The organism is bacterium, assembly GCA_023145965.1.
Taxonomy (GTDB): domain Bacteria; phylum UBP14; class UBA6098; order UBA6098; family UBA6098; genus UBA6098.
This window is the reverse complement of sequence record JAGLDC010000037.1, coordinates 1-57,671: the sequence shown is the minus strand read 5'-3', so window position 1 is coordinate 57,671 and position 57,671 is coordinate 1. Positions and strand designations below refer to the sequence as shown.

Annotated in this window: 45 protein-coding genes; 25 read left to right on the top strand and 20 right to left on the bottom strand. The window is 43.2% G+C overall.

Features of this window, described 5'->3' with window-relative positions; all coding sequences use genetic code 11:
• Positions 1-38: 38 nt before the first annotated feature.
• The gene (locus KAH81_04350) at positions 39-2,507 is read right to left on the bottom strand and encodes a PorV/PorQ family protein (protein MCK5832886.1); all 2,469 of its coding nucleotides are present in this window, start codon (positions 2,505-2,507) and stop codon (positions 39-41) included.
• A 79-nt stretch (positions 2,508-2,586) separates the two neighbouring features.
• On the bottom strand, positions 2,587-6,390 hold the full coding sequence (porU, locus tag KAH81_04345) for a type IX secretion system sortase PorU (GenBank protein MCK5832885.1): 3,804 nt from the start codon (positions 6,388-6,390) through the stop codon (positions 2,587-2,589).
• Between the two features lie 302 nt (positions 6,391-6,692).
• On the opposite strand from porU, the gene KAH81_04340 reads away from it, so the two are divergent.
• The 4 genes from KAH81_04340 to KAH81_04325 are packed head-to-tail and all read left to right on the top strand — an operon-like array spanning position 6,693 to position 9,583.
• A complete protein-coding gene (locus tag KAH81_04340; protein ID MCK5832884.1) occupies positions 6,693-7,454 on the top strand; it encodes a hydroxymethylpyrimidine/phosphomethylpyrimidine kinase in 762 nt (253 codons plus the stop codon).
• Entirely contained in the window at positions 7,451-8,008 is a 558-nt protein-coding gene (locus tag KAH81_04335; GenBank protein ID MCK5832883.1) for a phosphatase PAP2 family protein, read from the top strand. Before KAH81_04340 ends, KAH81_04335 begins: the two co-directional genes overlap by 4 nt.
• Positions 7,992-8,525 carry an NUDIX hydrolase gene (locus KAH81_04330; protein ID MCK5832882.1) on the top strand — a complete coding sequence of 178 codons (534 nt, stop codon included), beginning with the start codon at positions 7,992-7,994 and terminating at the stop codon, positions 8,523-8,525. The genes KAH81_04335 and KAH81_04330 overlap by 17 nt, the downstream gene beginning before the upstream one ends.
• On the top strand, positions 8,525-9,583 hold the full coding sequence (locus KAH81_04325) for a DUF4837 family protein (protein ID MCK5832881.1): 1,059 nt from the start codon (positions 8,525-8,527) through the stop codon (positions 9,581-9,583). The genes KAH81_04330 and KAH81_04325 overlap by 1 nt, the downstream gene beginning before the upstream one ends.
• Before the next feature lie 7 nt (positions 9,584-9,590).
• Here the strand turns inward: KAH81_04325 and KAH81_04320 are convergent, their stop codons facing one another.
• The 3 genes from KAH81_04320 to KAH81_04310 form a co-directional block, all read right to left on the bottom strand.
• Positions 9,591-11,363 carry a right-handed parallel beta-helix repeat-containing protein gene (locus KAH81_04320; protein ID MCK5832880.1) on the bottom strand — a complete coding sequence of 591 codons (1,773 nt, stop codon included), beginning with the start codon at positions 11,361-11,363 and terminating at the stop codon, positions 9,591-9,593.
• Positions 11,364-11,506: 143 nt separating this feature from the next.
• Positions 11,507-14,398 carry a conjugal transfer protein TraF gene (gene traF / locus KAH81_04315; GenBank protein ID MCK5832879.1) on the bottom strand — a complete coding sequence of 964 codons (2,892 nt, stop codon included), beginning with the start codon at positions 14,396-14,398 and terminating at the stop codon, positions 11,507-11,509.
• 8 nt (positions 14,399-14,406) lie between these two features.
• On the bottom strand, positions 14,407-15,420 hold the full coding sequence (locus KAH81_04310) for a hypothetical protein (GenBank protein ID MCK5832878.1): 1,014 nt from the start codon (positions 15,418-15,420) through the stop codon (positions 14,407-14,409).
• 435 nt (positions 15,421-15,855) lie between these two features.
• Between KAH81_04310 and KAH81_04305 the strand changes: the two genes are divergently transcribed.
• Positions 15,856-16,530 (top strand): hypothetical protein, encoded by a 675-nt coding sequence (locus tag KAH81_04305; GenBank protein ID MCK5832877.1) that lies wholly within the window; start codon positions 15,856-15,858, stop codon positions 16,528-16,530.
• A gap of 62 nt (positions 16,531-16,592) precedes the next feature.
• Here KAH81_04305 and KAH81_04300 read toward each other — a convergent pair whose 3' ends face one another.
• From KAH81_04300 to KAH81_04290, 3 genes are all read right to left on the bottom strand, one after another.
• On the bottom strand, positions 16,593-16,808 hold the full coding sequence (locus KAH81_04300; GenBank protein ID MCK5832876.1) for a hypothetical protein: 216 nt from the start codon (positions 16,806-16,808) through the stop codon (positions 16,593-16,595).
• A gap of 84 nt (positions 16,809-16,892) precedes the next feature.
• Positions 16,893-17,111, bottom strand: a complete 219-nt coding sequence (locus KAH81_04295) for an RNA-binding S4 domain-containing protein (protein ID MCK5832875.1) — start codon at positions 17,109-17,111, stop codon at positions 16,893-16,895.
• A gap of 28 nt (positions 17,112-17,139) precedes the next feature.
• On the bottom strand, positions 17,140-17,742 hold the full coding sequence (locus tag KAH81_04290; GenBank protein ID MCK5832874.1) for a CPBP family intramembrane metalloprotease: 603 nt from the start codon (positions 17,740-17,742) through the stop codon (positions 17,140-17,142).
• A gap of 276 nt (positions 17,743-18,018) precedes the next feature.
• Between KAH81_04290 and KAH81_04285 the strand changes: the two genes are divergently transcribed.
• The 11 genes from KAH81_04285 to KAH81_04235 all read left to right on the top strand — a co-directional run bounded on the left by KAH81_04285 (position 18,019) and on the right by KAH81_04235 (position 34,442).
• Entirely contained in the window at positions 18,019-19,263 is a 1,245-nt protein-coding gene (locus tag KAH81_04285) for a DUF1015 domain-containing protein (GenBank protein MCK5832873.1), read from the top strand.
• A gap of 167 nt (positions 19,264-19,430) precedes the next feature.
• Entirely contained in the window at positions 19,431-21,746 is a 2,316-nt protein-coding gene (locus tag KAH81_04280; GenBank protein MCK5832872.1) for a hypothetical protein, read from the top strand.
• Between the two features lie 50 nt (positions 21,747-21,796).
• The gene (locus KAH81_04275) at positions 21,797-22,528 is read left to right on the top strand and encodes a DUF4292 domain-containing protein (GenBank protein MCK5832871.1); all 732 of its coding nucleotides are present in this window, start codon (positions 21,797-21,799) and stop codon (positions 22,526-22,528) included.
• Entirely contained in the window at positions 22,518-22,925 is a 408-nt protein-coding gene (locus KAH81_04270) for a hypothetical protein (protein ID MCK5832870.1), read from the top strand. Before KAH81_04275 ends, KAH81_04270 begins: the two co-directional genes overlap by 11 nt.
• 189 nt (positions 22,926-23,114) lie before the next feature.
• A complete protein-coding gene (locus KAH81_04265; GenBank protein MCK5832869.1) occupies positions 23,115-23,597 on the top strand; it encodes a hypothetical protein in 483 nt (160 codons plus the stop codon).
• A gap of 10 nt (positions 23,598-23,607) precedes the next feature.
• Positions 23,608-24,093: a LytR C-terminal domain-containing protein gene (locus KAH81_04260; GenBank protein ID MCK5832868.1), complete on the top strand. Its 486-nt coding sequence runs from the start codon at positions 23,608-23,610 to the stop codon at positions 24,091-24,093.
• The gene (rsfS, locus tag KAH81_04255) at positions 24,090-24,479 is read left to right on the top strand and encodes a ribosome silencing factor (protein MCK5832867.1); all 390 of its coding nucleotides are present in this window, start codon (positions 24,090-24,092) and stop codon (positions 24,477-24,479) included. Before KAH81_04260 ends, rsfS begins: the two co-directional genes overlap by 4 nt.
• Positions 24,469-26,190, top strand: coding sequence for an arginine--tRNA ligase (locus tag KAH81_04250; GenBank protein ID MCK5832866.1), 1,722 nt, complete (start codon positions 24,469-24,471; stop codon positions 26,188-26,190). Before rsfS ends, KAH81_04250 begins: the two co-directional genes overlap by 11 nt.
• 140 nt (positions 26,191-26,330) lie before the next feature.
• On the top strand, positions 26,331-27,917 hold the full coding sequence (gene rho / locus KAH81_04245; GenBank protein ID MCK5832865.1) for a transcription termination factor Rho: 1,587 nt from the start codon (positions 26,331-26,333) through the stop codon (positions 27,915-27,917).
• On the top strand, positions 27,917-30,991 hold the full coding sequence (locus tag KAH81_04240) for a PD-(D/E)XK nuclease family protein (protein ID MCK5832864.1): 3,075 nt from the start codon (positions 27,917-27,919) through the stop codon (positions 30,989-30,991). Before rho ends, KAH81_04240 begins: the two co-directional genes overlap by 1 nt.
• Positions 30,978-34,442 carry a UvrD-helicase domain-containing protein gene (locus tag KAH81_04235; GenBank protein ID MCK5832863.1) on the top strand — a complete coding sequence of 1,155 codons (3,465 nt, stop codon included), beginning with the start codon at positions 30,978-30,980 and terminating at the stop codon, positions 34,440-34,442. Before KAH81_04240 ends, KAH81_04235 begins: the two co-directional genes overlap by 14 nt.
• Here the strand turns inward: KAH81_04235 and KAH81_04230 are convergent, their stop codons facing one another.
• The 8 genes from KAH81_04230 to KAH81_04195 all read right to left on the bottom strand — a co-directional run bounded on the left by KAH81_04230 (position 34,443) and on the right by KAH81_04195 (position 44,110).
• Positions 34,443-35,300, bottom strand: a complete 858-nt coding sequence (locus KAH81_04230; GenBank protein MCK5832862.1) for a peptidyl-prolyl cis-trans isomerase — start codon at positions 35,298-35,300, stop codon at positions 34,443-34,445.
• A 36-nt stretch (positions 35,301-35,336) separates the two neighbouring features.
• Entirely contained in the window at positions 35,337-36,134 is a 798-nt protein-coding gene (locus KAH81_04225) for a sulfite exporter TauE/SafE family protein (GenBank protein MCK5832861.1), read from the bottom strand.
• Entirely contained in the window at positions 36,135-37,892 is a 1,758-nt protein-coding gene (locus tag KAH81_04220; GenBank protein ID MCK5832860.1) for a S41 family peptidase, read from the bottom strand.
• Positions 37,889-38,542: a dTMP kinase gene (gene tmk / locus KAH81_04215; protein ID MCK5832859.1), complete on the bottom strand. Its 654-nt coding sequence runs from the start codon at positions 38,540-38,542 to the stop codon at positions 37,889-37,891. The genes KAH81_04220 and tmk overlap by 4 nt, the downstream gene beginning before the upstream one ends.
• Positions 38,543-38,701: 159 nt before the next feature.
• Positions 38,702-39,682 (bottom strand): MCE family protein, encoded by a 981-nt coding sequence (locus tag KAH81_04210; protein MCK5832858.1) that lies wholly within the window; start codon positions 39,680-39,682, stop codon positions 38,702-38,704.
• Positions 39,664-40,404, bottom strand: a complete 741-nt coding sequence (locus KAH81_04205) for an ABC transporter ATP-binding protein (GenBank protein ID MCK5832857.1) — start codon at positions 40,402-40,404, stop codon at positions 39,664-39,666. The genes KAH81_04210 and KAH81_04205 overlap by 19 nt, the downstream gene beginning before the upstream one ends.
• Positions 40,405-41,175: an ABC transporter permease gene (locus KAH81_04200; GenBank protein MCK5832856.1), complete on the bottom strand. Its 771-nt coding sequence runs from the start codon at positions 41,173-41,175 to the stop codon at positions 40,405-40,407.
• A 121-nt stretch (positions 41,176-41,296) separates the two neighbouring features.
• On the bottom strand, positions 41,297-44,110 hold the full coding sequence (locus KAH81_04195; GenBank protein MCK5832855.1) for a hypothetical protein: 2,814 nt from the start codon (positions 44,108-44,110) through the stop codon (positions 41,297-41,299).
• A gap of 318 nt (positions 44,111-44,428) precedes the next feature.
• Between KAH81_04195 and uvrA the strand changes: the two genes are divergently transcribed.
• The 9 genes from uvrA (at position 44,429) to recR (ending at position 54,080) form a co-directional block, all read left to right on the top strand.
• Positions 44,429-47,269 carry an excinuclease ABC subunit UvrA gene (uvrA, locus tag KAH81_04190; GenBank protein ID MCK5832854.1) on the top strand — a complete coding sequence of 947 codons (2,841 nt, stop codon included), beginning with the start codon at positions 44,429-44,431 and terminating at the stop codon, positions 47,267-47,269.
• 133 nt (positions 47,270-47,402) lie between these two features.
• Positions 47,403-47,684 (top strand): VanZ family protein, encoded by a 282-nt coding sequence (locus KAH81_04185; GenBank protein ID MCK5832853.1) that lies wholly within the window; start codon positions 47,403-47,405, stop codon positions 47,682-47,684.
• Entirely contained in the window at positions 47,653-48,567 is a 915-nt protein-coding gene (locus KAH81_04180; protein MCK5832852.1) for a hypothetical protein, read from the top strand. The genes KAH81_04185 and KAH81_04180 overlap by 32 nt, the downstream gene beginning before the upstream one ends.
• A gap of 99 nt (positions 48,568-48,666) precedes the next feature.
• Entirely contained in the window at positions 48,667-49,734 is a 1,068-nt protein-coding gene (gene pilM / locus KAH81_04175) for a type IV pilus assembly protein PilM (protein ID MCK5832851.1), read from the top strand.
• Position 49,735: 1 nt separating this feature from the next.
• The gene (locus KAH81_04170; protein ID MCK5832850.1) at positions 49,736-50,461 is read left to right on the top strand and encodes a PilN domain-containing protein; all 726 of its coding nucleotides are present in this window, start codon (positions 49,736-49,738) and stop codon (positions 50,459-50,461) included.
• Positions 50,458-51,156: a type 4a pilus biogenesis protein PilO gene (pilO, locus tag KAH81_04165; protein ID MCK5832849.1), complete on the top strand. Its 699-nt coding sequence runs from the start codon at positions 50,458-50,460 to the stop codon at positions 51,154-51,156. The genes KAH81_04170 and pilO overlap by 4 nt, the downstream gene beginning before the upstream one ends.
• The gene (locus tag KAH81_04160) at positions 51,156-52,118 is read left to right on the top strand and encodes an AMIN domain-containing protein (protein ID MCK5832848.1); all 963 of its coding nucleotides are present in this window, start codon (positions 51,156-51,158) and stop codon (positions 52,116-52,118) included. Before pilO ends, KAH81_04160 begins: the two co-directional genes overlap by 1 nt.
• Complete coding sequence (locus KAH81_04155; protein MCK5832847.1) at positions 52,115-53,458, top strand: hypothetical protein; 1,344 nt, start codon at positions 52,115-52,117, stop codon at positions 53,456-53,458. Before KAH81_04160 ends, KAH81_04155 begins: the two co-directional genes overlap by 4 nt.
• Before the next feature lie 19 nt (positions 53,459-53,477).
• On the top strand, positions 53,478-54,080 hold the full coding sequence (gene recR, locus KAH81_04150; protein ID MCK5832846.1) for a recombination protein RecR: 603 nt from the start codon (positions 53,478-53,480) through the stop codon (positions 54,078-54,080).
• Positions 54,081-54,084: 4 nt separating this feature from the next.
• On the opposite strand, the gene kdsA is transcribed toward recR, so the two are convergent.
• The 4 genes from kdsA to lepA all read right to left on the bottom strand — a co-directional run.
• Positions 54,085-54,903: a 3-deoxy-8-phosphooctulonate synthase gene (gene kdsA, locus KAH81_04145; protein MCK5832845.1), complete on the bottom strand. Its 819-nt coding sequence runs from the start codon at positions 54,901-54,903 to the stop codon at positions 54,085-54,087.
• 5 nt (positions 54,904-54,908) lie between these two features.
• Positions 54,909-55,148 carry a hypothetical protein gene (locus tag KAH81_04140; protein MCK5832844.1) on the bottom strand — a complete coding sequence of 80 codons (240 nt, stop codon included), beginning with the start codon at positions 55,146-55,148 and terminating at the stop codon, positions 54,909-54,911.
• A 108-nt stretch (positions 55,149-55,256) separates the two neighbouring features.
• Positions 55,257-55,772, bottom strand: a complete 516-nt coding sequence (locus tag KAH81_04135) for a type II secretion system protein (protein ID MCK5832843.1) — start codon at positions 55,770-55,772, stop codon at positions 55,257-55,259.
• Positions 55,773-55,910: 138 nt separating this feature from the next.
• On the bottom strand, positions 55,911-57,671 hold a 1,761-nt coding region (gene lepA / locus KAH81_04130; protein MCK5832842.1), incomplete at its 5' end, for a translation elongation factor 4.

Here is a 57,671-nt window from a genome sequence, read left to right as displayed (position 1 = left end):
ATCAAGGCATATTTTTTTATAGTATTCGTCATATTAAATTAAAAGGCAATATTAACCGAGTAGCGAAGAATATTCGATAGCACGAGTTTGCCCTCTTCGTCGTCCTCTTGCAACGGAATATAGCCGAAATCAAAGCCGAAATTCTTAAAATTAAGCCCCGCGCCGAGTGTAAAATAGTGTATCCCCTTCCAATGATCGGAATTAAAATCTTCGTTGCGAATAATATCAGAGGATTCGGTCGGGATATAATCGTAGTCTATCATGTAACCGCCGCGTAGTGATATAAAGTTAGAGTAAGTATATTCGACACCGAGATTTTTTACCGCTTCGTGGAATTCCTTACCGACTGGATCATTGCCCCAATTAATGAGGTCTTTATTGATGTCGGCGGCAAGTGTAAGCCTATTATAGTCTGTATTAAGTATCTTCCATGCGAGGCCAGCCTTGAGGTTGCGCGGAAGTGGGTCAGCTTGTGCAGCATCGATATAGTGAATATCCGGCCCGAGATTTTGAACCGCCATACCAAGAGATAGGCCTTTGACCGGCGTTTGATAAAGGAGACCGGCATCGACCGCGAATGTCGTCGCGACACCCTCTTCCTGTTCCATGCCAACTGTTACGCCCTTAGCTAAAGCTGAATAGATAAGCTTGAAGGCCAAGCCGGCAGAAAGATTCGGAGCAACCTTAGTGCCATAAACACCTGAGGCCGCGAGTTCGTAAGAACTGAAGGTGCCGAGAACAGTTCCATCCTCATCCGTCCACTCGTTTTTACCTTCGTTAATATATGTAATCGCTCCACCCACCGTTCCCCAGCCCTCGAGATATGTCGTTCCGCCAAGGAACTCATAATAAAGATCGGGTGCAAGCGTCGGAAGCCATTGAACATGCATGAAACTAATGCCGTGTTTGCCTTTTGAATAGATCGAGGTGTTATCGCCGGTGTTATACCAATACTCATTACCATGACGGATAATATCCGTGAGCTTTTCATTTTTGAGGCCACCTTGATCGTAATAGCCGAAGCGACCCTTTTTATAATCGTAAACCATAGTCCCAAATTCGGTTCCTACCAGAAGATTGCCATCTGGGGCTCCCTCGAGCGAAGTAATATGCCCGCTTATCGGGCTCTTCGGATATTCAATAGTGTTACCTGCTTCAAAAACCTGCCCGTTAATACGATTATGATAGCGAAGCGACTTCACCAGGTCTTTAATCAAATCGTCGGAGGCCTTAGACCATCTGGCTCGCGCCCAATCCTCAATAGAAATCTCGTCGGTTATCTCCTCGGAAGTCCATCCATAAAAGCTCCATTTTTGACTCTGGGTATCCCAACATTTAAGGCCGAGTTCTGTTCCAAACCAGATTTTCCTATATTTATCAACGAAAATAGCTGTTACAGGCGACTCGAAGGCTATTGAATAAGGAATTTCAATCTTAGAACCGGGGGTCGGTCTTTGTTTGTCGAGTTGTTCGTTGCGAGCAATAATTTCGGAGGCAGCGTGTTCTATGCTTCTAGTCCCGCTGATGGGAAACACTTGCTTAACCAATCCCTGCCAATCTACATCCAGCGCAGGCTCGACCTTGAAGGAGTTTTCCCATTTATCTCCGCTTTGACGCGCTGGGCCAGCTTCAGTTCCAACCCAGATATCGCGGTGCGAACCAGCAAAAATCGAATGAACTCTATTACCCGGAAGGCCATCGCCTGAGGTGTAACGAGTCCAGCGGCTTCCTGTAAGGGTATAAAGGCCATCATCAGTGCCAACATAAAGATAGCTGCGGCTGTCTATCGCGATTTTAGTTACATTCTTACTTCCGGGACCACCACTTTGGTTTAACTTTTCCCATTGGCCTCTGATCCTTCGATAAAGGCCATTATCGGTGCCAACCCAAAGCTCCTTCTTGCCGCCCAAAAGAGCGGTTATTTTACCATCGACAAGGGCATCGAAAGGAATAACAAGTTTTGTTTCAGGGGGAAGATAGCCCTCTGGAAGTTCGGACATATTGTTTGCAGCCAACACCGCAGGAATAATCCTATCATATACCACACTCGAATCAAAAGAAGTTCCATCAATGAAGTGGAACAGCACATCTATCATCGATTCCTCTTCGGCTGTAGTGTATCTTTCTTCTCCAACCCATTTTTTGCCTTTATGGACAAAAAGCCCTGAATCGGTTCCAGCCCAGACATCGTAGGTTCGATAATCTATATCGATAACACCTGTTTTCTCGGTAGCAATAGCGATTATTTTATTCCCGGGAGGAATTCCATAGTCGATCCATTGCGAAGAAAGCGGATAGTTACCAAGACCGGCGGGATTCCAATATGTTGCTGTCGGATCGTCTGCGATGGCGACAAAGGCCTCTCCCATCCCCGTGGCTCTAGCGCCGGGGCCTATCAAAAGGAAAAGAACTCCTCCGCGCGTTCTATCGGCTGAAACTGTAAATGCGGAAAGCAACAATAAAAATATTATAAGAGATAAAAATCCCTTTTTTCCTGAAACGAACATCCTTAACCTCCATATTGCCTTATAGGCAAATAAGTAATTAAATTATCTCTTTTCCGCAAGATAAGTGCCAAAAAAATAATCAGCGGAGCTTGGCTATTTTAAACACCTTTTCGTCGGAATAGCCATCGACCGTTCTTGCCTCTATCTTAACTAAATAAGCACCATTAGCTACCGGCGTGCCACGCGAGTCTTTGCCATCCCAGTGGACCATTGCAAATGCTGGATAAACAGATGACTCCAGCTTTCTAACAGGTCTTCCAGTGAGTGTATATATATTAATCGTAATATCGGCATATACACCGATATTGAAGGTCAATTCAGTATCTGACCGGAAGGGATTGGGATATGCGAGGGGATTGGAGATTATAATTTCACAATCTGCAACCTCGAAACTCATTTCAGCTTCACCAGAATTGCCTATATTATCCCATGCTTTGACCCTGACAGTATGCTTCCCAAAGGAAAGATCTTCCAGCGGTATATGCGCCTCTCCGACCTGATAACTATCGAGCCTATATTCGAAGTATTGAGACAGATCAAGTGCATTAGATTCATTCCCATCCAAAGTCATAGTTAATGCATGGCCGGCGGCACCAGAGAGATTTATACCATTTTCATCGGACACTGTGCATATAAGTTCCCCTCCATCACATATAACCCCATCGTTGCTGAAACCATGACCATCGAAAGAAAGGTCAACTTCGGGGCCTAGAGAGTCTTCGATAACTAATGTGGTATCGCCAGCGACAATCATCTCATCAAAATAGCCCACTGCCTCATCGGAATTATCGTAAGCATAAACAACGACCTTCCCGCCCTCGGTTCCATAGGAGACATCGATTGGAACGACGAACTCACCTTCAAATAAGCCCCCTCTGACACTCACTGGCCCAACAAAAAGTCGTTTTCCGCCTTGAAAGTAAGAAACAGAACCGGAAAGATAGGGCGAATTAGAGTAATTTTTATAGTAACCGGAATCATAAACGAGTATATAGGCAGTTCCATTAAAATCGGAAACAATCGCCGAATCGGAGAGAACTTCACCTGTAACATGTGTTTTTACTCCAGCTATAAGTGAGTCTCTGTCTAGGTCGATAACAATATCCAACTTTGGTGCCCCTATTTCCATGGCTGGATCGCCAAAAAGAACATATTGACCACGCGTCGATGCCCAAGAATCCCCTCCCTTAGCATAAAAAAGCGCTGGGCCAAGTTGAGCTTTTTGATTTTGCCCCCAACAAATATCAAGAAGCCGAGCGTTGAGACTGCCATTGCTGGGCGAGAGTGTCATGCGAGTTGCAGCGATTGCAGCAACTGCACCAGCCTCAGGGAAAAGGACAACCTGTTCGGCAATACATTGCCCTACAGTTCGATAAAACAAACCAACCTCGCATGAGGCACTGACCATAAGCGGTAATTTCCATTTATTCTCGAGTTTACTTATGCAACTAGTTGCCTCGAAAGCTTCCTCATGCGTCCATAAACGATAATTCCCGTGGCCAACATAGTTGACAAGAACCGAACCATCGTTCCACTTTTCTAGCAATGCTTTTTGGGCGCCCGGTTTCAGGCCGGAAGAGGTTAGGGGATAGTCGATAAGATAGACGGTTCTGGGCTCTGTCCATGCCGGCATATCGCGAACATAGGAACTCACCTGAGTAGTATGTTGCCACGTATCCGGCAAGTTACCTGTTTTTCGTTCATCATCGGCACAATAGACGAAACGCGTTCGCCATGTTCCAAAATCTGGATTGCCCTCGGTTCGCATGAGTTTTTCAACCCAATTGCGCCATTCGTTTATTGTTGTGATAGGAATTCTTCCGCCGGAATAATCGGGTATGCCGTCGCCTTCGGTAACGGCATAGAAATAGTCATCTGGCGCGTTCGATACACAAAGTGCTGCAGGGCAAAATGTTTCCGGCGGGTTTGTTATTCCTCTTGGATCCCATGTGGCATCACCCACCAAAAGGATATGTTCTGGTGGATAGTCTGAATATAACCAAAGATAGCGCAAAAAATCGCGTATCGCAGTTGGGTCTTTCGTCCCGAAACCGAACTCCTCGAGAACATCTTCAACAAAAACCCAATCTACAGTTGTGCCGCGTGATTCTCGGTATGTGATATATTCGTCGATATCACTCTCGAGACCCTCGGGAATAAGCATAAGTAGTTCGCTATCAAAAGATCGTTCGCGAAGCTCCGCTAACTCCTTCAATATTGGATAATCGAGCCGCAATGCCGATGATCTTTCCGAAATAAAATAATGTCGGCTTCCAAGAGAATCGGAAAAGCACCATTTGCCATCATCCATCAAATAGGGTTTAAGCAACCTTAATGAGTTTTGGCCAGTGACATCAAAGACCAAAGGTTCGGAATCAAAACCTGCGATCAAATAGGCAGATGCCGTGTCCCTTCCGAGAAACTCAAGAGATTCATTGTATTCAACAAGTTCAATTTGATATAGAATCTCGTAATAATCAAAAAGGGCGGATGTCCCCAAGAAATCAATATCTATGGAATTGGCGTTTTTAGAAAACGCATTACCAAAAAAGGCCGACTGGGCACCTGTCCAAATACTGTATGTAGAATCCGGTGAATAACCATTTGCAGTGGCATATACAATAGGCCTTGTTTCGTCGGCTACCGGCACAACTCTATGGCGAACATATACACCGTTTGTTGTGTCTATACGAGAATCGAGGAGAGATATATGCTTTTCGGTTGTCCTCTCCGAACCCCATTGAATATCATTCCCTGTTTTGGCATATACATAATCGTTTTCAACGAAATGTAGAAATTTGCCAAACGACGTTGTATCATGAGCTGATATTTCCTCTTTAGTGAGACGCTTAGACGGTTCGGGAAAATCGCCCCCGATAGTGACCCAATAGTAATTGGCGCTTGTGAATCTGTGAAGATGGTGGCTTAAACGCGTCTCCTCGACAAACCAGCCAGAAGGTCCTCTACCGTAAAAATAAAGGGCATCGCCACTATCGAAAGAACCATCGGTGAGGCCAACCGGATAGAGGGGAATTTCTTCCAGAGATGGCAATTCCGGCTCTTGGCCCGTTGGAAGCTCCATCCAGCCCTCATCGAACAATCTTATTTCGGAAGGATCTATTTCGGAAGGATTGTAACCCATAGAAAGCACATAATCGCGGTCGATCTTAAAAAGACCGCTCTCTATAATTGGAAAAGTAAACCATGAATCTGTTAGAGTAAATAAATCCCTCGATGGGCGCCGTTTAGGTTTGGTTTTAATAAAGGTTAAAGCGCTTTGCGGGTTAGCAACAAAACCTATAACCGTTTTTTCAAGCAAAGTAGGAGAATTCATCTCTGAAGAAGTTGAATAAGCTACTTTACATTTAAAGTCAACAAGCCTTTCCAACTCTTCCGAAACAGGATTGAACCTAATAGGATAAACTTCGAGATGGCCGATTTTTATACCTCTTATATGTCCTGTTTCCGAAAATGCTTCTTTTTCAAATGGGAACCAGTGATTCTCGGAATAAGTCTTTGTATCGATAATATAATCTTCGTAATATGGACCATCCGGAAATCCTTGCCAAGTGGGAACAGGAGCAAGGCGTGCTCGACCGAAGGGTTCCCATAATTCTGAGATAAGCTCAAACGACCATAAGTCGCCGGTGGGTAAAGCTATTGGAATTCTATATCGAGGTATTCCCGGACTTCCGGGCACTCCGCTTATATCCGCGCCTTTACATTGAATAAGCAACATGCTACCATCGATCTCCGTCGTATCGAGCTTAGGCGCAATCCATGTTAACTCGATACCATCCGCCGTTTCGACAGAAGTTAGCGGATATCCTAAAATCACAGTAACCGAGAGCACCAAGAATAAAATCTTTCCTATATATGACATATCCTCTTCCAAAATCTCATTTTTACATCGGTTCGAACTTATCTCAAGCATAAAATATGCCGGAAATATAATTGTGCAATTTAGATAACCACTTATAGGCCGGTCAGCACAGGATTCACTCTCGCAAATTTAAAGGTATAGCCAAAAATAAGCTATACCTAATAGGCTTCCACTATGGCATCGTAAACTGGTCCCTTATGCAACAAATTATGCCGACCGGCCAAATGTTAACTGAGCTATTATTGGTCGATAGATAAAAATAACATCTTGAAATGGCCCTGGTTTGCTTTACAATGTTATATATGAAACAAAGAATTATATGTGTTATAGCTGGCCTCGATCCCACCGGTTGTTCAGGGATTTCTGCTGACATAAGAGCTATATCGGCCACCGGCAATATCGTATCGCCTGTTATTACAGCAATTGCCAACCAAGGATTTGATTCAGCGGGCAAAACACATCTTGTGAAGCCTGCTGTTTTTGCAGAATCTCTTCAATATGCGTTTTCGACATCGACAAAACCTTCGTCGATAAAAATTGGGATGCTCGGTTCTGGTAACTTAGTCGATACACTATGCGATTCCCTAGAGAGTTTTTCCATAGGCGTTCCAATTGTTTTAGACCCAGTCTTTCACTCGACTTCCTGTATGGAACTTCTCGACCGCAATGGCATTGCGATTTTAGTGAAACGACTCTTTCCCTTAACCACACTTGTAACGGCTAATTGGGAAGAGGCCTCTATTCTCTCGGGAGTCGAAGTTTCATCTGAGGAAAGCGCTAAATGCGCTGGAGAGAGTATTTCAAAATCTACGAATGCTGTATTGATTAAAGGCGGGCATTCATCCGGCGAGCCGCGCGATTTTTTATTTTTTGGAAAGTGCATGTATGAGTTTTCTTCCAAGCGTATCGCAGGGAGATTTCGCGGCACCGGTTGCGCACTCGCTTCATTAATAGCATCTAATCTTGCCGAGGGTCTCTCTCTTCCGGATTCTGTGAGTAAGGCTAAATCTGTTTTAACTTCAGCATTGAAAAAATCGCATCCACCATATATTCTATATACATGAACTTCTTTTACAACATAGACTTATCCCTTTTTTCTCTTATGAACGGCAAATGGGTATGTCCCTTTTTAGACCGCTTTATGGTTCTTGCCACAAATCAAGAAACCGGAATATTGATTATTATTGGTATTCTCGTAGGAATTACTATTATTGGGCGTAAGAAGGGTCGAATAACCGCGCTTAGCGCCCTGGTTGGCTATGCTATCATCGATCCTTTGGGGCACTACGTCATAAAACCACTTATCGCAAAGCCTCGCCCATGCCATCTAGATTTAGGAAGATTACTTGTAGATTGCGGAACGGGCTACGCTATGCCAAGCCTCCACGCAGCGGCCAGCTTCGGAGTGTTTTCTGTAATAGTTACACACTACGGTTGGCCCGCAACACCTCTTTATTTCCTTGCGCTTATTGTAGCATACAGTCGAGTATATGTTGGTGTTCATTGGCCGATGGATATATTTGCCGGCGCAATTTACGGTGCTTTTATCGGTGTGGGAATATCTCTTTTAGCTAAAAAATTATTCAAAATGGAGAAAAATAATGCGCATGCGACCTAAATTCTGTCCCGATTGCGGAAGTGCTCTTACCGAAATTGTATTCGATAACAAAACACGCCTTTATTGTGAGAAATGCGCTAAACCAATCTACGAAAACCCGCTTCCAGCAACATGTGTGGTGGCCTTCAATAAATCCGGAAAGGTGCTAATAGCAAAGAGGGCAGTTGAGCCTTCCATTGGTGAATGGTCACTTCCGGGGGGTTTCGTCGAGATAGATGAAACACCCTCAGAGGGAGCATTGCGTGAACTCCTCGAAGAAACAGGTCTTCGTGGCAACATTATCTCCCATCTCGGGACCGAGGGTCAAAAAAGCAATACTTATACTAATGTAATGGTAGCCGGTTTTTTGGTCACCACTGACGGCATACCCTCGGCAAATGACGACATTGCCGATGCCAAATGGTTTAATATAGACTCTGCACCTCGTTTGGTCTTTTCGAGCCATAGAAGGATTTTTAATAGAGCTATCGAATCGCTCTCTAGAACGCTTTTACCCAATGTAAGCAGGGAATTATAATGAAATCCAAGGCTATAATATTTTGTATGTTTTTTATTCTATTCACATTGGCTTGTGATGTTAAAAAAGAGGCCGTCGGTTCTTATAATAAAATATACACCCTCGTCGATGCCGAGGAGCTTGGGAATATCTCCCCACTTTTATCCTCGGCTGTCGAAATCCCAATTGTAACCCCAAGAAATGAAACGATATTTAAATTAGAATATGTCGATGAAACGACATTCGAAAAGCTAACTCATGCACGAACATCAATTATTGCTGCAAGCCTTGAATCTCCTGGGCCAGCGGGCAGGTTCATTCGCGAGGCGCTTTCCGAAGATGCAAAGAAAATGGTTCTTTCGGGTTCCGATTGGATTATTGCAAAAAAAGACCTCTGGGCTTCGGGTCAGCTCACAATAATAATTACCGCACCTACAGAAAAAGACCTTGAATCGAGATTGTTTCTGGGTGGCGATGATTTATTTAGATTGCTTAATAATTCAGTCAACGACAGAATATCCTATTGGCTTTTTGGAAAGGTCTTTGGCGAAAGCGAACAAATCTCCCTCGAGGATTCCATCGCTTCAGAATATGGCTATGCAATCCGAGTCCCTCGATTCTGGACCTGGGAAAAAGGAACCCCAGATAAAAGGTTCATATGGTTAAGAACACTCGAACCCGAGCGATGGGTATTCGTCTGGTGGACAGCCCTTGATTCCTCGTTGGATTTCTCAATCGATCGCTGGATGTCAGTCCGCGATAGCCTTTGCGCTATTTATTACGAAGGAGATATCGTTTCTTTAGAGATGGAGCCGGAATCGATGGGCGTCTATATTGGAGGACGACCTGCAGTGCAAATACGCGCTCTTTGGGAGAATCCTGTTAAAACCATGGGAGGACCGATAATATCCTACGTTTTTTCCGAACCAATAACAAATCGACTATATATTGTCGATGGTTCACTTTTCGCACCGATAGTAAAAAAAGAACCATATCTCAGACATGTAGAAATCGTCTGCAAAAGCTTCCGAGGAGATGTTCAAAATTTCTATGAGGAACGGGAAAACCGTTCTAAATAGTTCAACCCTACTTGAGTAAAGTCGCTCTGGCATGGAATATCTCGCCACCAATAACGAGTTTTATATTATAGACACCCGACGATAGTTCGTTCGATTGCCATTTCTCGATATGATATCCTCGAGTCAGTCTGCCGCAAAAAATCGTCTCGACCTTTCTCCCTGACACATCGAATATATCTATTGAAACTTCCGATTCTCTTGCAACTTGAAACTCTATTGCCAAAGTTGAATTGAACGGATTAGGTCTCGCTGATATAAGAGAATTTGATTCAGGTAAATCTCCCCTTTCGAGCATCCCAAGGCAACTGTTTTCAATTGCTCCTAGATCGTAGGCGAAATCCATATAGCGAACATTCCCGATATAATCATCTAAAGGCGCCCAAACTGTGTCCCTGTTGTATATTGTGTAGGGAGCGCCAGCATCTATTAACGGGGAAAGCCCCGACTCGCAACCGGGGGTGAATCCTAGGTTGCATTCGGTTGTATCAACAAAGTTCGGTGAACCGAAAATGAAGTGATCCGGATATATCATATTTATGGAACCCGAACCATTATTACATACAGCGGATAAGTCATTGACAAACGAATGATCAACCCAAAGATTCGAGGTGGATTCGAGAAGTATTTGCTCACATGCGGCGTAGCTCCGGGAGTTGTATGCAACAACCGAGTTAAAAAGAAGTAGGTCAGCACCCCCGTATGTGAATCCAATATGTATTCCCGGGCCGGAATAATTATTTGCAATCGTCGAATTGATAACCTTAATACAATCATCCATCAATGTTGAAGTGCACCATAATCCACCGCCATCATTATGAGCAATAATCGAATTTATAAAAGTAGCAACACCGTTATTAAGAGTATAAACTCCAGCGCCTTCGAGACTTAGAGAATAATTATAGCAAATATCAGCTTGAATAATCTCCGCTTCGCCACCCGCAATAGCAAGTGCTCCTCCTCGACGATAAGCGAGATTAAAGTGAAGAATTGGCCTTATAACATTTCCACTAAAATTATTAAGAAACAAACCCCCACCATCATGAAATGACTTATTCCATGTAACAGTATTATCGCTAAACAACACTGAACCGCTTATATAAGCCCCTCCGCCATCTTTAGAACCGTCAAGCAATTCATTGTTGTCAATAAAATTACCATCGATACAGACAACATCTGTGCCACTGACGTATAATCCACCACCATGCCCAAAAGATTTATTGTTCAAAATATCGCAATCACGAATACACGATGGTCGTGTAGATTCGAGATAAACCCCTCCTCCACCTGAACCTCCACCTATGTTATCTTGAATTAAACAATTTTCTATAATTAGCTCTGAATTGTTATTAACGATAGCACCATATCCGGCTGGCTCACGAATAACAACACCCGAAATGTGGGAATTTCTGAGTGTGCATTTAGCAGCGTCTTGAAAGCGGAGACCATCCCAACCGACGAGAGTATCATCCTCATCCCCCGCATATTTAAACCACACCGAATCAGTGGGATCTCCGGGACATCTCGAAATTCCGGCAATCAATTTTGAACCTGAAGAAATAATAAAAGCTGCATTATCTTCAAATAAAAGCTCGCAACCATGTTCTATATAAAGGCCGTTTCCATTCGATAACCTTATTGAATCTAGAATTTTATAAGGAGAAAATTCCTTAATCCAAATCCCGCTAGCGATCTCCCCACCAAAGACATATGTCGTGTTGGCAAAAAGCACGGGGATGAAAAACAAGAAAAATAAAACAGCCACAACAACTATCCTAAACATTGCAACCTCCAAGTAGCATATTTAAAGTACTCACTAATATACATAATGTAAATTCAATACAAAACCTATATTTTTTATACTATTGGCTATAAAATAAAAAAAGGCGGCTAAAAAAGCCGCCCTCTAATTATTATATTTGATTCCTATTCGGTGATTCTTCTGCTTTCCACTTCCAAAAGAACCCTGCGGTTAACTGTTCTACCCTCGGGATAAGCATTATCCCCAAGAAGAACACGTTCGACCGTCTCACCTGTCCAGCGAAGTATCTCATAGGGCTTTGATTCGCCAAAGCCTTTAGCCTCGAGCGTAACATGCCTGTCCGAAAGCCATTTATCGAGTTGGTCTTTGGTATCGAAATCGAGTTGATACATCATGTAATTCTTCAGAGTGTTCAACTCTCTCTCAGACCGCTTCTTGGAAAGTGCAATATTATCATACTCAGGGCCAATAGAGTCTGCATGGCCAGTAACTAGCGCCATAACGCTGGTGTTCTTTTTATCCGCTCTCTCGATAAATCGACGTGCAACATATTCAACACGGGTTTCGAGGAACTTGGATTCGGGGACATCCTCATCGAAACGGAAGAGAACAATAACAAGGCTCTCGATGCGTTTAGCCTGGTGTGTCACTTGAATCTCCATTGTGTCGGAATATGTGAGGAAAGTCTCTCCCATATTATCGCGAATGTCGAGCTTTGCAAAATATTTATTGTCGAAATCCAGAAGCTCGCCGGAGTTATCGCGCCAATCCCATGCAAGACCAGATGGAATTTCCCCCTTGCCATAGGCAAGCGTGCGGATTACATCGCCTTTTTCGTTAACGATAACCACACCGAAGCTATCCACGCCAGCATCCACTGCGGCATCTATCTCAACAAGGTTTTCCTCTGTGCCTTCTACCTGATAATCGGTGAACACTCTGTCCCCGACCTTCGGACGCCAGATTACACCCTCTGAATTCGGGAAAACGAGGATTTTTTCAACTTCGGCTTCAGGTTCAAAGGAAGTATGTATCTTAATGCGTTCTCCGAGGTCTTCTCCGAGTTGCCCGCGGATATACCTGCCAATCTCCATAGCTTTTTTAAAGCCTTGGTCGGCAGAGGCTTCATCCTCTGAATTATAGAAGCTCTCGACAAGAATAATGGCCTCTGGATTGCGGTTCAGGATATTTTGAATCGCAGTCATCTGCCCACCGAGCGCAGTGATGCCATCGGTGCCGAGGCTGCTTCCGTTTAAGGAAACTTCGGCCAAGAAATCGACGCCCTGCGGGAACCATGCAGAAAGCTCCACTCTGCGGTTTTCCGCAGACATGAGTTTCTTATCCTGTGCAATCCATTGGCTGCTAAGATTGCCGGCACGAGATTTTCCCATGAAATAACCGCTATCGATCACTTTAACCTGAGCCGCAGGTGCACCCATAGCCTTAAGCTTTGTTTCAACCCCACGAGCTCTCGAAATTGCCAAGCTTTCTTTATTATCTCCAGGCTCGGAAAGCTCATCATAATAACCGCGAAGATAAATTAAAACATCGGGATTCGTCTTGAGTCGTTCGGCCACGGTCGCAAGCATGCCATCATAGCGCTGAGCAACATCCGCAGATTCCTTCCCATAGAAAACCACAGGAATAAGTGGCTCTTCCTCTTGATAAAGCGTAAGCTTACTAACCTTGAGCTGCTCATCGCGCGGTTTGATGTTGCCCTCAGGAGTGAGGAACACATCGAATTCGCCCATGCCTGTGTTGTTGCTTTCATCATCTTCAGGAACCCTTCCGCGAATATCCGGGATCCTATCACCCTTATCATCGATATTAACGAAGATCGTGTAATGTCCTTTGGCGGGAGGCGTCCATTTCCAGGAAAGAGCAACCCTTTCGGCCACGCCGAAGTCGTATTTTTCGACCGGGACAGCGAGGTTCCATTCGTCCAGTTGATTCTGGTAATAAACAGCTACCCGAACTCCATTTTCATCGATCTCGCCACGGTTTTCTATAATAGTGCGAATCTCAACCTCGCCGCCAATAAGGCCTCTCTTGGGCGTAATCTCCACAACTTCACCGGACAACTCGAGGTCGCGTATCGGTTCTGGTGGAGGGTCCAGTGTTAGATTAACCGCAACTCGATGTGTGGTTAAGAAATCCGAGGCCATCTCGTTAAGTGCGGGATAGAGAACTGCATAATCGATTCCCCATCCAAGGCGCTCGCCAAAATGCATATAGGAAAGCCCGAGAGCCGCTTCATCTCGATTAAGGCCGGCGCGAACGGCGAAGGTCTTACCGAACCATTTCTCGATACCAGCATGGATTTTCATGTCCGATTCGCCATTTATTTCTCGCATCGCATACTCGATATCGACGGTCGGATGGAAGCCTTTATAATGAAAGGCCAGCCCACCACGAACCTTCATAGGAAGCTTGTCGGCATCCTCTCCTGAACCGGAAATCGAAACATCCGGCTGAAGAAGGTCTTGAACGACCGCGCCAACACTTATCCAATTAGCCGGACGGAAAAACAAACCGGCATCTGCCGAATATGACATGCTGTTGTAGCTCGAACTGAACACCTCATCGGTTGGATCGAAATTATAAAAATTAGCATCATTAAAACCGCTGCGAAGCAGCTTTAAATTGGCTCCGACAGAAAATTGATTTCCGTCAACAGTGCCATAAAGCCTTTTGCCGTAACCCAAAGTCACCTGCATCTGGCTATAGACATCAGAGAAGTATTGGGCAAATGAAATGCCGTAACTACCATACTGACCATATAAACCGAGATGATTGACCAAGCTAGCAAAGCCCTCGTTCAGACCATCATTTTCGACACCTAAATAGAGCCTCGCAAAACTCGCAGTAAAAGCAAGATTGCGGAAAGACTCCATCGAGGCCGGGTTCCAGACTGAAGAGTTAGCATCGGCCGACATAGCTGTATATGCACCGCCCGCGCCCAATGGACGTGCGCCAAGCTGATCGACTTGCGCAATGAGCGGAGAAACCATCATTGCTAAAACTATCGCTACAATAAGATACCTATTAATTCTCATTTTCCCTCCTATCGGGCGATATTAATGGTTCCAGAACATTGCGTTTCATCGTCCACTTTGATCAAGTAAATATAAGTCCCTTGACCGAGTTGTTCACCAGCGGTGTCCAAACCATCCCAGCGCCATTCGCCTGAGATTGGCTGATCGATGTCTGCAACTTGATTATTTTTAAGATCGTAAATGAAGACATGTATCTCCGAATTGGCCTTGCGCATATTCGGAAACTGAAAGATTACCTCATCATTAACATTGTCTTGCAATCCAGGCGTTATAGGATTTGGTGACCGATCACACGGCGTTTCCGCAAGAGTAAATGTGAACGATGTGTCGAGAAGATTGCCAGCACAGTCGGATGTGACAGGCGGAAGGTCGCGCACAATAAGGCGGACAGTTACCTGTTGGCCATCCTCGAAGATCGCGCCGGTTCTTTGAGCATCAAAGCTAAGGGTCGGATTATTCCATTCGACATAGCTTTCGTCGTAATCGACCATAGTCGTCTCGTCGCCGGCAATAATTTGCACAACTATTGTTGTCGAATCTACCGGAAGCAATAAGTCGGCAATATCCATCTCGATGTCGAAATTGAAGGCCGATATCGAGGGGGGACTCATCGGTGAAGCATTGCTCATAATCGGAGGTTCGAGATCGACAAAGAAATCCCAACAATACTCATCCGACCAAACACCGATAGTATCGCTAATGCTATCGAGGCAAACGGTTATATTACCGGTTTGATAAGTATAGAAACCGCTAGGTCTGAAATAAAGCGTGTCGCTAACGAGTTGAAGCTCGTCGTCGTCCAGGGTAAAACTATCGCTATTCACCCAAAAGACAATTGTCGAAATGTCGATATCGCTACCGCTCGTGAGGTCGATGTGAACCTCTTCGTCCTCGCATGTAGTAATAACGCTTTCGGCCGGTGCAAACATAACCGGAACCGGAGGCGTAGAACTCGCTGTCAACGCAGCGAAGATTAAGAGCAGGAAAACGGAGAATAAGAAAAAATCTCCCCTTAATGTCATATCAGCTCCTTTGACTTTAACAAAATCCTAACAATAACCAAAACGCGAAATTCACTACGCGCTTATGTCAGCATACTTCGAATTTTAATAAACGAATTTAATTTCCACTACAATAAAAGTCAAGGGGAATTTGGATTTAGAAAAACAAACAATAAAAGTATCTTTTAGAAAAGTCTGAAGTTCGATGATATTGTATTAGATTAAAAACACAGTAAACAAAAGCTTTCGCCTTAAAGATGCCATAAGTTAAATCACAAAAAAATCCCTTTTCCAATATATAATCATAAAGGACGAAACCATCGATTATTCTTTCACTAATGTTAACAACCTATTTTTAAAGAGTATTATTTTTTAAAAAAACTTGCATAAAAATAGCCATATAATAAGTTTGTAAAGATAGGCAATTAGCTTGTAGCTTCAAAGAAAGGGGACGAAATGAAGAAAACTCTCATTATTATGGGAATGATTTTTCTCGCACATGTTGCTTTCGCAGACAAGGGCGGTGGAGCAAGTATAAGTTTTGGATACCAGCTCAACGATGCTACAGCGGCGAAAGAAACATACGAAGCAATGATACCAGATGAGGAACTTTCCTCAACAAATGAACTCGTCCTCGATATTCATGGATGGGGAGTCCTTAACCGTTTCCTTAGAATCGGTGGAATTCTCTCCGGGGGCTATTTTGATGCCAAAGGCGAGCCTTCCGAAGATGTGATGAGCGAAGATGAATCCGGTGTCGGGTTTGGCGATGCTCGTCTTGCGGTTCTACCTGAAGTTTATGCAACCTTTGGGCCTCTAGATTTATCCGGCGGCCTCGCCGTGGGCGGAGGCTCCATCATTACATTCATCAACGACGACAATGGTGACAATGACGGAGAGATGTCGTTTTATGGCTTCATTCGCCCGCAGGTTTCAGCAGCCTATGACTTAGGACCGGTTGGAGTCGAGCTTACAACTGGTTACCATATGCCTTTTGCAGGCGATGAAGGCAAATTCTGGTTTATCGAAGCCGACGGAGATACTGTTGAAAAAACCTTCGAGCCTTCGGAAATGGGCGGCATTTTCTTCGAACTGGGAGTCTTCTTCGGCGATAAAGGCGTTAAAGAATAACCCAGACAAACCTGTTTAAAAAGGCCTCCGAAAATTCGGAGGCCTTTTTATCCGCGAAAGGGTTATTCTCGCGAGAGCCTTTTTTCAATTGGTTTAGCAACCGCTAGAAGATAAATCAAAGGCAATAAACCGGCAGTATTAAATATCAATAAGCAAACAAACCAGCCGGTTTGACCGATTCTGGCTGATTTCCAAAGCGCAATACCCTTTAGCACTAATTCAATCAAAACCAATGCTACGATAAGCACTATTAGCCCTGCTCCAAGCCCTGCACCCAGTAAGTCAGTTCCGTTTACCACAATTTTCCCCTTTCGAGTAAATTTATTGTCTTCTCGATAAGGCTATAAACTAACCTATGGGATTTATTCGATTTTTTTTGAAATTTTTATCGTTTCCCCCGCATATTCGACGATTACCCCGGGACGAAGCTTATGTCTTTTACGGGTTTCGACCTGGCCCCCAACCAGAACTTCACCAGAACTGACCGCCGCTTTCGCCTGGGCACCATTCTCGCAAAGGCCTTCGGCCTTGAGCAGTTTGAATAACTCAATAAATTCGCCGTCAATTTCGAATACTATCATTACTAGTCCTAACTAGTCCTAATTTGTTTTAAACAATCCCAAGATAAAAAGATATTATACCAATAATCGCATGAGACGCCATAGTTCCAATTATATTCGGGTGTCGGTTATAGGTTATTCCCCATATTATACCGAGAAGAAAAGTGGCCACTAAAAAAATGGGATTCCGGTAAATTATATGAACATAGGAGAACAAAATTGCTGAAATTATAATCTGTGCGGCCTGCCCTTTAATGCCGGCTTTATCCAACTCAGCAAAAACGAATCCTCGAAAAATGAATTCCTGCACGGGAACAATCAGCAATACATATATCAAATAGAAATGGTTAAAAAACTCCTTTTCCTGCCGTTGAAAAATATTTTCTGCAAATATTGCAAAAATAAAAGCTAGCACAAGAAGTAAAGCAATAGTATTCCATATTAAGGATTGCCTTAGATTATCAAAACGAAGACCAAGCTTTTTTATTCCTATCCCTTGAGTAAAGCATATGAGCACCAAAAACACCGCAATAAACGAAAATAGCCAGAACCTATAAGCAAACGGGATGAACCCGCATGCAATCATAGATGGAACTGAAACAATCAGGATTGTAAGCGCAATTAGAGTTATTTTACTTTTAGTATTCGACAAATTTCATTCCTCTTAACATGATTTATAAAACTCATCGATAAGTATAATTAAAAAGACCTTAATGAGATAGTCTCTTTTTACACTTTCCCGTGACGGTGAAACTAATCGCCGAATGAAACCATTTTTCTGATTGCGAATAAAATAGCAATTTTTTTCGCGCCGATATGCGCGAATAATGAGGTCTTGCGAATAGGGAAAAAAAGCGCTGGACATTTCGATAGGGAATAAGTAATCTTGCTTCTTATGACTTTTGCATTTTCAAAGAAAGGATAGAAGATGATAGATGTCAGACCTTTTAAAGGATTTCGTCCCAAACCAGAATATGCGCAAAACATTGCCAGCTTGCCTTATGATGTTCTATCTAGCGAGGAGGCTCGCGCCGTCGCAAAGGACAATCCCCTTAGCTATTTACATGTTGTTAAACCGGAGATAGACCTACCGGAAAACACAGACCTTTATTCCGATGAGGTTTATAAACAAGGTTCAATAAACCTCAAGAGACTCATCAATGCTGGCTATATGTGCCAAGATTCCCAACCGAGATACTACATATATCGCCAGATTATGTGCGACCACACTCAAGTAGGCCTTGTTGCCCTTGCTAGTGTCGAGGAATACGATAAAGACATTATCAAGAAACACGAGCTCACCCGCAAGAAAAAAGAGGACGATAGAACAAAGCACATATCGACCCAGAATGCCCAGTCCGGACCTGTATTCTTAACCTACAGGCACTGTGATGAAATAGATAGAACTATCGCCGAATTCATCAAGAAAAAGGCGACCGTGGATTTCGTTGCCGAGGATGGCATACGCCACACACTTTGGGTTATCGATGATCCTTCAGTTGAAACTACTATACGAAACGAATTTAAGAAAATCGAATACATCTATGTTGCGGACGGCCATCATCGTAGTGCAAGCGCAAGCCGTGTTTGCGCAGAACGCAAAGCGCAAAATCAAAATCACACAGGCGAAGAGGAATATAACTTTTTCCTTTCTGTGATCTTTCCGGACAATCAAATGAAGATTCTCGATTATAACCGCGTGGTTAAAGACCTCGTTGGTCTGAGTAAAGAGGATTTTATTGGAAAGGTTACCGAGAATTTTGAAATTGAAAAGATGGGTGCAAAGGCCTACAGACCAAAAGCATTACATAAATTCGGCATGTTTCTCGATGGTATCTGGTATAAGCTCACGGCAAAAGAGGGTTCCTTTGATGCCTCTGACCCGGTTAAGTCCCTCGACGTGGCCATTCTTCAAGAAAATTTACTTGCCCCTACTTTAAATATAGGCGATCCAAGAACCGATGAGCGTGTTGGTTTTATTGGTGGAATCCGCGGTCTGGGCGAACTTGAAAAACTCATCGATTCCAAAAAGTGGGCTGTCGCATTCGCGATGTTCCCGACCGGCATAGATCAGCTTATAGCTATTGCTGATGCCAGTAAAATTATGCCTCCAAAAAGCACGTGGTTCGAGCCAAAACTTCGTAGCGGCATGGTCGTTCATTTGCTTGATTAGAAATTGAATATCTAATTATTGAGCCACGTGATTCCTTTCGCGTGGCTTTTTTATTGGGTATTTTATTTATCTTACAAGTATCGATAATATTCTTAACTTCATTCTAGCCCTTGACAGTTATATAAGAGGGTATTATACTGTAATATTAAGTATAAACTGGAGGTAGCATGAAAGCAATAAAACTTCTTTCACTCGCTTTTTTATTAAGTGGAATAGCCTTCGGGTATAGTTTCTGGATACCTATAACTTTCGAAGACACGCCAACAGATTGGGCATCGTGCACATTAGGTGTTCAACCGGGAGCAACCGATGGTTTTGATTTTGGAGTAGATGGTATGGCCATTCCTCCTTTTATGAGCTTCGGTGCTTCTTTTATGCCTACCGGCGGGGGAATGCTTAGCCTCAGCAAGGACCTTCGCTCCGACACAGAACCAGAACATATATGGCAGGCCGAGTTTAGTAACTACACTGCCCCCAACATCAAGGCCACGTGGCTTCCTACATGGGTGCCATCGGACTCGATTAGACAGATGTATATAGGCTATGGCATGACGCTGGATACCTCCATCGTATGGGAAGAAATGCACACCATCGATAGCCTGATAATTCCGGTTGGAAATTTTGCCTTCTTTAAGCTCGTTCAGGATGTAGAACCTCCCGAGCCGGACACTATCCCGCCTATTATTTCTAATTGGTTCCCAGCCGATGGCGACACGGTAGATACCAGTCTTACTATGATCTACTTCGATGCCACAGATGAAGCAGGGCTCGACACCTCGATGTTTAATATTCATCTATGGATTGACACCCTCGATATCGGCTTTATCACTACACGCACGCCTATAGTAGATGGAATTAGAGTGACTTATAACACACTACTCCCATTTGCTGCTGGCACATGGGTAACCGCCATCGCACAGGTTCAAGACAAGGCCCTCACGCCAAATATAACTACTGACACAATACAGTTTTATGTTGGCGGCGGGGGCGGATCGACCGATTCTCTGCTCACTTTAACAGTGCAAACAATGCTTACAGGGTTCCCTCCACCAACCTCACTGGCACTGACTAAGATAGAAATCGTTGAACTCATTATCTCCCAAATGACAGATGACATGGGACAGACTATATTCGACTCACTTGTGTCAGATACCTATACCATAATTGCTAGCAGAGACGATTATTTTAACGCAGGCGCCACAGTAGTTATGACTCGCGATACTATGATCATGCTAGTATTAACAGAAGACACAACAGGTGGTGGGGGAGGAAACAGTATCAGCGGCAATGTTTCTTTAGTTGGCGCTTCGGACTATACAGGTAGCATCTTGTTCCTTTCTTCAATAATGGGTGATTCCTCGGTGTCATACGACACTACCGATGTTCTCGGCTTCTACGAATTTACAGGGCTTATACCCGGGATGTATAAACTCATTGCCACTCATTCGGGATACGACCCTGATTCTACATTCCCAATGGTTTTCTTCGGTGATACGATAATTGACTTCGAACTCGACTATGGAGGGGCAATCGATCACGATTTGCTCGTTATCGACTGGGATAATTGCGACACACTCATGCCGTGGGGTCTAGGGCCGGCCGAGTGGTTGTTTAACCGAATCCCCGGCCACATCGATGCTGGCATCACAACTCAAGATCCGGATATTTCGTCAATCGACCTTTCTGCTATTAACGCAATAGCCTTCGTCACTGGAAACCGGCTTGGCACAAACACCATGCCCGACGATGCCTCAATTCAAGCCATGATAAATTTTGTCGGGGGTGGCGGAAGCATTTACTGGGAAGGCACTGACAATGCTCGTGACTATTCGACCGGAAGCCCTGTCGCACAGGAGTTTATGGCCTTGTTTGGAGCCAATTTTGGAGCAGAGGGATTCTCGGCATCAACAGGTAATATTGAAAAAATTGTCCTTTACCGAAATTTTCATCCGTTGGTAGTAGGCGACACTCTCGATTACGCCTTCCGCACCGAAGCCGACCATTTTGTTGATGAACTTCTTGTAACAGATGGCGATGCTATTGCGGTTTCACACGATGGCCCTGCGCCAACTATAAGCCCTATCAGGGGCGTGTTCAACGGAATAGGTTCATCTGCTAGGATAATCAGCACTTTCTACCTCGGCGCTGTCGATAGCTCTGAAGCTAGAGAAGCCTATTGGGATGAAATTCTCTTTTACCTTCTCGAGTGGACCTCTATCGACGAGGCCCAAAAACCCGTTTCAATGGAGACGATTCGCGTGGAACCGAATCCTTTCAATTCTTCATGTAAGATCACTGCTCCCGGACCTATCGAGATATACGACCTTGCCGGAAGACTTGTATCGACTCACGCCGGCGATGGTTCTATTTGGAATGCTCGAACATCTGAAGGCCTGGAATTCCCATCTGGAATGTATCTGGCTATCACCCGCAATCCTCGGGGCAGAATAATAGGAGGGAGGAGCTTATCGCTCGTTCGATAGCTTTATTTATCCTTCTTCTTGCATTTTTCGTTTCCTGTGCTGGGCCACAATTGGTTACGGATTTCAAGAAAGTTTCAATAGACTCAAAAGCCCTTATCGATACGCTTAATTTGAGGGATTCTCTTCTCCAGCGGGTTTCGGGTAGGATTTCTATTAAAATAGAGACAGACACATTTAAGAACTCTTTCTCTGCTGATTTTTTCTACTCCGCACCCGACAGCTTCAGGGCCAATATTCGCGGTTTTGTTGGGTCTGTGCCAGCTGTCGCCGTTTCGATTGGCGATTCGATGGCGTTATTTTTGCCATCAAAGGATTCTCTTTATATTATAAAAGAAGATGCCGGCATTAATCCTGTTCTTGGATTAGATATTGGGACCTCGGATCTGGTAAAAGCCTTAATAGCACGGGTAGGTTTATCTGAAGAGCCTGGAGACCTGATAGATTTTAGCACCGAATCACAGACTATAGAAATGGTATTCGAGAGAGAAATGGAACTTAGGAGGATCGAAATACTTCCGTCGGCATGGGTTCCCACAAGTATTCAAATATTCTCGAAAAACGGATTAGCGATTTTAGATATCGGTTATTTCCAGTTTGTCGATAGCAATGGTATAATCCGGCCAAGGATGATCACGATCACAAATCCCACCCGAAATGAAAAAATAATGATAAAGATTGAAAAGGAAACCTTGAACAATAAGCTTCCCGAAGACATATTTGTTTTGCCGATTCCTTCCGATGCTGGCATATTATATTTAAACAGGAGCATCGATGACAATTGAAGATAGAATGCGCCATAGCTTTAAAAAGAGAATCCCATTCCTTGAAGCTATTGCTACTGGGGTTCTTCTGGGCATCTTGTTAATATTTTTTACTCCACGATGCCAACCGGAACCAGCTAAGGTTATTATAGATTACTCGAGCAATATAAAAATACCCGAGCTTGAATTCGTTCTCGATTCACTTTCGCAAAATGGCTATTCAATCGACAACCATTTCCCCATTTATGTCCGTCTCTATAAACCGGTTATACCCGGCGACGAAAAGGAGGAGGCCGTGCGCATTGCCAAAGCTATTAAGGGTAATACTGGCGCGAATGTTCAGGTGCAACTCGACTTTGACGGAGGGAGATATTTTGCTCACCCTGAAAAGGGAATTATAATCCCCATAGTGAAGTAAACACTATTTTAGCAGAGCAATTATCTCGTTTCATCCAGCTTAAATCCAAGAGGATTTTGGAACCACGAAATAAGATAGTTTATTATAATCATTGATTAATAGTAAATTTTTTCCTTGACATTAGTTTTTAACATAAATATATATTAGTAAACGGATTCCCACCAATCTGATACCCTCAGGACGATGAAATTGTCATTTTTGAAGATTTGTATTTTTTTTCTAATCGCTTTCTCGGCATTAAGCGCCGAAAAGGATAGCCTATATTATTCGCAGACTGAAAAAAGTGAAATTATCCCATCGAATAAATACTTCGATGAAAACTGTGCGCTTACAAAAAGCGGTCATGCCTCGCTTTTCGCGCGGAATCGACTCGTGCAAAACAGCAGGCTTAGCTTTGGCTATAGCTCTAACAGTAGATCGAGTGGTTCTGTGTTGAGCTACACACATGGAATTGATTACGCGTTTAGTTCGAGACTTAAGACCTCCGTTTATCTCGATATTGCAAGCGTCAGCTTTAATGGTTCTAAGCACACAGAATTGACTCCTGCTTTTAGATTGGACTGGAGACCTAACGATAACACTTTTTTTAGACTCAATTTAAAAATATCGCCACAGACTATTTCAGGGGAAGATTTTCTTGCCGACCCATGGCATAGACCTTTAGGATTATAACCCACCCAATATGGCTAAAACCCAACAGAATAAAATTCATTCTGAAAATCAACGCTTAAAGAAGACATTAAAGGTATTCGACTGGGCGGTTATTATTGTTTTAACATTCGTTGGATTTTTTATTGTGGGTAAATACTTAATCCCCGAAAAAGAAGAGCCTTTTTCGCGTCGAATTCCTGATAAAGGCGCTATCAAGGTCGAACTCTTTGGCGGTTGTGGAAAAGGGCAAGACGTTCTCAAAATTGCCGAACTGCTTCGTGAAATGGGTGTCGATGTTGTAGATATAAAACAGGAAAGCGGCTATTTGTATCCTTCGAGTTTGATAGTGGATAGGGTTGGAAATGCCACAGTGGCTGAGTCGCTGGCCTATCTTACAGGATTGCCGGACGATAGAATTATCCTGCAGCGATACGAGCTTATGGTCGATGCGACTATTGTAGTCGGGCTCGACTACCTTACAATTATAAAAAAACTGAAGGGAAAATATAAAACATGACAGAAATTGAACAACCCACAACACGCGAGATAGTGTTAGCACTCGCGGAGACAATCGTTGAAAAGATGGGGCGTGATGTCCGCATCCTAGACCTTAGGGGCCTCACAGAGATAGCGGATTGGTTCATCATTGCTAGCGTTCAAAGCAAAAGACACCTCAAGATTTTAGGCGGAGACTTGGTCAGTGAAATTAAATCAGCCAATATCGGCCCTATTCGAGTTGAGGGTCTGACGAGTGAATCGTGGGCTATTATCGATATGTTCGATATTGTAGTGCATCTTTTCTTACCGGACAAAAGGGATTTTTATTCCCTCGAAGATTATTGGGCTGATGCGCCCTCCGAGACTATCGGTATCGAGGTTGAAGGGGAAGAGGATGCTGTATAAAGCTAATGTAGAGCTAATCGAAGCTTTGAAGAAAACCATAATGGATATGTGGCATATAGAAGTTATGCCTGAATTAACCATTCCTGACAACATGGAATTCGGCGATCTTTCAACAAATCTACCCTTCCAGCTTGCTCGAGAACTTAGGCGATCTCCAAAAGACATTGGATATGACATTGTAAAAAATATTATTCTTCCCTCTTCTTTTAGCAAGGTTCAACAAGCGGGAGTAGGATTTTTAAATTTCGATTATTCGTTGGATTTTCTCAGGGACATGCTTGCGAGAATAATCGACAAACCCCGTGATTTTGGAAAACCCGACAACTGCGGAGAGCGAATTCAAATCGAATTCGTATCCGCTAATCCAACCGGCCCTCTTAATGTTGTGAGTGCGCGCGCTGCTGCAGTGGGAAGCTCGATAGTTAATATTCTCCGCTATGTCGGTCATGACGTGCAGGGTGAGTATTATCTGAATGATGCTGGAAATCAAATACGCGAGCTCACTATTTCCTTTATTCTCAGGATAATAGAACAACGCGGTTATTCCGTAGAATTTGGAAAAGACAGCTATAGAGGCGATTATCTCGCTAACGAGGCCGTCCTGTTCGCAGACAAAGAACCGAAGATACTGGAAAATCTCTTAGAAATAATCGAAAAATCGGATTTAACCTCTTTTACTTCGGATAATGTAGCTCTTCTAATTAAATCAAACGGCAACAAAGACCTTTTAGAGACTTTAAAAAACTGGATTTTAGAGAGAATGATTTCCGAAATCCGAGTCTCTTTGGAAAACTTCGGTGTTAGATTCGATAAATTTTTCAGAGAAACCGAACTCAGGAATGCGAATTTTGTGGTCGATACTCTCGATAAATTCAGAGCAGAGGGATTGACCTTCAAAAATGAAGGCGCTGAATGGTTCGATACACCCGTGATAGACCCAAATGAAAAACCCTTTGTTCTTATCAAGTCCGATGGTGAATTGACCTACGGTGCCGTCGATATAGCCTATCACAGAAATAAGATGCTTCGTGGATTCGATAGACTTTACGATATTTGGGGCCCGGATCATCATGGCCATATCGGTAGAATTAAAGCCGCAATCAAAGCTCTCAAACACGAATGTCGCTTCGATGTTCTTGTTCTCCAACAGGTCAATTTGCTCGAAAATGGCGAAAAGATAAAGATGTCCAAGCGTTCCGGTAATATTGTTACTCTTAATGAGTTAATCGAGGATGTCGGTGTCGATGTTGCGAGATTTTTCTTCATTGCACGGCGCATGGAAGCTCATCTGGATTTCGACCTCGACCTTGCGCGAAAAGAATCGGACGAGAATCCAGTGTATTATATCCAATACGCTCACGCTAGAATTAACGGTATTCTTGAACATGCAAAGATTAAAGGCTATAATCCCTCCAATCTCGGAAGAAAAGAACTCGCTTCTCTTAATCAACCGGAAGAATTGGCCCTGGCGCGCAAACTGGCTCAGTGGTCCTTTGTTCTATCCAAGTGTGTCGACGAGTTAGCGCCACATCATTTATGCTTTTACTTAATTGAACTTGCGCAGACTTTTCATCCTTTTTATGCTAAACACCGTGTAGTTGGAGACGATCCAATTACAACTATGGCGCGTGTTGCACTTTGCCGTTCAATAAAAGAGGTCCTTGCCCTCGGCCTCAGCCTTCTTGGCATTGTAGCACCTGACAATATGTAGAATTTTATCAAAGCAATCATAATAAGAAAGAGGTAGAAATGCCAAAAAAGAAAGACATGGAATTGGAAAATAAAGAAGCAAATTCCATCGACTCAAAAGAGAAGAAACCGAAGAAAAGCGGCTTACATGATGGTCTTCCGATGGAGTATGAAATATTCCTATTCAGAGACAAGCCACCCGAAAACCAAGAGCCATCACACCGTGCTGAAGCTCCCGAAAAGCCAAAAGAGAAAAAATCGCCCGAAATAAAAAAAGCCGAAGAAAAACCGATTAAAAAGAATATAGAGAGAAAAGACAAACCCGAAAGAAGAAAACCTGACCCTAGAAAAACAAAACAGACAGAACCAATACATAAGAAGAACTTCGCTCATCAATCAAAACCCCAAGATAAGGCTCGTGAGCGCGTTGAAAGAGAGGTTGCAATGAGGTCGGAGCCCACAAAAACACCCCACTCTATTCCTAGGAAACCAGTGAATGCCAATCTCGAAGAGCTTAAGAAAAAGCATATAGACGAATTGGTTTCGCTCGCTGAAGAGTTTGATATCGACAGCGCTAGCTCTCTCAGAAGGCAAGATATTATCTTTAGATACCTTGAAAAGATAGTAGCTTTTAAGGGGAACATATCAGGAAGCGGCGTATTAGAGGTTCTTCCCGATGGTTATGGCTTCCTTCGTAGCCCTGACTATAATTATCTCGCTGGCCCTGATGACATTTACGTTTCGCCCAGTCAGATCAAACGCTTTCGCCTGCGAACAGGTGATGCTGTAACTGGACACATCCGCCCACCTAAAGACTCCGAGCGCTTTTTCGCGCTTTTAAAGGTTGAAACTATCAACGATGAAAACCCTGAGGCCCTACGCCACAAGATTCTCTTCGATAACCTAACACCACTTTACCCTAATGAAAGCCTTATTCTCGAGAATTCCCCCTCAGATTCCTCGATGAGAATTATGGATCTTCTCACTCCTATTGGCAAGGGACAGAGAGGCCTTATTACAAGCCCTCCAAAAGCCGGAAAGACCGTGCTTTTACAAAAAATTGCCAATTCGCTTTCACATAATCACCCCGAATGCAAACTCATAGTGCTTCTTATAGATGAGCGTCCTGAGGAAGTAACCGACATGCAGCGTTCGGTGAATGCCGAAGTGATTTCAAGCACCTTTGACGAAGCACCCCAAAGGCATGTTCAGATTGCGAACATGGTTATTGAACGCGCAAAGCGGCTTGTCGAGCACAAACGCGATGTTGTGATTCTCCTCGATTCTATTACTAGGCTTGCAAGGGCATATAACTCTGTCGCGCCGCACTCCGGTAGAATACTCACGGGTGGTGTCGATGCTTCGGCATTACAAAAACCCAAGAGGTTCTTCGGTGCCGCTAGAAACATAGAAGAGGGCGGAAGTCTTACCATCCTCGGCACGGCACTCATTGAAACCGGCAGCAAGATGGACGAGGTTATTTTTGAGGAATTCAAGGGCACAGGCAACATGGAAATCGTATTCGACCGCAGACTTGCCGACAGAAGAATATTCCCCGCTATGGATGTTAATCGCTCGAGCACGCGCAAAGAGGAACTACTTCTCGATAATACTTCGCTGCAGAGAATATGGCTTTTAAGAAAGATACTTGCTGACATGAATCCGGTAGAGGCTATGGAATTTCTTAAGAATAAAGTGCTAACAACAAAGACTAATGAAGAATTCATGAAATCCATGGCTATAGGCTGATGTTAAGGATAATTCGAGATCGATTCGATTTCGAAGAGAAGGGTGGAATTCTCCTTTTTCCCAACAGTTCGGCCATTAGAGATGCTGTTCTAAGGCTTCTTCCACCGGGTAAAGCTAAACTTGGGAATTGGACTTTCACACCGAAATCCTTTATTTCCGATTTCGATAAGTATCTCGATCTTCCTAAAGAACTAGATTCTATCGATCAAGTTTTCCTTGTTAAAAGGATACTTGCCAGCAACCCCGAACTAAGCGACTCCGCTCGAATAGCGGGTATAGTTATCGATATTTCTTCGGTGCTTCTCGCCCTGAGGCGTGCAGGCTACACAACAGATATCGGCTTTAATAAGGCATATGCCAAGAAGTCTTGGCGCTATGGAGCACGGCAAAAACAACTTGCCGAGCTTCTCCAGCGCTATAACGAGGAGCTTAAAGCTATGGATTGCACAGATTCGGCTGAAAGAGAATCTGCTGCAATAGATCTTCTTTGCAAAAAAGGGCCTTCACTTTCTTTTGGTCACATAGACAAAGTATCCGCGATCTGGTTTGATGAGCTTAGGCACATGGATGCCAGAATATTGGTTGCCATGGCTTGTCATACAGATGTAGATTTTTATTTACCTACAAGCGATATCGCCTTCGAGGATAAAAAGCTAAACAAGTCTTTGATGTCATCGGTTAAGCTTCTGGAGGATATTGCGACCGAACTTGGCGTCGAGGTGATACATAAACCGTTGCTAAACACAAAAGTCGATATACCCGCTCGGGACATCGTTCTTGCGATAGCCGCTCGAAACGGATACATAGAAAATCTGCCAAAATCTATCATAGGGCAATGGCCACGCTTAACGGTTTTCGAGGCAAAAAACGGCCTCCAAGAAAACGAGCTTGTAAGCTCGGCTGTTAAAGCGCTTCATTTGGATAACAGTATCGCTTATGAATCTATCTCCATCTTTACTGACAATCCAGAGCACACTGTCAGAGACCTCGATGACATGGGAATACCTTTCATCGGTCCGCGTGCTTTTCCCTTCGTTTCAAATATGATCTCAAAACTCGTTCTTAGGATTCGAGACACAATAGAATCAGACATTTCGAGAAAAAGTGTTCTCTCCCTTTTTAAAAATCCTTTATTGGCAAACACAGACATAGAGCAAATAGATACATTGCTTTGTGCTTATGGTTTCAGGGGCATACAAGATTTACCTCTTTTGAAATCCGAGAATATAAAGGAAAATGAGAGAGAAGCGGCTTTAAAAGCTCTGGAGTTGCTTGAGAGCGTTAAGGATATTCTTTTCCCGGCACTCTATTATAAAAAGATAACTGGTAATATTTTTTCGAACATACTTTGGAGGTTTTTTAAAAAGTTCGATATTTCCGATAGAATCATGGAGCAAGCACTTCAAACTGATTCTTATATTAAGAGCTCGATTCTATTCAAATCCTTTGAGAATATCGAAGATCTTATCGAACGATTCAAAGATTCTCCCGAGGACTATTTTTCAAGCCACTGTGACCTTCTTGTGAAACTCATTCCAGCTGAGCAGGATGAAATCATTAACGGACAGGGTGTTCACATTCGCCCTCTCAGCGAAATCTATCGATGTGACACAAAAATCGCGATTATCCCAGGGTGCATCCAAGGTGATGTCCCAAAAAATGACAGCGATTATCTTTTTCTAACCTCAAGCGAGGCGGTCGGACTCGGAATAAATCTTGAAAATTCGCTATTGAGGCGTTTTTATAATATCCTAACGGTCGTTGCAAAAACCGACTTAACGATAATGACGCACTCGCTTTCAGAGGAAGACAGACCACTTCCGCCCTCTCCGATAATAGTTTCTTTTATGCGGGCTCTGGGTGATAATAAAGAAAAATACCTCAAAAAAAATGCCGCCCATGCTTCGAGTTTGCTTTTAAGGTCTTTTTCCTTAAAAAACCAACAAATCGAAGCTGGCAGACTTCTATGTCGGCCTCGGGCAGAAATTGGGACAATCACCCACAAACTCGAAGGTGTCAAAGGCCTAGATAGAGCGATTCACTCATTACGGGTTTTTAATTATATAAAGAAGTTTGAATCGAGTATTTATGATGGTGTTTTAGGAAGGCGTTTTTCTTGCGAAAAATCTTCGCCTCGCAACGGCCTGAGTGTAACGCGGCTGAATAGCTACAATATATGCCCTCTCAACTACTTTTTTTCAAAGATACTCGGGATAGAAACACCACCGGAACCAGAAGAACCTATTGAAAGAAAGATTGAGGGCTCCGTTTTTCATAAAGCTCTCGAATTGTTGTGGAAAAAGAGAATCGAGGGCTATTTCGACGGAAACGATATCCCGTGGCGCATACAGAAAACAGTTTCAGATTTCGAAGCAGCATACAGAAAAATAGCTATTACATCCGAGAATTATCAAAACTCTTTAAACTCTATTGAAGACTTCGTTTCTGAAGCCATATCCAACCAAAAAATTAAAGACCAGGACTTTAGTATCGAAGACTTCAAAAGAAGAATATGCCTAGCCTTAAAGCGCTATATCGAAGCGTTGGTTAAAATATCCGATGAGTTTGTGCCAATCGCAACCGAAACCTCTCTCCAGGGCGAATTCAATAATATTCCTATCTATGGAAAGGTTGATCGAATAGATTGTGACAGCCGTGGAAGACTGAGGATAATAGATTACAAGTCCGGCGGCTCACCAAAACTGAATGATATATTGGAAATGAATGCTATTCAATTACCGCTATATTGTTTGATGGCCGAGAAATACGGCGATGTTGTCGGAGCACATTATTGGATAGGTTTCTCCAAACTAAAACCATCTTTAAGCGCTCGATTCGAGCGAGAAGATTACCCCGGAGATAAGAATGAAAATAGCATTCCAATGGACGAATGGCGAGCATTGCTCGATAAATATTCCGCTTTAACCAAGAAGCTTATCGCCGATATCGATAATTGTAACTTCCCGCCGGAACCCGCAGGCGGCGAATGTCCCAAATGGTGTGAATTTTTCAATATTTGTAATAAAGATATTTCCAGACCCCCCTTCAGAGGCGGCGAAAATGACAAAGGATAAGCTTACCTTAACCGATGAGCAATCTAAGGGTGTCGATATCGACACCCCAATGGGCATGATTGCAGGCGCGGGAAGCGGTAAAACCTTCGTTTTAACGGAAAGATTCATCGCTTTACTTAAAAGGGCTAAACAAAATGGCTTTAGCCCCGAAAAGGCCTTGCGGTCTGTAATAGCAATGACTTACACCCGTAAAGCTGCTGCGGAAATGGCCTCCAGGATTGCGCGAAAATGCGAAGAGCTAGCCTTTGAAGAGAGTGACGAGTTTTGGCATGAGGTTGCAATACGAATGGCTGAGGCAAATATTGGCACAATTCATAGTTTCTGCAGTAAAATTGCACGAAGATACCCTTTTCTATCGAAACTCGATCTATCCGCCGAAGAAGCCCGATTTTCTTATGTTACAATCGATTCTATAGCGGCAGAATTTTGCAAGCATATTACACAAAAAGAGAGTTTTGATATTGAAATAGCTAGAACTTTATCGCGACTGATTGGTTGGAACAATACACCGACATTGCTTGCAAATGCATATTCTAATAGACTGAAAACATCCGATAAAATTAAGGCAACCCCTTCGAGTCAACAAGACCTATTAACACAATGGAGGGTCGGTTTTTTAAAGGTTGCTGCGAAGTGGATTTTGCATTCCAGAAAAATCGCCGCCCGAGAAATTGCCGAGGTCATGGCGCTTGCCAAAAGAGTCAATAGAACAGATAAACTCGCAAGTTTTCTTCTAGATATCGAGGCTCCATTACCAGACCCAGAGAACCCATTTGGTTTTATTCCATTTATCAATGCCTTCACAAGAGCTAATGGTGAAAAGCGAGGAATGTCCAGAAAAGGCAGTATGAAATCATGGGCGGAATCCGACCTGAAGCATGCGAGGGCTTTATGCGATCATATAAGTGAAACGATGTCCGAAGTTTATCCGTTTATTATCGATAATATTGATGAGCTTAGCAACCTCGACGCCGAATCGACCGTCGCTTTTGCAAAACTATACGAACATTTCGAACCCTTCGTTGAAAACAAGCTTCGTTCTCTCGGAATTCACGATTTCGACGACCTTCTTATGGCAGCCCAAAATGTAGTTGTTCATGGAAATTATGTCGAAGACCTCGTCGCTGGTATAGCTTCTCTTCTTGTCGATGAGTTCCAGGACACCGACCCGGTTCAGTGGCATATCATAGCTCATTTGGGCGACAATATCGAGGGTTCTCTTTTTTGGGTTGGAGATCCAAAGCAATCCATTTACCGCTTTCGAGGTGCCGATGTTGCGAACATCGAATACGGGAAAAAATGGATTATCGAAAAAAGTGGTTTCATGGCGCAGTTATCCTGTAATTTTCGTTCAAAAAGAGCCATTTTAAATTTTGCCAATTCGATAGGTGAGATATTGTTTAAATCCAACGAGCACATGGAGTTCAATTTTGAGGCTAAACCACAATCCTTAAAACTCGGGCGCCAGGATAACACTGCAATCGATGGCACAGTGGAGATACTTCTTGCAGATAACGAGAAAGCTACTGAAGAAGAAATGCTTGTAAGTCGTATAAAAACAATTGTAATGGGTTCAAGTAATGGCGAGGATCCTCTTAATATTTCTGAGGGCGAAACACAACGCCCTGCGCGCTGGGGAGACATCGCTCTTCTTATTCCAAAACGAACAACGCTTTCGGAGATTAAGCTTGCCTTACTTTCTTATGATATTCCGCATATCGAGATCGGCGGCAATAGCCTCTTTGCTGTGCAAGAGGTTGCAAGTTGCGCCTGCTTAATCAAGTATCTTGCAGATAGCAGGGATATTATTTCCCTTGTCGGTTTCTTGAGAAGCCCACTTATCGCTTTACCTGACACTGCTATTTTAGCTGCAAGCATTTCTGGTGAAGGCAATATTCGTGAAGGCATTGAAATATGCCTAAAAAACCGACCGCCTACCCTCGGCAATGAAGATTTTTTACTCCTCGAACAAACGATAGAGATACTTAATGAAATCGAAAAAATCGCGGAAACCACCGAACCATCGAAAGTTTTATCTTACACGCTTGAGAGAACCGGCGCTTGGGCTACCTTCGCGGGGATGGCTAACGGTCAGCAAAAAATTGCAAACATTCAGAAGTTTATCCAAATTTGTGTGAAATTCGACGGCAATGGCATAGAACAGCTTGCCCTCCATTTGAATAATCTTGATCAAACGGATGAAAGCGAAGCAAATATCGAGAATGATAATTCTGATGCTGTTAAGATCATGACTATTCACCAATCCAAAGGATTGGAGTTCCCAATTGTGATGATTGCCGACCTCGGAAAGCACTTTAGCAACAAATCGCAAGCCCTTAAATGCGATGACGATCTCGGAATTCTCCTCCAAGCTCAGAATGCACAAGGCGATTCAAAAAGTTCAATTTTGCAGCTCATTTCCAAACTCGAAAATGTTCGAGAAAATGCAGAAAGAAAAAGGCTTTTGTATGTTGCTTTCACAAGAGCGCGAGATCATCTATTCCTTTCCGCCGACAAATGGAAATCGGGTTATATGAAGTTTTTTATCGAAGGGCTTATTTCATCGGAGCCTCAAACCGGTATTACCATGGTTGATTTCGGTGGAACGGCCATTAAAATCAGAAAAGGAATAGACTGCATTGCACCAGTTATTGCAAAAAGAGTATTATTGGGAAAAGAACCGATATACCAAGCTTTCGACCCCACTTCATTAGAGAGCATTTCTTCTGCAAAGAAAAATGAGACCCTCGATATCGAGGGAGGTTTTTATTTTCTTCAAGCTACCGAACTTGCTCAGCTTGGCAGTTGCCCACGAATAAAACAATTAATGTCGTTCGAAAACAATCGAAAGGATACTGAGGAACGTGGTAAGAATTGGGGTAATCTCATTCATCGGTTTTTCGAAATACTCCCGAGCCCACTCCCGGGAATCGAAAAGATCGAGCATATAGCTTTATTGTCGTGCAATGAGTTCGATTTTGCGCCCGCCTCGGCAAAAATCCTTGTTAAATTATCTCAAGATACAAATGTAAAGAGGCTATTCTCTGGAACACCTCAGGTGGATAAACGAGAGGAACGCGTTGTTCTTCATTATAACAAGTTCTTGATAACTGGAGTTATTGACAGACTGTGGTATGACTCGGGCGTTTGGCATATCCTGGATTACAAAAGCGATGCTGTAATTGGTAAAAAGCGAGACCAGCGTCTAGAATATTATGCTCCTCAACTCGCCGCTTACCGCAAAGCAGCCGCTTCTTCCCTTGGAATTCGCGAAGATAGCATTAAAACTTCGGTCCTTTTCACGCATGAACCGGTGGAGCTTCGATCAATACCTGAAATCGATATTGAGCTTCATTTTAACCTTGCTCAAAAATACCTACAAACCAAAGGAAAGGCAGTTCAGGAAAACTGCCTGAACTGCCCTTATAGATCTAAATGCCGAATGGATTGACTATTCCGATTGCACCGGGACGATAGCCTCTTTTAGCACTGAATTATCAATAGATACTTTAGATTCGTCGATAAGCGACTGTATATAACCATCTACGGCATTCTGCGCGCGAAGACCGCCTATTCTGCCAATAAGGTCTTCCTTAATATCTTCGAAAGCCAATTTCTCAGATGGTTTCCTCGAAATTAAGTAAATAAAATGTAAGCCGCTTTCTGTTTTAATAGGGCCACCCCACTTACCAGGAGTAAGACCATCGGCAATCTGAACAACCGCAGGGGATAATTGATTCTGTAAAATAAATCCAATATCGCCAGATTTGGCACCCTCGGGATTTCCCGGATATCGCTCGATCAAGTCATCGAATTTTTTACCCTTTTCTAGCTCACCCTCAATTTTATCAGCTTCGTCTTCCGATATTGCAACGATCTGCTTTAGTTCAACCTGTGGAATAGAATAGAAAAGCGACTCATTCTGAGCATAGACCTGCTGAGCATCGGCCTCTGTAACCGGTTCAGTTTGAGAATTCGCTTGAATATTCATCACCAGAAAATCAGCAAGAACGATGTCCTCAGAGCGATTCATCGCTTCTTTAACCACTTGAACGGTATCTACCTGTAACATTCGAGCATTATCAGCTAAAAGCTTCCTTCGGATAATACCATCGAGAACTTGAGTAACACCCTCCTTGGTCGTAGCGATAGAAACCTGATCTTGAGGTAGAGTTCTTATCTCACCCATAAGCTCGTTAAGTGTTACAATAACATCGTCGTTGACTGTTGCTACGATGCCCTTTCCATCAGCCTGAGCAAAGGCACAACCAACTAAAACCAAAAACGACAGAATAAGGATTTTCTTCATAGTCCCTCCAATATATGTTTTTCATTTCGCTTTAATTTACAAAAACACTATTTTAATAGCAACCAAAATCAAAAGAACGGAAAAAATAATTTTAAATACACCCGATTTAAACTTTTTATGCAAACTTACTCCCACAGGCGCACCAATCGCGCCGGGAATACCCAACAACAAGGCTTTTTCTAAAGACACCGAACCTAAAAAACCTCTTCCAGCTTCGAAATCTCCACCTCCCCATAGGATATGACCGATCAAGCCTCCTAAAGCTAAAATCATTGTCATCGCAGACGAGGTGCCAGCGGCATATCTCGATTCGAGTCTCCAGAAACCTATCAAAATCGGAACAGCAAGTATTCCTCCACCGATACCTACAGTCGAAGCCACCCCGCCTATAATTATTCCCAAGGGAAATAACCATACATTCCCACTAACCGAGGACTCTTTCCCGGGCGTTTCCTTTCTTGGAATTAACAAACGTATCGCAGAAAGGATCATTACGACGCCGATGACAATTCTCAGATAATAGGACGGCAAACTTCCTGCAATCATCCCCCCCGAGAAAGAACCAATAAGCGCGCCAGAGGATAAAGCAATCCATTTTTCAACAAGCACATTTTTCATTCTAAAATGTGCTGTTCCCGCCGATAACGACGTTAGAAAAACAGCGCCCATGCTTGTTCCCACGCAAACCTTCGGTAAAATTTCGGGAGCGCATTCTCCTTCAAATACCAAAAAGAGCAATGGTAAATATATCGCGCCTCCACCAATCCCAAGGTATCCAGCGACAACACCGGCAATTAATCCCAAAGGAAGGATATAAAGGCTTTCAATGAACAATTATTTATCTGAAGGTTTCAGTTGAGCTGAATACTCATCATCTTCGCGAATAAGCTCGACTGCTCTTGCGATCACAGGATCAGATTCCAATATTACAAACTGATAGTTTGCATCCTCGCCCCAAAGCTTACTAACAAACTCACGCCGGATAGAGCGTTCTATATAGTCGCGATTGCGTTTAAAGTCCTTTTGTTTCTCCTCCTCTACAACCTGACGAAGCTTATCTATTTGTTCGGTAAAATCAGAATTGTAACCGAGATCGATAGCAGAGGACTCGGCCTCTTCGAGGCGTAATTCGATCAGCGTCTTGTAATCGAAATCGTTAGACTTAACATAATCCGTGAAATCGTTGAACAATAAATCCTCGACCTTGAAATCCGCCGGAAATTCTTTTCCCTCGACGAGATAATCCACTGCAAAATCGAAAAACATGCTTTTTCTTTCTAATTCAATCTCGAATCGGGTTATTTTTTCGGCCTCAAAGAAAACATCTGGAGTGATACCACCCCCACCATACATCTTTCTCCCGCTGTTTGTATAATAAATTGGTGCATCTTCAGGGATACTATCTGAACCGACCCCTGCTTCATCAGAAACAATATCCTGTTCCCACCATCTGTCTTCGATTTTTTCTTCGGTTTCGGTCTCAGAATCCTCATCCCCCGAGCTATTTGGTTGTAAAATCACAGATTCGGGTCTGTCAAGATAATCCTCTTTTTGAATACATCTTCCGGAGGGGATATAATACTTGGCGGTGGTAATTTTAAGAGCGTCACCATCCCCTGAAAGTTGGATTACGCTTTGAACGAGGCCTTTACCGAAAGAGCGCGCTCCGAGAATAATACCTCTATCGTGGTCTTGAATAGCACCGGCAACTATCTCGCTAGCCGAAGCTGAGCCTTGATTTTGAAGAACGATAAGTTTCCCCTCGTTGAATTCGGAACCCCACATCGAATGGAAATCTCTTCTAGAATGTTCATCCTTGCCCTGTGTATAAACGACAAGCTCCCCAGGTTCCAGAAAAACACTTGCGACTTCGATAGCCTGATTGAGAAGTCCACCCGAATTCGATCTTAAGTCAAAAACCAGGTCCTTCATACCTAGGGTCTTGAGTGAATCAACAGCTTTCTTCACCTCGAAACCAGCATCCTCGGAGAAACGAGCAAGACGAATATAACCAACCTCGTCTTCGATCATTCCTGCAAATGGGACAGCATCTATGTGTATTATAGCCCTAACGATAACATAATCTAGCGGCTCAGGTTCACCAGGTCGGACAATAGTAAGGGTAACTTCTGACCCGGGTTCGCCACGAAGCACATCGACAGCATCCTGAGTAGTCATACCCTTTGTTGGATCACCATCGATAGAGACTATCTTATCGCCCGCAGCCAGGCCCATACGATATGCCGGGGTGCCCTCCATAGGGGAAATGACCGTTAGGATATTATCCCGCATGCCGATAATAATTCCCAAGCCACCGAACTCACCCTTTGTGCTAGTCTTGAGATTCTCATAATCCTCGGGTTTAAAATAAACAGTGTGATAATCGAGACCATCGAGTAGGCCTTTGACGCCTCCTAAAATGAACTTGTGTGTATCAATAGGATCCACATAGTTTTCATAAGTCTTGTTTATCACCTTGCCAATAAGCTTAACATCTTTAATAATGTTGCTTCCACTTTGAGTAGCCAGAACCACCGCAGAGAAAACCAACATAAGCGCTAAAATGATTATATATATTTGTTGCTTTTTCATTTTTCTTCCTTGTAAATATTACGCTTTGCCAAGAATTCATCGATAGTCCGAATAACCTCGCGCGTTGTTTTCTCTTTAACTTTATCGCTTCGAACCACGACCATTCTTTTTGGATGCCGCCGTGCAAGCTCGATAAAACCCTCTCTTACCACTTTTTGAAACTCCATACCGGCGCGCTCTAGTCTGTCCGGTTTTCTTTCGTTCATTCTGAGAAGGGCTTCCTCGGGCAAAATATCGATTATTATTGTTAAATCAGGCCATTGGGGGATAACCAATTCGTTAAGTCCTTCGACCAACTCTATGCCAAGACCCCTTCCCACTCCCTGATATGCCGTCGAGCTATCTGCGTAGCGATCCGTAAGAACAATCCCGCCGTTTTTTAAAAACGGCTCGATAATCTCTTTGCTGTGCTGATGCCGAGATGCCAGATAAAGCAGCAATTCAGCCTTCGAGGTTATTTTGCCATCCATCTTCGCATCGAGCAACACTTTGCGTATTTTTTCAGCAAGTTCCGTGCCACCGGGTTCACGGGTGATAAGAACTTCATAGCCACGCGAGCTCAGATATTCCGCAGCTTCTTTCATCTGTGTCGATTTACCGCTTCCATCTATACCTTCGAATGATATAAGAATACCTTTTTTCATCGTCATTTTCCGTCTAGGTTTAAAATTTGTTTTCATTCTCGATCTATCCGTGATTAGACAGTTGGCGAGCTCAATATTTCACTTCTGTGAGAGCGGTATTTATGCTCTTTCACTGCAAGCCTGAGAAACCAACCTCATTATTCGAGAAACTCCCCACCTGCTTTATTAAAATATAGTAACCTTAACCTTGAAATATTTAGCTGGATTATTACGAATATCAATAAGAAGCGAATCGAGCGAACCAACAGTGCTTGTAACTTCACGATAAAGATCATCAGAGGATATAAACTTCCCGGACGTTCCCTCTCCGCGCTCTACTCGCGCAATAAGAGTGTCTATTCTTCCAAGCGAAGCGGAAAGATGGTCATACAGCGAAGGATCTTTCACGAGCCTCCCCAAAGTGCCTCTACCATCTCCAATGCTATCTATCAATTCTCTAACATCCGATATCGAGGCAACCATCTCATCATAAAGAAGGGTATCATTAAACAATCTGCCGATATTGCCTTCATTTTTATTGATCTTATCAACTATTTCCTCTGTGGATCTTGTAAGAGCGGCTATATCGAAATAGATCGAGGGATCATTAATGAGTTTGCCTAAAGTGCCCTCACCAGAATCTATCTTCGCGGCAATAGACTTAAGGGATTTCCCGCCCTCGGCCAAATCTCCGAAAGTCTCGACTCCTCGTTGAATAAGCTCTTCGAAATCTATCGGATTGTCCGTTTTTACGTACTCTCCCGGTTTGAGTTTGAGTGAATCCGCCGAACCGAGAGTTATGCCTACGAGCTTATCTCCCAAAAGACCAAGCGTGCCGATTCTCGCCTCGGAGTCTCTTCGAATAAGATCACTATATCGCGAATCGATACGCATCGTAACATCGATAAAAACGCCATCAGCATCGTCTTTCACGAACTCAATCTGAGATACAAATCCGACTCTCTGGCCCGCAAGCCACACCGGTGCACCGGACTGTAAACCGCTTATTCGTTCAAAACGCGCCATTAGCTGATACCGACGAGACATAAATCCCTGTTCGCCGCCGAGTATTAAAACTGCAACGCCCAGTATCAACAATGCTACAACGATCAACCCGCCTATAGAGGCTTTCTGAGCGGGAGTAGTTCTTAGGACTGGTCTTGCCATTCTGCATCCTTTAAAAATTCACGCAATCCCGGATTCTTTGATTTAAAAAGCTCCGCTTTGTTTCCCTCGAATCCGATTTTCCCTTCATGTATAAACGCATATCGTGTTCCAATCCGCATTGCGCTAGCCAAATCGTGAGTAACGACAATCGATGTTACACCGAAGCGTTCTCTGGTTCTAATTATAAGACCATTAATCATCCCCGATGTTACAGGATCGAGGCCGGTTGTCGGCTCATCGAAGAAAACATAGGATGGATCATTGATCATTGCGCGAGCGAGAGCAACTCGCTTCTTCATGCCCCCCGAAAGTTCCGATGGTGACTTTTCTTGAGCGCCATTAAGACCGACGAAGGTTAATAGCTCGGCTATCTTCGCGTTGATCTCCTCGATTGGGAGTTGCGTGTGTTCCAAAAGCGGATAAGCTAGGTTCTGCCACACATTCATAGAATCGAATAGAGCTGCGCCTTGGAAAAGCATACCTATTTTCGTGCGGATTGGCATCATGAGTTTTTCGTTAAAATAGGTTGTGTCCTCGCCATCAATGAAAATCTGGCCTTCGTCTGGATAAAGCAATCTTAGGATTATCTTTAAGGTCACCGACTTGCCGCAACCAGATTTCCCCATGATCACGAAAGTTTCGCCTCTTTCGATATCGAGATTCAGTTTGTCGAGAACCGGCATTCCTTCAAAAGATTTCGATATGTTCTTCAGCGAGATCAATTAAAACGCCAATCCCGGAAGGAGTTTAAGAAGCAACACCGTTAGGAAATAATCCGTTATTAAAATAAATACAATGCTTAACACTACCGCCCGGGTAGTAGCATGGCCCACACCCGTAGTTCCGCCTTCGACATTGAGACCGGCATAGCAACCCATCGTTATAATCAAAATAGAGAAGAAAACCCCCTTAAGAAGGGTCATAGCCAAATCCTCGACAACGAGTGCTTGGATGACCGTTTTCTTATAGAAAGAGGGAGCAAGCCCAAAGGCGCTAGATGCAATAAAGCCGCCTCCAAGAATACCCATTAGGTCGGCGATTATAACCAAAAAAGGAATCATTATCATGCCCGCAATAAGCCGCGTAGTGACAAGCTTTTTAATCGGATCGGTTCCCATCGCACGCATTGCGTCGATTTGCTCTGTCACAAGCATACTACCAAGTTCCGCCGCAGTGCCGGCTCCTATTCTTCCGGCCACAACAACCGAAGCCAACACCGGCCCAAGCTCGCGAACAAGCGAGAGACTTATCAGTGTTCCGATATACATCTTCGCACCAAAAACAGCCATTGCAAACCCGGCTTGATATGCTAATATCATGCCGACGAAAGTGCTTGTTAAAAGGACTATAGGCAGAGATTGGACACCGATGTTTTCCATCTGGAGCAAAACTTCGGAAAAATAATATGGCTTTTTAACTATACCCGCAAATGCTTGTGCAACCAAGTTAAAATAGTCATAAACCTGGGTTAGTGGTTTATTTCGTGCTTTCAATATCGACTCCTAAACATTATAACATATATAATTAAGCAAGCCACATTCCGCAACACCTATTAAAAATGAAAAAAAGACAGGTCTAACCTGCCTTTTTGGAGATTCATTATCCTCGATTAATTTATCTAATCAACGATACCTTTTTGATAATATCACTATCCCCGAAACTTGCGCGAACAAAATATATCCCGCTGGGTATTTCTTCGCCCAAAACATCTTCGCCATTCCAAATAATTGTTTTTCCGGGGACCAATACAACTATTTGCCTCCCTACAATATCGAATATTTCTGCTTTTTCTGGAATGACAGAAAACTCCATTCTCAATGAGGCGTTGAACGGATTCGGCCAGATTTCCATATCAAATTCTTCTGGTAATTTCAGCCTCTCTTCAACTGCGACCGGCACATAAGCATAGATACCAAAATCGTCCACCATTGCCTCTGTGAGGCTTCCTGATCGATAATCGGTAGCCTGAAAAGCAAAACGAACATTTGAGGTTGCGGTAATGAAATCCGTAAGAGGAAAGACAACCCGGGTCCAGTTATTTTCCGTCTGCGGAACGACCTCGACGACGTGCCAGCTACTTCCTCCATCGCTGGAGGCTGCAACCCAAAATGAGTCATCGAGGGAGGTTTCATTTGTGAACCAGCGCCAATACTTAACCATCGGATCGGGATAGGCAGATAGGTTTATTATTGGAGAAAGAAGCGTAACCTTACCGCCATCAACATCGGCATAGCCAGCCCCCTGACTCATGGGCGCGTTACCTGTGACCCAACAATGAGTTCCCGGCGAACTCGTATGATCATCTTCAGATTGATAAATTAAACCAGTCGAAGTATTATAGGTTTCATATGGGTCTTCGCGCACCCATTGACCGGTCGAGGCATCATCGCCTGTAGCTCCGCTCGACCATCCTAGGTCCGAGTCAAAATCGTCTTCGAATATTGCTACTTGCGATCCAACGGCAAATATATTTTTCCTATCGGGGTAGTCAGATGGATGCGTCTTTGAGTGGCCTAAATTATCTTTAATTACAACTGCATAACGCACTATTGTCCCCGCAGGTTGAGGCGGGATACTCCCTGTATATACTGTTCCTCCAGTTGATGTCATAGCCGTTGTAGCCCAAAGAAATCCATCGATAGAAAAGCGCACAAGAACGCTTTCGGGCAACCAGGAGGAGCTAGCACAAGCGACAAGATTGGCAACAACAGAATAGGGCAAATGGGTATTTTCGGTGTCGCCGAGAGGAGTATGCGAGAGAATTATATCCGCACCACCACCTATACCGTGCTCACCGAAAGCATCCGCAATGACACAGTAATTCGGGGTGCCGTTAGAGAGATCGGCATCATCGTCATCGACAGCTAAAATATCGTAATAATAATCACTAAAATTATAGGGTAAGCCATAGCGTGCAAACATAAATAGTGTATCCGAATAAGATCTTCCGAGAACTGCACGCATATCCCACAAGGCCGCACTGAGAATCATTCCGTCGTGATGTCCCTCGCCCTCCCAATCATCAGGATAGACCATATCGTTGTCAATTAAACGAAGATATGTATAGCTTCCAAAGAAACCGCGACCGAGTTGCGGATTGTCGGAGTCGGTGCAGGGGAAATAATCACTCCAGCTTTCATTAACTGCTAAAAGCGGATCATAACCGCTACCATCGTAAATCGCAGATGTGATGCCGTGAGTATATTCGTGCATTACAACATCCTTAATACGAGCAATATTGGGGCAATCCTCTCCTTCTCGATAGAAATTAATTGAACTACCATTCCAATAAGCATTGCAGGAACCGTATAAATTGACATTACAGCCAGTGCGAACATCCATGCCTGTGAATGAAGGGTCTATAAGCTTAGTGTTTCTTAAAGCACGCATAGCCCAAACATAAGCCGAACGCTCTTCGGGACCTGAATAGGAATCATCCATGTGAATATCGAGATCGGCGCTGCCGGAAACCGAGGTTGAGAAATAAGGCTCGGCGCCGTTGGAATCATTCATTGTTAGATATGCTCCTTCAAGTTCGTGAATAGCGGTTCCACTGCTCGATGTGGAGAAATTATAATAACCGGTATCACTTGCATCTGTGTAGTAAGAACCAAATACAATTCTTCCCCATCGGATCGGACGCGTATGTGTTGTGTTCCATGGAGCGACCGGGGAAACCTCGACACTCGCAGTTATATAACCAGAAAAGTAATAAAATTTATTAACGCGCATAAGCGTCGCACCAGTTGTGATATCAACATAACAAGCCCATTTCGATGGTGGATTGTCCACCGTTAAATCAATTCTACGGACCGGATGAGGAACAAGGCGCCCATCTTCCTCTATTGGGAGCCAAATTTCTTCTAATTCCTCGGCATTTGAATACTGAAAGCCCAGGTCCCTTTGAGCCAAATCGATTGTATTGATGGCCGACAAAACCGGCCATTCCCTTTTGAAAGCCGGCAATGTTTGGTCACCAAACATGAAAAGCTTGCCATCCGGAGATATTCTAAAATCTAGCCGCGCACCATAAATGCGTTTGCCATCCTGAAGTTGATCGAAAATAACGAACCACGTATCGAGATGTCGTTTGCATTTCACCGTTCTAATCTGTTGTGAAGAAACACAAAAAATATCGGGGTGATCATCTATAAATGCTCTGACGGCATTTTCCGCTAATTCGGGAGTTTCCACCCAGTGTGGTATTTCGATCCCCTTCCCAAATGCTCTATAAGGACGTCCCGTCCATTGATTTATTATTCCACGCCAACCCGGTAGCGCTTGCTCATCCAAATTGACAACTATCTGGGACATCTGCGCATGGCCATCAAAGGGCGAAGGTAAAATCTCGCGGGCATTTTCTAGGAATGGAACAGCAGGAAAAACTAAAGAAGAGATTAAAAGCAATATTACAAATAAGCTACGCATAATACAGACCTCAGTATCTGTGATACTTATATCAATTATTCAAATATAGCTATAAACTGGCATTATGCAACAAGTTGAATTTTTCCTATTAGAAAAAGCATTGCACCACATTTAACGCTATTCCACCTTGAAGTTATAATCGAACCGAATAAAAATCCTGAAAATATAAGTAACTTAATAAAATCACGCTCCTTTTCCAAATTAGAGAATAATAGGCGATTTGTCTTAATACTGTGTCCTCTTAACTGAAAGCGTCGCTTGAAAATAACTAATTTAACTATATATTAAATAAATATTCTTTTTAAAGAAATAACATGTATGAGTAAAAGCGAAATCATATCAATTAAAGGCGCGCGGGAACATAACCTGAAGAATATTTCGGTCGATATTCCTCGAGATAGCCTTACCGTCATTACCGGCTTATCCGGTAGCGGTAAGAGCTCTCTTGCTTTTGACACGCTCTTTGCTGAAGGACAGCGTCGCTATGTAGAATCGCTGTCGGCTTACGCCCGTCAGTTTCTCAGTCTTATGGAAAAACCCGATGTCGATAATATCGAGGGTTTATCACCGGCTGTTGCTATCGAGCAAAGACGAGCGAGCCACAATCCGCGCTCAACAGTCTCGACAGTCACCGAGATATATGATTATCTGCGTTTGCTTTATGCAAGAATCGGCATTGCTTTTTGCTATCAATGCGGCAGGAAGATATCCAAGTGGAGCGTGCAGGGGATTGTCGATAAAATATTGGAATGGCCGGAGGGCAAGCGTATTCTGATTCTCGCTCCTCTTGTTCGCTCGCGAAAAGGTGAATATCGGGACCTCATAGATGGCATCGCTCGCGACGGTTTTGTCCGGGCGAGAATCGATGGAGAGGTTCACTCTATCGAAGACAAACTCGAGCTTTCTCGCAAAATCAAGCACAACATAGAGATAGTCGTGGACAGGCTTGTTATCAAAGATGATATCCAACAGAGGCTCACTGAGTCTATAGAAATTGCGATAAAATTCGGCGATGGCATGGTCATGATACTCGATCCCGACACCGAAGAAGAGCAGATATTCAGTGAAAATTATGCATGCCCTGTTTGTGGCATATCCTATGAGGAGCTTTCTCCGCGCTCGTTTAGCTTTAATAGTCCCTATGGTGCCTGCCCTTCTTGCGATGGCCTTGGCACCGAGCGCAAACTCGACCTCGACCTCATTGTGCCGGATAAATCAAAGAGCATTATGGATGGCGCAATTAAAGCATGGGGAGACCCCACAGGAAGACACTGGGGTAGAATGATCAAGGCAGTGGCAGCTGAACTAGGCATTGACCTATATAAACCGTGGAGTAAACTTTCGGACGATTTTCAAAAGATTGTTCTTTACGGATCGGGTAATAAGGAATTCACTTTCCATTACGAATCTCAAGATGGCAAAGCCAAAGGCCAATGGAAATCTCAATATGAAGGCATAATTCCCAACCTAAAACGGCGTTTCCATCAGACCGACAGCCACGGAATTCGCATGTGGATAGAGCAGTTTATGAGTCAAGCTCCGTGCCCTAAATGTGGTGGAAGCAGACTTCGCCCTGAAGCCAGAAGTGTTCGAGTCGGCGATTTGCCCATAAATGAGGTTACATCGATGAGCATCGCCGAGGCGCTTTTCTTCTTCCGAAACCTACAAGAAAGACTTACCGACCGCGAAAAGTTCATATCGAAACAGATACTCAAAGAGATCACCGAGCGCCTTGCATTTCTCGATGCCGTGGGCGTTGGCTACCTTACCCTAAATCGCCAATCCAGCACGCTTTCAGGCGGAGAATCCCAACGAATACATTTAGCCACACAAATTGGTAGCCGGCTGGTCGGAGTGATGTATGTTCTCGATGAACCGTCTATCGGCCTTCATCAGCGCGACAATATTCGCCTAATTAAAACACTCGAATCTATGCGTGACATCGGGAATACAGTCATAATCGTCGAACACGATCGCGAGACAATCGAGGCTGCGGATTATATTATCGATCTCGGACCGGGTGCCGGAATACACGGGGGAGAGATCGTATGCGCCGGCACTCCCGAAGAAATAGTCAAATGTGATAATTCTTACACCGGCAAATATCTCTCGGGCAAATTCGAGATACCTACTCCAGAGAATCGTCGCAAAGGGAATGGGAAAATTCTCGCCCTCGAAGGTGCATCCGGCAATAATCTTGCAAATGTTGATATTCAACTCCCACTTGGTATGTTTATCTGTATATCGGGTGTTTCAGGCTCGGGAAAATCCACGCTGATAAACGAGACGCTGTTCCCGATACTTGCACGCTATTTCACGCGCAAGAATATTCGCCCACTGCCATATCGCTTTATTCGCGGTCTCGAATTCATAGATAAGGTCATTGATATTGACCAGTCACCTATTGGAAGAACTCCAAGAAGCAATCCGGCTACATATACCGGCGCTTTTACTCCTATACGGGAACTTTTCGCTAGCTTGCCTGAATCACGAGCAAGAGGTTACAAAACAGGAAGATTTTCTTTCAATGTTAAAGGCGGCAGATGCGATACATGTGGCGGGGGAGGCACAATTAAGCTCGAAATGCATTTCTTGCCCGATGTTTATGTTCCCTGCGACGTCTGCCATGGTAAACGCTACAACAGAGAAACTCTACAAATTCGATATAAAGGCAAAAATATAAATGAAATTCTCGAAATGACCGTCGATGAAGCAACCGATTTCTTCGAGAATATAACCTTGATCTCAAACAAACTTAAAACACTTCGTAATGTAGGCCTTGGATATATCACGCTTGGACAATCTGCTGTTACGCTTTCTGGTGGCGAAGCACAAAGAGTTAAACTTGCAACAGAGCTTTCTAAAAAATCGACAGGAAAAACGCTCTACATTCTCGACGAACCTACTGTCGGTCTTCATGCTTACGATGTTAAAATACTTCTTGATGTTCTTAATAAACTTGTCGATCTTGGTAATACCGTCCTTGTAATCGAGCACAACTTAGATGTTCTCAAGGTTGCCGATTACATCATAGACCTCGGTCCCGAAGGTGGAGATATGGGGGGAACTATCGTGGCGAAAGGCACACCGGAAAATATCGCAATGAATCGAAAAAGCTATACCGGCTCTTTCCTAAAAAAATCCCTGGGAATAATTTAGTAATATGCATTCCAAGGATAAATTAAATCGACCAGAAAGAAGTAAGCTCTATCGGGCATTAAAATACCTTCCAGCAATTATTTGGACGGTGATAATTATCTTCCTTACCATTCAACCGTCGCCTAACCAGCCGATGCTTTTTCAAAATTTCGATAAAGTCCTTCATTTTGGTGCTTTTGCGTTACTTTCGACATTAGCTTATTACGCTGTCAGCGGCGCATATCCTCTTATATCTACTATCCTTATTCCATCGGTAGTTGGTGGACTTGTTGAATACTTTCAGTCAAAATTACCCTATCGTAAGGCAAGCATTGCAGACTTTATTGCCGACCTAGCCGGATGCATAACTGTTTTCCTTGCTTTCGCTTTGTATAGGAGATACTGTGCGAGTCGCGAGCATAGACATAGGAACTAATTCCATTTTAATGACCATCGCCGAAATAGATCGGAGCGGCGATATTAAACCTCTATTCACCAAAGTCGAAGAACCTCGCCTTGGTAGAGGCCTTTTAAAAACAAAAATAATATCCGAGAGTGCTATCGAGGATGCCGTAAGAGTCTTGGATAATTTCAAGAAGACAATGCAAAACGAGGCCGTTCAAAGTATAATTCCTTTCGGGACGGAAGTCTTCAGAAAAGCTAAGAATGCCCCACAAGTCGTTTCGATCTTGTCGAATTCCATAGGCCATTCAGTAAGGATCCTTACACCAAAAGAGGAGGCTTATTTTTCCTATCTGGGATCGACTTTAGGCCTGGACCATAGTGCAGAGAAATGCGTTTTCGATGTTGGCGGTGGGAGCACAGAGATTATCTGGGGAAGCACTAATTTGTTGGATTCGATGAGCATTCCTATCGGTGCTGTTGTGCTGACTGAGAAGATGGATTTAATTGCACCTTTTTCAATAGCACAGTTAAATGAGGTGAGAAAACTCGTCGATTTGGAATTACAGGTAATTCCAAAAAATGCTTTCAAAAAAAATCCGATTGGCGTTGGCGGTTCGATAACCACTTTGGGGGCAATTTTCAATAACTTATCGGAGTATATACCGGAAAAAGTGCATCATTCCACACTCGATTTAAATTGGATTACTCGAACAATCGATTCTTTGGCTTTAAAAAGCCAAAATCAAATAGGAAAAATTATAGCTTTTGCCCCAAAAAGAGCCACAATTCTACCGGCTGGTGCAATTATTATAGAGAGATTTCTCATGCGTGGCACATCTTCCAGTGTTATTATTTCAGATTGGGGTGCAAGAATAGGAATCTTAATCTCGGAGGTTTTATTTGCAAAACTATAGTAAAATAAATAAAAGAACTTTTTAGCCTTGACAATTACCTTTAGGTTATCTATACTATACTCAAGCTATAGCATAAGTTAGACCTTTTATGAGGATAATATGAGCATTCTCGACTCCATAAGAGGGCGAAGATCTGGTTCTATTTTAGGACTCGATATTGGCACCTTTAATGTAAAAATTGTAAATATCGTTCCTCCATCTGTAGGCAAACCCAAGCTCCTCGGCTTTGGTTTGAAAACCCTTCCTCAAAGCGCAATCGTAGAAAAAGACATAAAGGACCATGAAGGTGTAATTTATGCTATCCAAAGCCTAGCGGAAGAAATTGCTCCGGAAACAAACGAGGTTATCCTCAACCTTTCAGGCCACAAGGTATTCACCGACAGAATTCAAGTCTCGCTTGGAAGTAAAAAAGGCAGGCTTTCCGAGGCGGTCATGATCGAGGCTGAACAGAGAATCCCAACCGGAACATCCGGTGTAGCCGTGGATTATCACCATCTTGGCAAAACCCCTGATGGCAAAAAAGAGGATGTTATTCTTGTTGCTGCTAGGCGAGAACTTGTGGAACAATATTTTTACGCTGTTCGCGACGCTGGCCTGGAACCCATTGCCATTGATCTCGATTTTTTTGCTACTTTCAATGCTTTCGAGTTTAATTATGGTCTTCCTGAAGAGGGCGTTTTCGCGTTAACTAATATTGGCCATGCGCTTTGCAATATAACTTTTGTAATTGATGGAACCTATTATACTGTCAGAGATGTCTCGACTGGAGCTAGACAGATATGGGATTATATTCAATCCGAGCTCAGGCTCACAGGGGATGATCTCGACGATTTAATGCTAGATAAATTCCCAATAGAAGATAAAACCGCTTTTCAAGAGGCTGTTTTCAATGCTGCTGAGGATATTAAACTCGGTTTAGATGTCGCTTTTAGCTACATCGAAAATGTTACACAAGGTAGGAAAGTCGATAAAATATATCTAAGTGGTGGTGGAGCCCTGATCGATTATTTGCCGGAAGCTATCGAGCAAAAGACCGGTGTTTCTGTTGAAATAATGAATCCTTTCAAGAATCTTCAGCCGGCGGAAGGAGTATTTGGAGGAGTGGACCCATCAAAAATCGGAGCCATATATACCAATGCTGTTGGTTTGGTATTGAGGGCGGATTAGTATGATTAAAGTAAACCTACTACCACAGGAGCTTAGGAAAAAAAGGAAAGTTCCTTTTTTCGATAAATATTTCCTTTATGTTTTCGTCTGTTTGGTTGTAGGGCTTGTTGTTCTTTGGTTCCAAACTCAACAACAACAAAATGAAATTGAAACCCTTCAGAATGAAATTGCAAGAGTGGAGAGCGAGATTCAACGCTTTAGCCAACAGGTTAGCATGGTCGAACAAGTTCAGGAGTTACGCGATAAAATAGCGACGAGAATCGAAGCAATTAAAATGCTTGAAATCCAAAGACCATTTTGGGTTAAGACATTCGAAGAGTTTGCCAGTTTAATACCAGAATTTCTATGGATAAGCGAATTTGTCGAAGTTGAGAAGATCGTTACAGTCAAAGGTATAAGCTATAATCTTAAAGGTATTGCCAATTTTATTGCCGGTCTTATCAATTCGGAATATTTCGATGATATTAAGTTGAATTATATTCGGGAACAAAACACGACTTCGGAAGGCGTTACGCAATATAGCTTCGAGCTTTCCGGAAATGTAGTATTTGCCACTGCCGAGAAATATGCTGGAGAATTTATTGGCGAAGAAGAGATAAATATAAAGGATGAACTTCCTCCTATTTCATCAAAAGTTGTGCCTTTGGGCCGAGAAGCTCTTGAACAAGAGAAAAATGCTGCACTGGATGCTGTTAAAAAAGCCAAACAGGAGAAACCTGAGCCTTGAATATAAGTTTTAAAGACCATAAAGTTCAAAAGATCGCCGCTGGGATTCTTATTTTCGGTGTTATTTTTGCTTTGTGGCTCACTCAGATATATACTCCTAATAAAGAAATCATACAGGAAAAAAGAGAAACTTTAGAACAGCTTAATCTTAAGCTTTCAAATATCAAACTCTCCGCGGCTAAACTACCTCAACTTAAAAAAGAGGTTGAAAGGCTTTTTATTCGATATAAACTTCTCGAGGAATTAATGCCAACAGAAAGGGATGTTGCAGATTTTGTAACAAAATTCAATATTTCGGCAAGAGAGAATAACATGATGGTCAGGCAACTCGATGTTATCCCCTCCGAGGCATCTGAATACTATCATACCAATCCTTATAGAATTGTAATTTCTGGTAAATATCATGAACTTGGTTCTTTCCTCGAATCAATCGCAAATCTTAAATTTGTTGCTACAACTAAAAACTTTTTGGTAAAAAATAGCTCGAAGGGAAGTGAGACAGTTAACTCTGAGTTTGTAATAAATGCATATCATATTAAAACCGAGGAAAGGCTTCAACCGCCTTCTATGTTAACCGAAGTTAATCAATCGAGTCAAGGCGCTATTTCAAAACCTACTCCGGGCACTAAACCCCGCGCAACTGAGGACGATGCGCTCAGCGGAGTTTCCGGGGGCATTATCCCAACGCTAGAATGATGAAAAAAATATTAATAATAATCCTTGTTACTATTATAAGCATTTCGGCTTCTGAGTATGATGTCGTGGGTTTGAAGATATATCGAGAAGGCGATAACACGATCACGGAAGTTTTGACTTCGGGGCCTTCATCGATTAAGACCGCGCGTCTCCAGAATCCAGACCGGCTTCTTATCGACCTAATTGGCGGTATCCATCGCCTTAAGGACAAAAACATTCCTCCGCTTCCACCGGGGATAGTTGTCGAAGCCCGTTCAGCTCAATTTCAAAGCGATCCACCTATTACGCGAATTGTATTTGTGTTGGCCGAACCCACAGGGGAAATTAGCTCGTCTGATGGCCCCAGATCAGGCAAAGTTATTGTGCCTACACCCGGCTATCCTGATTTCACTGAGTGGTCAATTAGTAGAGCCACTCCGGCCGATAAAATTAAGGTAAAGCCAATATCGGAGACAGAAGAAGCACCCAAAGAAGTAAAAACCGAAGCCAAGCCTATAAAAGAAAAAAGCGAAACTCAAAAAACCTCGGAACCCCCATCCTCTATAAAAAAACCGAGACCTACTAGAAGAGTGCACGAGGAACAGGTTCAAAAAGCCTTTATATCTGGGGATTCTCTAGGAGAGGGCGCAAGCTATATTCGCCCTCTCGTGGTATATAGAGGTTGGGATTTTCCTGACCCATTTGTAGTAGCAAAACCCGCAACCGAATCAAAACTCGGCGAAGAGGCATTCCCAATTGTAGAGGACCTTATGCTTGTGGGAGTAGTCGCTGGACGAGGAATCAATAAAATTGCAGTTTTGCAAGATGCTCGAGGGTGGGGTTACATTTATGGAACCGGCGATAGCATTAAAGGTGGCATCATCTCCGAAATCTCGGATACTACTGTAACCTTTAATATTGAAGAATTTGGAGTAATCAGGCAAGTAACTCTTTCTTTGCCAAAGGAGGTGAAAGACCGATGAAAAAGAGCTCTATTCTCATCATCGTCTTTTTAGCCGCAGCATTAAACATTTTTGCCCAGGATGTCGGATACAACTTTTTAAGAAAGCTCGAAGAAGGTGTTGCTAATGCTAACGAAATATCTCCTCATGGAGACAGGTTATTTCCTCAAATAGTATTTCAGTCGGCAGATATTAAATCCGTTGTAAATTTTTTCTCTGAAACCGGGGATATTAATATTATCGTCGATAACAGAATCTCCGGAACAGTGGACCTTAAACTGAGAAACGTCACATGGGCAACCGCATTTCAGAGTATAATAAACACCTTCAGCTTGACTCTTATCCAAGAGGGCAACACATATCGTGCAATGCGTCTCGATGATTATAGACGGGACATTCTCGATGAACGCGAATATCAACAACAAAAGCAACAACTCATTCCACATGACACACATATATTCCTGCTCAGTTACGCCGATGCAAATGCCATGGCTCAGGTTCTTCGAGGAACACTCACTCCGGAAGGCGAATTAGTTGTCGATGGTAGAACGAATTCCATCGTCGTAAACGATATTCCTGAAGTCTTCACAAGAATCGAGAGCCTTATTTTAGTTCTGGATACAGAAACACCACAAATTCGCGTTTCAGCTAAAATCCTCAATGTAGATAAGGAGCTGCTGGACAAGCTTGGGGTTGCTTGGGAAGCTGGAGCTGGCGTCTCACAAGGCATAGCGACTAGCGGTAAAACCGGAAACATCCCGCCAAACGATCAATATGCTAGTCTCGGAGTCCGTGCTCAGGAAATCGGTGTTACAGACCAACTCGGTTCTTTTACATGGGGAATAGTCTCTGGAGACTATGACATAGGTGTTTCCATCGCTGCCTTGACTTCAAACAACAATGGCGAAATTGTTGATAATCCTGAAATCGTGACTCTCGACAATCAGGAAGCGGAAATAATGTCCGGTGTTAAGATCCCGATCAACACAACAGATGAAGCGGGAAATGTAGTAACGACTCTATTCGATATAGGAGTTACGCTTCGAGTTAAGCCCCATATTACAAGCTTGGGAAGGGTGTCCTTGGATCTTTACATCGAACGCAACTCATATTCTCCGGGCTCTGCTGGATATAGCATCATTACAAGATGGGCAAAAACGAGTGTTATTGTCGATGATGGAGGGGCGCTTATTATAGGAGGCCTCACTACGAGGGACACAAAAGCCCTTATGCGAGGAGTTCCGATTTTAAAGGATATTCCTATTATCGGCCGCTTGTTCCGTTTTGAACAAGACCAAACAAATGAAACCGAATTAGTTATCTTTGTAACACCATATACCATACTCCCTGAAAAACCATAATTTTAACCGTTCTAAATATATGTCTGAAATTCCTGCCATACTCGAAAACTTGATAGATGAACTTTCCCGCCTTCCGGGGATTGGAAGAAGAAGCGCTCGTAGAATCGCGTTTTATGTTTTGCACAAACCATCCGAAGATGCGCGCGCCTTAGCTAACGCTCTTAATAGCTTCATCGATAATGTTAAATTCTGCAGCATCTGCGGTTCAATATCGGAATCCGACCCATGCGCGATTTGTTTGAATCCACAAAGAGATAAAAGCATAATATGCGTAGTAGAAGAGATTTCCGATCTCTTAGCTATTGAAGCAACAAACAGCTTCAAGGGTTGTTACCATGTGCTCGGAGGAGTATTAGACCCACTATCAGGCATAGGGCCAGATGAGCTTAATCTTGATGCTCTATTAAAGAGACTCAATGAAGGCTCGGTTGAAGAGCTTATTTTGGCAACAAACCCCACAACAGAAGGCGACACAACCGCGATGTATATAGCTAAACTAGTTTTACCTTTTAATTTAAAAACTACGCGTATCGCTAGGGGCCTTCCTGTGGGTGGTGATCTGGAATTCGCAGACAAATCCACTCTCTCACGCGCAATTGAGAATAGAGTCCCGCAAATTTAGTGAATTATCCGTTCTTGAGGAATTCGAGAAGCTCTTTGGCTTGCGATAGAGGCCATTGAGTTTTTTTATCGGAAATTGCTTTGTCCGGATCGGGATGGATTTCAATGAATAATGCATCGACTTCAAGAGAAAGGGCACAAACCGCCAAATGCGGAGCAAATTCTCTATCTCCTCCACTCGAACCACCTTCTCCACCCGGCCTTTGCAGGCTATGCGTAACATCCATAACAATAGGCCATCCATATCGAGACATAATCGGGATACCTCTGAAATCGACTACGAGATTATGATACCCGAACGAAGTTCCCCTCTCGGTTATTAAAAGCCCACCGCTTCCGATCGATAATACTTTATCTGTAATGGGTTTCATATCTTCCGGAGCGAGAAATTGACCCTTTTTTATATTAACCGGAAGGCCGGTTTCAGCGGCGCAAATGAGTAAATCAGTTTGCCTGCAAAGAAATGCTGGTATCTGGAGACAATCTACAACTTCAGCAACACGAGAAACCTCGTCGGAAGAGTGAACATCGGTTAAAACAGGCACTCCAATCTTGGAACCTACCTTATCAAGAATCTCTAGGCCTCTTTGAATACCAATACCTCTCGGAGATTTTCCCGATAGGCGATTAGCTTTGTCATAACTGGCTTTAAAAATGTATGGGATATCTAAATCTGAACAAATTTTTGCAAGATAATCCGCAGTTTGAAGAGCAACTTCCTCGCTCTCGATCGCACATGGACCAGCTATCAATGCCCAGGTGTTATCCCCGCCAACCTTTATATCTCCAATTCTAATTTCGCGGGATGGAGTTTTAAGCTTCATCATTTCTAACTATTTATCGTTGTTTCAGAAGTTTCTTCCATTTTTTGCTTAAGCTCATAGAGCTCATGCTTGATTTTTTCTCTTTCGCCTTGTTTTATTTTATTATATACACGATAAAACATAGCGAGAACAGACATTAAGATTAATAGAGGAGGTAGAAAAAGGTATTCGTGAGGAAATTCGACAACCAATCCGAGAATTTCAAAAACAGCAAGTGCTCCAATAATTATTGCCCATTTGATCATTATGACCTTCCTTAATAACTAAATATAGGGGGAAGATAATACCTTTTCCCTTTTAGGTCAAGATAAATCAAATTCTCAATCTCTCGTGGATATTCCTCTGAGCTTTAATTAAAGCTTCATTACGTTACCGAAGCCATATACATAAATAGTGCGGTCATTGTCAACAGAGAGAGTTATTCCCTTCAGGCTGTTATCGACATCTTCTTCATCCCAATTTATAAAATCACCGCTAACCTTAGGGTAAGCATGAGTTGTAAAACCAGAGCCACCAAATCCACTAATGTACCAAAATTTAGATTTTCCTGATGGAGAACTATAGTTCAGCTCTTTCCTAAGTGATTCATTACTTCTATCGAACCAAGAAAAACCGAAATCCACCTCGAAGAGTATAAATCCGAAGTTCTTCTGATGTATAAATTCACCGTTAGCCACATAATATTCGTATTGAATATCCCAAAGATAAGCCAACATAACAGCTGCTTCTCGGATTTTTGCTTTCTTAGATGCAGAACTAAAACGAATTATTGCTAGCGATGAAAGGACTCCGATAATGATCAAGACGATCATTAATTCAACCAAGGTTATACCGAGAGATCCCTTATGTCTATCAATTTTTTTTGCCATGACTGTGATGGTCTTTCCTTTTTATTGCGCCTTCAGAGATATTATAGGAATAAACAATGCCTAATTCAAGAAATTTAATAGCATTCAGCATTTAATAACATGATTTAAAGCCCTCTATTAACCTATAAAATGCATAAACTAGCGCTCAATTTTTAAAACCGCAAAAAAGGCATCTTGAGGTATCTCTACACTTCCGACCATTTTCATGCGTCGTTTGCCCTCTTTTTGGCGCTCTAGGAGCTTCCGTTTTCGCGAAATATCGCCTCCATAGCACTTTGCGGTTACGTTTTTTCTCAATGGCGCACGCCTTGCACGGGATATAACTCGCGATCCAACCGCCGCTTGAATCACAACCTCATACATCTGGCGTGGAATCAACTCTTTCAATTTGCTAACTAATTTTTGGCCCCAATCATAGGTTCGTTCTCGGTGAATAATAATGGACAAGGCATCGACAAGATCGCCATTAACACGGACATCGAGTTTTACTAAATCCGAAGGTCTGTATCCGACCAGGATATAGTCGAAGCTACCATAACCACGGGAAACGGTCTTCATCTTATCGAAGAAATCAAAAATTATCTCGGCGAGTGGAATACTAAACTTTAATAAAACCCTCGCCGGATCGACGTACTCCGTAGCGATATATTCACCGCGCCTTTCTTTAACTAAACCCATTATAGGACTAACATATTCGTGTGGTGTAATGATCTCGGCCTCGACATAAGGTTCCTCGACACTTTCAATTTCCAATGGATTTGGCATTTTGGCCGGATTTTCGACAGCGAGAACCTTACCCTTTTTTGTTATTACCTTGTATTCTACATTGGGCACGGTCGCTACAATATCAAGATTGTATTCCCGATAAAGCCTCTCTTGACTAATTTCGAGATGAAGAAGCCCCAAAAAACCGCACCGAAAACCGAAACCCAAAGCCGCAGAGGTTTCCGGCTCATAGACAAGACTTGCATCGTTAAGTTTAAGCTTTTCAAGCGCAGAACGAAGGCTCTCAAAATCTTCGGGATTCGTTGGGTAGAACCCACTAAAGACCATGGGTTTAACCTCACGGTATCCCGGAAGCGGTTTGGGTGCGGGATTCGATATAATAGTGATAGTATCTCCAACGCGTGCATCGCCAACGCTTTTAATATTCGCCATGAGATAACCCACTTCGCCAGCGGAAAGTGAATCGGTCTTTTCAAGACTGAGCGTTAAATAGCCGAGTTCGTCTATTTCATATTGTTTATTTGTAACAAAAAATTTAATCTTATCACCGCGCGATATAACGCCTTCGACCACGCGGATATAGACCACCACGCCTCGATATGTATCGTAAAAACTATCGAAAATGAGAGCACAAGGTGGGGCATTTTTGCTTCCCGATGGTGGAGGAATTCGTTTAACTATAGCATCCAGAACGCACCCAACACCTTCGCCGGTCTTGGCTGAAACCAGAAGCACCTCACCAATATCACAGCCTATAAGCTCAGCTATTTCAATGGCCACATCATCAGGTCGCGCTGCGGGCATATCTATCTTGTTAACAACAGGGATTATCTCGAGGTTGTTTTCTAGAGCTAGATAGAGATTAGAAATTGTCTGTGCTTCAATACCCTGAGTAGCATCAACAACAATAATTGCACCCTCGCAAGCCGCCAAAGAGCGTGAAACCTCATAGGTAAAATCGACATGTCCGGGAGTATCTATAAGATTAAGAATATATGTTTTTCCATCTTTTTCGTATTCCATGCGTATCGCATGAGATTTGATTGTAATCCCGCGCTCTTTTTCCAGCTCCATATCATCTAACACAAGAGCTTCATGTGAACCCATATCAATGACATTAGTAACTTCCAGCATTCTATCTGCAAGTGTGGATTTACCATGATCAATATGCGC

Coding starts and splice junctions, on each gene's coding strand:
- KAH81_04350 (MCK5832886.1), bottom strand. CDS start 2,507: ATGTTCGTTTCAGGAAAAAAGGGATTTTTATCTCTTATAATATTTTTA.
- porU (MCK5832885.1), bottom strand. CDS start 6,390: ATGTCATATATAGGAAAGATTTTATTCTTGGTGCTCTCGGTTACTGTG.
- KAH81_04340 (MCK5832884.1), top strand. CDS start 6,693: ATGAAACAAAGAATTATATGTGTTATAGCTGGCCTCGATCCCACCGGT.
- KAH81_04335 (MCK5832883.1), top strand. CDS start 7,451: ATGAACTTCTTTTACAACATAGACTTATCCCTTTTTTCTCTTATGAAC.
- KAH81_04330 (MCK5832882.1), top strand. CDS start 7,992: ATGCGCATGCGACCTAAATTCTGTCCCGATTGCGGAAGTGCTCTTACC.
- KAH81_04325 (MCK5832881.1), top strand. CDS start 8,525: ATGAAATCCAAGGCTATAATATTTTGTATGTTTTTTATTCTATTCACA.
- KAH81_04320 (MCK5832880.1), bottom strand. CDS start 11,363: ATGTTTAGGATAGTTGTTGTGGCTGTTTTATTTTTCTTGTTTTTCATC.
- traF (MCK5832879.1), bottom strand. CDS start 14,398: ATGAGAATTAATAGGTATCTTATTGTAGCGATAGTTTTAGCAATGATG.
- KAH81_04310 (MCK5832878.1), bottom strand. CDS start 15,420: ATGACATTAAGGGGAGATTTTTTCTTATTCTCCGTTTTCCTGCTCTTA.
- KAH81_04305 (MCK5832877.1), top strand. CDS start 15,856: ATGAAGAAAACTCTCATTATTATGGGAATGATTTTTCTCGCACATGTT.
- KAH81_04295 (MCK5832875.1), bottom strand. CDS start 17,111: ATGATAGTATTCGAAATTGACGGCGAATTTATTGAGTTATTCAAACTG.
- KAH81_04285 (MCK5832873.1), top strand. CDS start 18,019: ATGATAGATGTCAGACCTTTTAAAGGATTTCGTCCCAAACCAGAATAT.
- KAH81_04280 (MCK5832872.1), top strand. CDS start 19,431: ATGAAAGCAATAAAACTTCTTTCACTCGCTTTTTTATTAAGTGGAATA.
- KAH81_04270 (MCK5832870.1), top strand. CDS start 22,518: ATGACAATTGAAGATAGAATGCGCCATAGCTTTAAAAAGAGAATCCCA.
- KAH81_04260 (MCK5832868.1), top strand. CDS start 23,608: ATGGCTAAAACCCAACAGAATAAAATTCATTCTGAAAATCAACGCTTA.
- rsfS (MCK5832867.1), top strand. CDS start 24,090: ATGACAGAAATTGAACAACCCACAACACGCGAGATAGTGTTAGCACTC.
- KAH81_04250 (MCK5832866.1), top strand. CDS start 24,469: ATGCTGTATAAAGCTAATGTAGAGCTAATCGAAGCTTTGAAGAAAACC.
- rho (MCK5832865.1), top strand. CDS start 26,331: ATGGAGTATGAAATATTCCTATTCAGAGACAAGCCACCCGAAAACCAA.
- KAH81_04240 (MCK5832864.1), top strand. CDS start 27,917: ATGTTAAGGATAATTCGAGATCGATTCGATTTCGAAGAGAAGGGTGGA.
- KAH81_04235 (MCK5832863.1), top strand. CDS start 30,978: ATGACAAAGGATAAGCTTACCTTAACCGATGAGCAATCTAAGGGTGTC.
- KAH81_04230 (MCK5832862.1), bottom strand. CDS start 35,300: ATGAAGAAAATCCTTATTCTGTCGTTTTTGGTTTTAGTTGGTTGTGCC.
- KAH81_04220 (MCK5832860.1), bottom strand. CDS start 37,892: ATGAAAAAGCAACAAATATATATAATCATTTTAGCGCTTATGTTGGTT.
- tmk (MCK5832859.1), bottom strand. CDS start 38,542: ATGACGATGAAAAAAGGTATTCTTATATCATTCGAAGGTATAGATGGA.
- KAH81_04210 (MCK5832858.1), bottom strand. CDS start 39,682: ATGGCAAGACCAGTCCTAAGAACTACTCCCGCTCAGAAAGCCTCTATA.
- KAH81_04195 (MCK5832855.1), bottom strand. CDS start 44,110: ATGCGTAGCTTATTTGTAATATTGCTTTTAATCTCTTCTTTAGTTTTT.
- uvrA (MCK5832854.1), top strand. CDS start 44,429: ATGAGTAAAAGCGAAATCATATCAATTAAAGGCGCGCGGGAACATAAC.
- KAH81_04185 (MCK5832853.1), top strand. CDS start 47,403: ATGCTTTTTCAAAATTTCGATAAAGTCCTTCATTTTGGTGCTTTTGCG.
- pilM (MCK5832851.1), top strand. CDS start 48,667: ATGAGCATTCTCGACTCCATAAGAGGGCGAAGATCTGGTTCTATTTTA.
- KAH81_04170 (MCK5832850.1), top strand. CDS start 49,736: ATGATTAAAGTAAACCTACTACCACAGGAGCTTAGGAAAAAAAGGAAA.
- KAH81_04160 (MCK5832848.1), top strand. CDS start 51,156: ATGAAAAAAATATTAATAATAATCCTTGTTACTATTATAAGCATTTCG.
- KAH81_04155 (MCK5832847.1), top strand. CDS start 52,115: ATGAAAAAGAGCTCTATTCTCATCATCGTCTTTTTAGCCGCAGCATTA.
- recR (MCK5832846.1), top strand. CDS start 53,478: ATGTCTGAAATTCCTGCCATACTCGAAAACTTGATAGATGAACTTTCC.
- kdsA (MCK5832845.1), bottom strand. CDS start 54,903: ATGAAGCTTAAAACTCCATCCCGCGAAATTAGAATTGGAGATATAAAG.
- KAH81_04140 (MCK5832844.1), bottom strand. CDS start 55,148: ATGATCAAATGGGCAATAATTATTGGAGCACTTGCTGTTTTTGAAATT.
- KAH81_04135 (MCK5832843.1), bottom strand. CDS start 55,772: ATGGCAAAAAAAATTGATAGACATAAGGGATCTCTCGGTATAACCTTG.